Consider the following 55,873-nt stretch of genomic DNA (forward strand, 5'->3'; position numbering starts at 1 on the left):
GGCCCCGGAGCACCGGGACCGGCTTGTGGACACGGTCGTAGGATCGCTCGACCACATCAGCCCCTGGCTGCCCTGGGCGATCGACGGCTACGACCAGGCCAAGGGAGACGAGTTCCTCCGGCACGCCGCGGAGCAGTGGGAGAGCGGGGAAGCGCACCACTACGCGGTTTTCTCCCCGGACGGTGAACTGGCGGGCAGCAGCGGCCTGATGCGCCGGGGCGAGGGCCGGGAGATCGGGTACTGGCTGGCGAAATCCCAGACGGGCAAGGGGTATGTGACCCGGGCGAGCACGCTGCTGGTGTCGTTGGCTTGGCAGCTGGGTGCTACGCACGTGCTGATCAAGCACGATTCGCGGAATGCCCGCAGCGGGGCGGTTCCGGCGCGGCTGGGGTTTGTCCAGGCGGGGGAGGAGAAGGCCGAGCCGCCGTTGCCTTCGGGGTGCAGCGGGGTGAATGTGGTGTGGCGGCTCGATCGGCCGGAGTGACCGGAACGGACCATCGTGTGCCACGCGGGTCGCGGCTAGGCTGAAAATGTGGGCAAAATTCGTCGACGGGTGTCGGCGTGGTGGTATTCGCTGCCGTTCGGCTTGGTCGCGCTGACAGTTTTGTGCGGACCTTTCCTGCGTGCGCACGGAACCGGGATCGCCGAGCGCGCGGCGAATCCGGCGGCTGGCCCGGGATCCGTGCTCACCCTGGAGATGGATCCCGGGATCACTTATCGGCTGTTTCAGGATAATCAAGGACGGCAAATCGGCAGGATTTGCCGGTTCTCGGCGGGGAATCAGGCGTGGCCGGAACTGGAACGCAACGGGGAATCCGTCGCCGGGTTTCGCAATCCGCCTCAGCGGGTCGTCCACGACGGCCACGCGTTCGCTTACCTCGCGTCCGTTTTCAGCGAACGTGCGGTGAGAGCGACGATTTCCTGTGCGGGCGGGCCGTTGCTGGCCGAGGAGGCCGCGGTGTCCGGCCCCGCGGTCACCGGCGTCGCGATCATGGCCGGGGTGAGCTTGCTGGCGCTGGTCCTGGTGGCCGCGGCCCGGCTGCTGACCCGCCGGTTGCCTCCCCGGCCCGCGGCGGTCCGGGGCCGCCTCTCCGCGTCCCGCCGGGGATGGGCGGTCGCCGGAGCGGTTCTGGCGGTCCTGGCGAGCGTCGTGATCGCCACCTCGCCGAATGTCACGGACGGCACCGCTGGGGTCTACTGGTTCTTCACCCTCGCCGCCGCCGTGCCGGTTTTCGCGATCGGACCCCGGCAGTTCCGCGTTTCCTGTCTCGCGGCAGGCACGGCGCTCGTCGCTTTCTCCGTGCTCGGTTTCTTCTGGTTCTTCGTTTATCTGCTCCCGTCCGGAATCATTCTCCTGGCGACGGGGTTCAGCACGCCGGTCACGCCTCCGAGTGCTCCCGAAGCACCTTCAGTGCCCGATCAGCATGCGCGGTGAAGTTCAGTTCGCTCTTGATCACGTCCAGAACCCGCCGGTCCGTCCCGATCACGAAGGTCTGCCGTTTCGTGTGCAGGGGAAGGATTTTGCGCCACACGCCGAACTGCTTGGCCACCGTACCGTCCACATCGGACAGTAGTGGATAGTCGAAATCGTGCTTCGCGGAGAACTCGCGTTGTTTGCCGACCGCGTCCGGGCTGATGCCGACGCGTTGTGCGCCCGCTTCGGCGAATTCCGCGGCCAGGTCCCGGAAATGGCAGCTTTCCGCGGTGCAGCCGCTCGTCATCGCGGCCGGGTAGAAGAACAGCACGACCGGGCCGTCGGACAGGAAGTCCGACAGGGTGCGTTCGACGCCCTGGTCGTCGGGGAGGGTGAAGTCGGGGGCGAGGTCGCCGGGCTGCATGGGAGTCCTTCCAGTCGGGTCGGTGGCATCATCTTGCCCGGGCGTCCGGTCGGCCGCGCGGCGGCCCGAGCCACTGGGCAAGGGGTGCCGAGGGTCGAGACGGATGGGCGTAACACGCGGGGTGGCGGCCGCGACCGTCAACCATGAAGTGCACGACCGCAACAGTGGCTACGTTGACGGCAGCCGTGGCTGCACTCACTGCATGCTCTGGCCAGGCACCCGCCGTGCCAGAGGCGACTCAAGCCGGCCAAACCATCGCACCGCCCGCCACCCGCATGTCGGCGCCAACGTTCACGATGAGGGGTGCATTCGACATCCCCGCAAGCGACGGCGTAAAGCTGGCGCAGGGGACGGCCTGTAAGGGCACAGGCACCTACTCAGATGCGGCAGCTGGCACCCCGGTGCGCGTCTACAACGGCAACGGCGAGGTGGTCGCCCAAGGCGCATTGCCGAACGGGATCTTTCAAGTAACCCCTATCGGCAGCGCCTGCGTCTTCTCGATCACGGTGTCCGCCGTCCCGGACGGGCTGCTTCAGTACGGAGTCCAGATCGGCGAGCACGGCGTTCGCCCGGTGAAGTCGGACGAGATGCACGCGTGGGTGTTCCTCTATGCCAGCTAGGCCGTCGAGCCGAGCGCTTGCCGGGCAGGCCATGCCAAGGACGACGTGGACCGGAAGACGGGCGACCGTCAGCTGGCGTGGCGGGCGATCATCTCGTCCACCTCGTCGCCCGTAGCGGATTCCGTCACGAACGAACCCCGGGCCGCCAGCACGCCCTGTTCCCGCAGGCGTTCCGCGTGCTTGGCGTCGCGCACGCCTTCCGCGCCGATGCGCAGCCCCAGCTCCTTCGCCCGGGTGACGAGCTGCGACAGGTGCCGTACGTCGGTCTCGGCCGGGTCGTCTCCGGCGAGGGCGTCGACTACCGGGCCGCTGAGGATCACGTGCTTGACCGGGAGCTGGTGCTGCGGGATCAGCTCCAGGTCGGACGAACCGGAGATGGTGAGCACGAGTTGCGCGCCGAGTTCGGCGAGCACGGTGAACGAGTCCAGCACCTCGCCCTCGCTGTCGAACATCGACGCGCGGTCGGTGCACAGGCGCAGTGCCCGGGCGGGCAGGCGGTGGCGGTCGAGCTGGTTCTTGACCAGCAGCACCAGATCCGGGTCGGTGGCCAGCCGCTTCGGCAGCCGGATGCAGACGTCCGGGGCGGCGGGGCCGTACTGCTCGCGCCAGCGCGCGGTCGCGCCGAGCGACTCCTGCAGGAGCCATTTGCCGAGCGGCACCGTCATGCCGGTGGTCTGCGCGAGCGGGTAGAACTCCTCGGGGCCGAGTTCGCCGCGTTCGGGATGGCTCCACAGCAGACCGGCGTTCACCGCGGCGATCTCGTCCTGCTTCGCGAGCTTGACTGTCGGCTGGTAGATCAGCGAGAACTCGCCGTTCTCCAGCGCTCCGGCGATCACCGCGCCGAGCTGGTAGCGGTTGCGGTCGCGCTCGTCGGCCGTCGGGTCGAACAGCATCCACTGCGCCTTGCCCGCTTCTTTCGCGCGGTGCAGTGCGAGTTCGGCCGCGCGCAGCAGGTCGCCGTGGGTGCCTTCGTTCGCCGGGCGGACGACGATCCCGATGCTCGCGCTCACGCCGATGCCGTGCCCGTCGACGTACACCGGCTCGCTGAGTTCCTCCAGCACCTGGTCGGCCAGCGCGACCGCCTGCTGCGCGGTCAGCTCCGGGCCGCGCAGGAGCACGGCGAAGCCGTCGCCGGACAGCCGGGCGACGTAGCCGTCGTGCTGGCCGGCGAACACCGAGGTCAGCTTCCGCGAGATCGCCTTCAGCACCAGGTCGCCCATGCCGGCGCCGAGGCCGTCGTTGATCACCTTGAAGCCGTCGATGTCCAGGTACAGCAAGGCGATCTCGGCGGAGCCGCCCGAGCCGAGCGCGACCTCCAGCTGGGCGTTGAACGCGGCGCTGTTGGGCAGTCCGGTGAGCGAATCGTGCAGGTTCTGGTGCCGCAGCCGTTCGCCGAGCAGGTGCAGGTCGTCGTCATCGGCGGCCATGAACACCGGGAAGTACGTGCCGGGCCGGTCGCCGGGCAGCGACGCGATCGTCACGTTCGTGGTGAGTTCGCCGTCGCGGCTGTGGCCGAGCTGCACGCTCTGGACGGTCCGGCGGGCGTCGGCGGTGAGCGGCAGCCCGTCGAGCGCGCCGCGCAGCCGGTCGGCGTCCTGCGGGCCGGCGGCGAGATCGGCGATGTGCTTGTCCCGCAGCGCGGCCGCGGTCGTGCCGAGCAGTTTGGCGAGCGCGGCGTTCGCCTCGACGACGGTTCCGTGCGGGTCGGTGAGCGCGATGCCGAGCGGAGCGGAGGCGAACAGCGCGGTGAAACGCCGCGTGGCGCCCGCGTCCTCGGGACGCGCGGCGACCTCGCCGGCGAAGTCGAGCAGCATCCGCTCCACCTCGGCGGGAGGGAGCGTTACTCCGTTGGTGTCAGTCAGCGTCGCCGCGTACTTGCGCGCGACGTCGACCAACCCTGGCATGGCACCAGGCTCCGGCACACTCCACCTCTTCATACGCGGACAAAGGCCAGCTCAGGACCGGTGCGGGGCGTCCGAAGACCCACACTGGGTACGAGTTGGCCGCAAGTGATGCCACGGCATCACGGACCAAACAGGGTGTCTACCGGCTGAACGAGTGATGGGCACTACACAACTGGTGACATCAAGTCACCTTGAGTACACGAAGGTGGCCTGTACTGCGGTTTTGTCTCCAGTTGTCGACCTTTCTGTCCCGCTCGGCGGCCGTCAACGATAGGCCAGGCGGGCCGGCAGTCCGTCGGCGGGCACCGGAAGCGACACGTAATCCCACTTGGCGACGTAGTCCTCGGGCACCGACCAGCGGTGCGCCCGCAGCAGCTCGTGCATGAGCGCCTTCACCTCCAGGCCGCCGAACTGCAGCCCGATGCACTTGTGCGCGCCGCCGCCGAACGGCATCCACGCGAACCGGTGCGACTTGTCCTCGCGGCGGTCCGGGCCGAACCGCTCGGGGTCGAAGCGCAGCGGGTCGGTCCAGTGTTCGGGGGAGTAGTGGTTCAGCGTCGGCGAGACCCCGACCAGCGTGCCCTTCGGCAGATAGTGGCCGAGGACCGCAGTGTCCTTTGTGGTCTTCCGCGTCAGCGACGGCACCGGCGCGCGCAGCCGCAGCGCCTCCTTCATGACCAGATCCAGCGTTTCGAGGCTTTCCAGTGCGTCGAGGTCCGGCAGTTCGTCGCCGAGGCGCAGCGACTCCTCGCGGGCGCGGTCCTGCCATTCCGGGTGTTTCGCGAGGTAGTAGGCCATCGCGCTGGCGGTGATGGTGGTCGTGTCGTGCGCGGCCATCATCAGGAAGATCATGTGGTTGACGATGTCGGCGTCGCTGAACCGGTCGCCGTCCTCGGAGGCGGCGTGGCAGAGGGCGGAGAACAGGTCGTCTCCGTCCGCGTCGCGCTTCGCCGCCAGGTTCTCGCCGAAATAGCGCTCCAGCGTCCGCCTGCCGCGCAAACCCGCGGCCCAGCGGCCGCCTGGCACCGGATACCGCACCACGGCGGTACCGGCGCGCACAGCGGCCACGAACGCGCGGTTGATGCGCTCGGCGTCGGCGGCTGACCGCATGCCCATGAAGACCTGCGTCGCGACGTCCAGCGTCAGCTGTTTGAACGCCCAGTACAGCTGGGGGCGGCCGGACGGCAGCGCGGCGACGCCTTCGCGCAGCGCCGGGCCCATCTGCGCGACGTAACCGCGGAGCCGGTCGCGGGTGAACGCCTCCTGCATGATCCGCCGGTGCAGGTGGTGCTCGCCGAAGTCGAGCAGCATGAGGCCGCGCTCGAAAAACCGCTCGATGAAGAACTTCCAGCCGTCCTGCGAGAACGCCTTGTCCTTGTTCACCAGCGCGGCCTGGGTGGCTTCCGGTCCGGACAGGGTCACGAGCCGCTGGCCGAACACGCCCATCCACGACACCGGGCCGTACTGCTCGAAGCGGCGCAGGCTGAAGTCGAGGCCGAACCGCATTCCGTCGAGGGTGTGGCCGATCAGCGGTGGACCGTCGTCGCCGAGGATCGGCTTCAGGCCGCTGCCCGGCGGGGGAGCGGCGAGTTCGCGGACCGGCCAGCGCGCGCCCAGCCAGCGTTCATCCACCTTGCGCGGCAACGGGATCGCGGTCAGCGGCGGCATCCGGCCGCGCAGGTTTTCCGAAAGCTTCGTGACGCCGTCGCTCCCGGCGTGGGCGACCTTGCCGAGCGCGCCGCCCGCCGTCGGGAATCCCGGTTTTCCGGTCACGTCCGCCATGGCGACCACCTCCCGGCCAGGGTATCGGCCGCGTCCACGGTCCCGCGTTATTGACGCGATGACAATACCTGCGGGCCCCGCCGTTCGGGTGATCCTCGGACCGGTGCCGGGCGAGGAGGCCGCCCGGCACCGGGGATGGTCAGCGCAGGTGCCGGGCCGCGCCGACCAGATGCCGCAGCGCGGGCTCGACCTCCGCGTAACCGCGGGTCTTGAGGCCGCAGTCCGGGTTGATCCACAGCCGCTCCGCCGGAACCGCGCCGAGCGCCGTGCGCACCAGGCCGGTCACCTCGTCCTCGTCCGGCACTCGCGGCGAGTGGATGTCGTAGACCCCGGGCCCGACGCCGCGGCCGAAGCCGGCCTCGGTCAGGTCGGCGAGCACCTCCATTTTCGAGCGGGCGGCTTCGATGCTGGTGACGTCCGCGTCGAGGGCGTCGATCGCGGGCAGCACGTCGCCGAACTCCGAGTAGCACATGTGCGTGTGGATCTGCGTGGTGTCCGCGACGCCGGAGGTGGCCAGCCGGAACGCGGGCACCGCCCAGCCGAAGTACGCCTCGCGGTCCGCCGCGCGCAGCGGCAGCAGTTCGCGCAACGCGGGTTCGTCGACCTGCACGATGCGGATCCCGGCCGCCTCCAGGTCCGCGACCTCGTCCCGGACGGCCAGCGCGACCTGTCGCGCGGTGTCGGCCAGCGGCTGGTCGTCGCGCACGAACGACCAGGCCAGAATCGTGACCGGACCGGTCAGCATGCCCTTCACCGGCCGGTCGGTGCGGCTTTGCGCGTACCGCGCCCACTCGACGGTCATCGGCTCCGGCCGCGAGACGTCGCCGAAGAGGATCGGCGGCCGGACGCACCGGGAGCCGTACGACTGGACCCAGCCGGCCGCGGTCGCCGCGAATCCGGTCAGCTGTTCGGCGAAGTACTGGACCATGTCGTTGCGTTCGGGTTCGCCGTGCACGAGGACGTCGAGCCCGAGATCCTCTTGCAGCCGCACGACGCGCTCGATCTCGGTGCGCATCGCGTCGCGGTAGGCGGTGTCGTCGAGTTTGCCCGCGCGGTGTGCGGCTCGGGCTCGGCGTACCTCGCCGGTCTGCGGGAAGGAGCCGATCGTCGTGGTCGGCAGCGGCGGCAGGTTCAGCGCTTTCTGTTGTGCTGCAGCACGTTCGGCGTACGGCGTGCGGACGGTGTCCTCCGGCTGGAGTGCCGCGACGCGGGCTCGGACGTTGGCGTCGTTCAGTTCCTTGGCCCCGGCCCGGTCGGCGACTGCGGCCCGTGCTGGGCTGAGGTCCACGTTCTCGCCGCGCAAGGCTTGGCCGAGCAGGACGACCTCGTCCACCTTTTGGCGGGCGAACGCGAGCCAGCTCTTCAAGCGTGGGTCGAGAGTTGTCTCCGCTTCCACGTCGTAGGGCACGTGCAGAAGTGAGCAGGAGGTCGAGATGCTCACGTGTGCTGCGGTGTCCCTCAGCCGTGCCGCGCGGGCAAGCGCGACGCCGGGGTCGGTGCGCCAGACATTACGTCCGTCTACGACTCCGGCTAGTACTTCCTTGTCGCGCAACGCTCCTTCCGCGGCGACCTTGTCTACAAAGGACGCGTCGGTGACCAGGTCGACGGCTATAGCTTCGATGGGGGAGCGGGCCAGGACGCCTAGCGCGCGGCCGAGTCCGCCGAAGTATCCGGCGGCTAGCAGCTTCGGCCGGTGGTTTTCCTTGGCCAGCCAGTGGTAGGCGCGGGTGAGCGCGTTGAACTCCGGCGTGGTCCGGTCTGCTGCGAAGGCTGGTTCGTCCAGTTGGACCCACTCGACGCCTTCGTCGGCCAGTTTGCCCAGGAGTTCGGCGTACGCGGGCAGCAGTTCGTCCAGCAGGTCCAGCGGGGTGAAGCCGGGCTCGGTCGATTTGGCCAGCAGCAGGAAGGTGACTGGGCCGACGAGTACCGGGCGCGGGGTGATGCCGAGTGTCCTAGCCTCGCGGACTTCGTCGATCGGGGCGGTGCCGGTGCGGGTGAAGCGGGAGTCCGGGCCCAATTCCGGGACTAGGTAGTGGTAGTTGGTGTCGAACCACTTCGTCATTTCGAGGGCGGGCGCGTCTGGGACTCCGCGGGCGGCGGCGAAGTAGGTGTCCAGCGGGGACAGGCCCAGGCGGGTGAAGCGGCCGGGCAGTGCGCCGAAGAGGGCGGCGGTGTCCAGGACCTGGTCGTAGAGGGAGAAAGTGCTCGACGGGATGGAGTCGAGGCCCTGGTCGCGCAGGGTCGTCCAGGTCTGCTCGCGCAGCCGCCGCCCGGTGGCCAGCAGGTCTTTCTCGGTGCTGGTGCCTGCCCAGTAGGACTCTAAGGCCCGTTTCAGTTCGCGGGACGGGCCGATGCGCGGGTAGCCCGTCACGGTGGCGCCGATGGTGTTCACAGCATGCATCCTCACGTGCTCGCCGGAAGAGTCCGGGCACGGGGAAAACCGTGCTTCGGTCGTGCCTTTTCCCGCGAGGCCTGGACTCACGCACGCCGTCGGCGTGCGTGCCATTGGCAGGTATTCGGACTCGTGGGCGTGTCGTTCGGCCTACCGGCCGTCGCTTCCCGGGCTGGGCGCCCAGTGCTTTACCGCGTTCGCGGTGACGGCTTTCGTTCCCACATACCGCTGCGGGGCAGTCCCGGATTCGCACCGGGTTCCCTGTTGCCTCGCCCCTGCGCGACCTTGCGAAAAAGCTCGGCCACGCACTGGCGAACCAGTGGCGTGGCCGAGCTTAGCGGTTCCGGCGCGGATCCGGCACAAGCCGGACGCGGCTCCCGGAGAGCGGGATCAGTCCCAGTCGAGCGCTCCGCCGGACTGGTATTCGATGACGCGGGTCTCGAAGAAGTTCTTCTCCTTCTTCAGGTCCATCGCCTCCGACATCCACGGGAACGGGTTCTCGTTCTCGCCGTAGATCGGGGCCAGCCCGATCTGCTGGGCGCGCCGGTCGGTGATGAAGTGCATGTACTGCTCGCACAGGTCCGCCGACAGGCCGAGCATGCCGCGCGGCATGGTGTCGCGGGCGTACTTCACCTCGAGTTCGCACGCGTCCTGCAGCATTCCGCGCACCTCGGCCTGGAACTCCTCGGTCCACAGGTGCGGGTTCTCGATCTTGATCTGGTTGATGCAGTCGATGCCGAAGTTCAGGTGGATCGACTCGTCGCGCAGGATGTACTGGTACTGCTCGGCGATGCCGACCATCTTGTTCCGCCGGCCGAGCGACAGGATCTGCGCGAAACCGGTGTAGAACCACATGCCCTCGAAGATCACGTAGAACGCCACGAGGTCGCGCAGGAACGCCTGGTCGGCCTCCGGCGTGCCGGTCTCGAAGTCCGGGTTCTCCAGGTTCTGCGTGTACTTCAGCGCCCACGCGTCCTTGTCCGAAATGGACGGGACCTCGCGGTACATGTTGAACAGCTCGCCCTCGACCAGGCCGAGGCTTTCGCAGATGTACTGGAATGTGTGCGTGTGCACGGCCTCCTCGAAGGCCTGGCGCAGCAGGTACTGGCGGCACTCCGGGTTGGTGATCTGCCGGTACACCGCGAGCACGATGTTGTTGGCCACCAAGGACTCCGCCGTGGCGAAGAAGCCGAGGTTGCGCTTGAGCATCTGCCGCTCGTCCTCGGTGAGGCCGTCCGGCGACTTCCACAGCGCGATGTCGGCCTGCATCGCGACCTCGGTCGGCATCCAGTGGTTGTTGCACGCCGCGAGGTACTTGTCCCAGGCCCACCGGTACTTCATCGGCAGCAGCTGGTTCACGTCGGCGCGCGCGTTGATCATCCGCTTGTCGTCGACGTTGATCCGGGCCGCGCCGACCTCGATCTCGCCGAGGCCGGTCGCGTCGGTCGTTTCCACGTTGGTCATGGTTCAGGGATTCCTTACTGGCAGGCTTCGCAGTCGGGGTCGTCGATCCGGCAGGCAGCGCCCTCGGCGGCGACGAAGTCGACGTCGGTCTTCGGCATCTCCTTCGGCTCCGCCGGGACGGCCGCGGCGGGCGACGGCGACGGCGCGGGGGAGGCGGCCGGGACCGCGGCGGACGGCGACGGCGACGGGGCCGGGGAAGGCGCGGCGGCCGGGGCAGCGGCAGCCGGGGCGGCCGGGGCCGGGGTGGCGGAGACGGCGTTCAGCTTGCCGTCGGTGCCGCGCAGGGTGCTCTTCTCCACGTGCGTCGCGGACTGCGCCCGCAGGTAGTACGTGGTCTTGAGGCCCTTGTGCCAGGCGTAGCGGTACAGCTCGTCGAGCTTGCGGCCGCTCGGGGCCGCGATGTACAGGTTCAGCGACTGCGCCTGGTCGATCCACTTCTGCCGCACCGAACCGGCGTCCACGATCCACTTCGACTCGATCTCGAAGGCGGTCGCGTACAGCGCCTTGAGGTCGTCCGGAACGCGGTCGATCTGGCCGAGGCTGCCGTCGAAGTACTTCAGGTCGCTGACCATGACCTCGTCCCACAGGCCGCGCGCCTTGAGGCTCTTGACCAGGTGCGGGTTGACGACGGTGAAGTCGCCGGACATGTTCGACTTGACGTACAGGTTCTGGAACAGCGGCTCGATCGACTGGCCGACGCCGGAGATGTTGGAGATCGTCGCGGTCGGCGCGATCGCCATCACGTTGGAGTTGCGCATGCCGACGGTCTTGACGCGCTCGCGCAGCGGGGCCCAGTCCAGCGTCGTCGAGGTGTCGACGTCGAGGCCGTCGCCCTGGCGGGCGTCGATGAGCAGCTGCATCGAGTCGATCGGCAGGATTCCCTTGCTCCACAAGGAACCCTCGAACGACTGGTACTGGCCGCGCTCCTCGGCGAGGTCGGTCGAGGCCGAAATCGCGTAGTAGGAGAGGTGCTCCATCGAGACGTCGGCGAACTTCACCGCTTCGGCGGAGGCGAACGGCACGCCGATCTCGAACAGCGCGTCCTGGAAGCCCATGATGCCGAGGCCGACCGGACGGTGGCGCAGGTTGGAGCGGCGCGCCTCCGGGATCGTGTAGAAGTTGATGTCGATCACGTTGTCGAGCATCCGGACCGCGGTGCGCACGGTCTTCTCGAGCCGCTCGGTGTCGAGCCCTTCGGGGGTGACGTGCTTGAGCAGGTTCACCGAGCCGAGGTTGCAGACCGCGACCTCCTCGGTGTTCGTGTTCAGCGTGATCTCGGTGCACAGGTTGGACGAGTGCACGACGCCGACGTGCTGCTGCGGCGAACGCAGGTTGCACGGGTCCTTGAAGGTGATCCACGGGTGGCCGGTCTCGAACAGCATGGTCAGCATCCGCCGCCACAGCTCGACCGCGCGGACCTTGCGGAACACCTTGATCTCGCCGCGCGCGGCGGCCGCCTCGTACTCGCGGTAGCGCTGCGCGAACGCGTTGCCGTAGAGGTCGTGCAGGTCCGGCGTCTCGTTCGGCGAGAACAGCGTCCACTCGGCGTTCGCCTCGACGCGGCGCAGGAACTCGTCCGGGACCCAGTTGGCGGTGTTCATGTCGTGCGTGCGCCGCCGGTCGTCGCCGGTGTTCTTGCGCAGGTCGAGGAATTCCTCGATGTCGACGTGCCAGGTCTCCAGGTACGCGCACGCCGCGCCCTTGCGCTTGCCGCCCTGGTTGACCGCGACCGCGGTGTCGTTGGCGATCTTCAGGAACGGCACGACGCCCTGGGACTGGCCGTTGGTGCCCTTGATGTGCGCGCCGAGGCCGCGGACCGGGGTCCAGTCGTTGCCGAGGCCGCCGGAGTACTTGGCCAGCAGCGCGTTGTTCTTGTACGCCTGGAAGATCGAGTCCAGGTCGTCGTCCACAGTGGTCAGGAAGCAGGACGACAGCTGCGCGCGGTTGGTGCCGCTGTTGAACAGCGTCGGGGTGGACGCCATGAAGTGGAACGTCGAGAGCAGCTCGTAGAACTCGATCGCGCGGGCTTCGCGGTCGTCCTCGCGGATCGCCAGGCCCATCGCCACGCGCATGAAGAACGCCTGCGGCAGCTCGAACCGGACGCCGTTGTGGTGCTGGAAGTACCGGTCGTACAGGGTCTGCAGGCCGAGGAAGCCGAAGTCGAGGTCGCGCTCGGGGCGGATCGCGGCGGTGATCTTGTCCAGGTCGAACCGGGTCAGCTCGGGGTCGACCAGTTCGAGCTGCACGGCGCGGCGCAGGTAGGAGCGGAAGTACGGCGCGTACTCGCCCGCCATCTCGTCCTGGCTGGCCTGGCGCGGGGTGCCGGCGAGGTAGCTCAGCGCCTCGCCGCGCAGCTTGTCCAGCAGCAGCCGGGCGGACACGTACGAGTAGTTCGGCTCCTGCTCGACGAGCACGCGCGCGGCCATGATCTGCGCGAGCGCCAGTTCGTCGGCGGTGATGCCGTCGTAGAGGTTGCGCTTGGCCTCGGCCAGCACCGGCTCGGCGGACACGTCCTCGAGCCCGGCGACGGCCTCGCCCACGACGTGCGAGACGCGGGCCCAGTCGAGCGGGCGGAGCGTGCCGTCGGCGCCCTTGACGCTGAGCGCGACCTCGGCCGAAGCCGGCGCGGCGGCCTCGCGGGCCTTCGTGCGCTCGTCGCGGTAGAGGACGTAGGCGCGGGCGACCTTGTGGTGCTCGCCGCGCATCAGGGCGAGTTCGACCTGGTCCTGGATCTGCTCGATGTGCAGCGCGGTCTCCGGGCCGGTGTGGCGCAGCAGCGCCGCCTCGACCTGCCCGGTCAGCTCCGCGACCACGTGGTGCACGCGGGAGGACGCGGCGGCGTCGCCGCCCTCGACCGCGAGGAAGGCCTTGGTCAGCGCCACCGAGATCTTGCCCGCGTCGAAGGGCGAGACGCTTCCGTCCCGCCGGATGACGCGGACCGCGCTCGGGGCCCCCTCCGCCGCCGACGGCGGCCGCTGACCGGTTTCCACTGACATGCGTGTCTCCAACAGTTCCTCGAAATGGGCGCGTTCGAGCGGCACACAGCCGGTCAAGGCCGTGCGCTGCGGTTTCGTCGAAACAGCCCGGCCGCCCTCCTCAAGCGGTCTCCCCGTCGCTGGGGGCTGCCGGTTCCCAGAGACTACATGTTGGGGTGAGGGCTCGCACGCGCCCCAAGGTATGGCGTGTCAGTCTCACCCTGGCGGGTTATCCGATCACCGAGGGCAAGATCCGAAACGGAGCTTCGTGGCACCCAGTGCGGCACTGGCCACGGGCCGTTTCCGGGCCAGGAAGCCCAGCGGCCCCGCCGGGTTGACCGACCAGTCCGCGGCCGCCGCGCGCGGCTTCGCGCGCCACTCGACTGGGGTACGCAGCGGGCTGCCGTTTCGGGCTTGAGCGATCTCGAAGCGTACCGGGAGTGCGATCGGGAGCCCGGCGCGCGGGGTGAAGGCGGCGGTGGCGATCCAGTCGTCGGAGGTCGCTGCGGTGAAGGTGCGCCCGCCGGTGAAGGTGAAGGACGCGAGTTCCTTCGGGATGCCCCACAGCTCGCGCCCGCCCGCGCGCGAGACCTCGCTGTCGACCCAGATGTCGGTGATCGACGCGGCGAGCCCGCGGCCGCGCACGGCGACGCAGGAGAGGAGTTCGTGGTAGCTCAGCTGGCCGGGCGGCTGGTAGTCGATCCAGGCGGTGAAGACGGCGGCCTGGTTGCCGAGGAGCAGAGGCTTCGCTGGCAGCGGGGGCAGTTCGTCGACGGGGACTCGCCACATCGAGAGGTACGCGTCGGCGGCGAGGTGCCACGGTTCGGGCGGGTACTCGGTCATTCGCCGACCCACGGCAGGTACGGCGGGAGGTCGCGGTCTACCCGCAAGGGGAACTCGGGCGGCCGTTTCTGGAAGAACGACGCGATGCCTTCGAAGGCGTCGGGGTTCGAGCCGAGCTGGGAGATGAGCTTCGAGTCGACCTCGTGGACGTCGAACGGCGACGGGGCCGAAGCCATCCGGTAGAGCAGCTGTCGCGTGACTGCTACTGCGACCGGGGCTGTGGTCTTGGCGATCTCGTGTGCCCTGGCTCGTGCTTGCGCGAGGACTTCTTCGGGGTCGTGGATCTGGTGGACGAGCCCGGTTTGCAGCGCTTCGTCGGGGCCGAAGAGCCGTCCGCTGACCATCCAGTCGACTGCCGCGCCCATGCCGACCAGGCGGGGGAGGAACCAGGCGGACGCGCCTTCGGGGTAGATGCCGCGGCGGGTGAAGACGAAGCCGAACTTGGAGTCGGTGGAGGCGAAGCGGTAGTCGCAGGAGAGGGTGATGGTGATTCCGGCGCCTACGGATGCTCCGCGCAGGGCGGCGAGGACCGGTTTGTTCATGGTGAAGATCCGCTTCGAGACGCGGCCCGCTGGTTCTTGCCAGCCGTCTGGCGGGTCGTCGCCGGAGCCGAAGCCGCCGGAGGAGAGGTCGGCTCCTACGGAGAAGTCTTTGCTGGTGGTGCCTAGTACGACTGCGCGGATGTCCTCGTCTCGGTCGGCGTGGTCTAGGGCGTGGGCGAGTTCGTCGGCCATCCGGATCGTGTAGCCGTTGCGGGCTTCGGGGCGGTCCAGGAGGACGGTCGCGACTTTGCCGGCGACGTCGTAGGTGATCTCCGCGTAGGAGTCCATCAGGTGACGGTAGGGGGCTTGTTTTCGTGGTGTCAATAGAGCTTGGCGTCTGGGGCTCTGCTCCCGCGAAGGTCCGTGAAGGACTCCTTGAGGGAATCTGATTCCTTCAAGGAGTCCTTCACGGGCCTTGGTGCCGCGGGCGGGCATGCTGGGGCGATGCTGACGGTGGGCACGGTGGTGCTGGGAGTCGAGGACATGGAGCGGGCGGTCGCGTTCTGGAGCGCGGCGCTGGGGTACGTGCGGCGGGACGACGCGACGGACTTCGTCGTGCTGGTGCCCGAAGGCGGCGTCGGGACGCGGGTGGCGTTTCAGCGGAGTTCGGCACCGGTGCAGGAGGTGCCGCGGGTGCATCTGGATCTGTACGCGGGGGATTCGGCAGACCAGGCGGCGGAGGTCGAGCGCCTGGTGGGGCTGGGGGCTGAGCGGGTGGACTGGCCGCATTACCCGGCGGATCCGGACTTCGTGGTGCTGGCCGATCCGGAAGGCAACCGGTTCTGCGTCATCGACACCGCGCACGGCTGACCTACTGTCCGTGAAGGAGTCCTTCACGGAACGTCAGCGGGGATAAAAACAATCATGCGCGCTTGATTTTTCTGTCGCCAGGGGTCACGCTGGTCGCGCACGAGGTGGTGCGGCGGACGCAGGGAGGCGCAGGAATGGCTGATCTCGCGGGGATCCTCCGGGATCTCGCGGCCGAATCGCAGGCGGTCGACGACCTGGTCGCCGGCTTGCCCGCCGACGGGTGGGCGCGGCCGACGCCGGCGCCGGGGTGGAGCATCGCGCATCAGGTCGCGCATCTCGCGTGGACCGACGCCAAATCGCTGATCTCCGCGAGCCGGCCGGAGGACTGGCAGTCCGAGGTCGAAAAGCTGCTGAGCATCGGCGAGAACTACGTCGACCAGGGGGCCGAAGAAGGGGCCCAGCTGCCGCCGGACGAGCTGTTGGCGCAGTGGCGTGCCGGGCGGGCCGCGCTGGCCGAGGCGCTTGCTGCGGTTCCCGAAGGGCAGAAGCTGCCTTGGTATGGCCCGCCGATGAGTGCGGCGTCGATGGCGACCGCGCGGATGATGGAGACCTGGGCGCACGGCCAGGACATCGCTGACGCGCTCGGCGTTGCGCGCGAGCCCACCGAAAGGCTGTGGCACATCGCGCGGTTCGGCACGCGTACTCGCGATTTCGCGTACAAGCTCCATTCGCTGGCTCCGCCTGCTGAGGAGTTTCGGGTCGAGCTGACCGCGCCGGACGGCAGTACGTGGGCGTTCGGGCCGGAGGACGCGGAGCAGCGGCTCACCGGAAGTGCGCTCGACTTCTGCCTGGTCGCGACGCAGCGGCGGCATCCGGCGGACACCGATCTCGTCGCGACGGGCGCGGATGTCGAGGAATGGCTGGGCATCGCGCAGGCGTTCGCCGGGCCGCCCGGGGCGGGGCGCGAGCCGGGGCAGTTCGCGTGAGCGGGGCGTTGCGCGTCGGGAACGCGTCCGGATTTTACGGCGACCGGTTCTCCGCCGTGCGGGAAATGCTGACCGGCGGCCCGCTCGACGTCCTGACCGGCGATTATCTCGCCGAGCTGACCATGCTCATCCTCGGCCGCGACCGGATGAAGGACCCGGCCCGCGGCTACGCCAAGACGTTCCTCCGGCAGATGGAGGAGAACCTCGGGCTGGCGAAGGACAAGGGCGTGCGGATCGTCGCGAACGCGGGCGGGCTCAACCCGGCCGGGCTCGCCGACGCGCTGCGCGAGCTGGCCGCGAAGCTCGGTATCGAGGTCCGCGTCGCGCACGTCGAGGGCGACGACCTGATCTCCCGCGCGGACGAGTTCGGCTTCGAGAAACCGTTGACTGCCAACGCTTATCTCGGCGCGTGGGGGATCGCGGAATGCCTCAAGGCCGGGGCGGACGTGGTGGTGACCGGGCGGGTCACGGACGCGTCGGTGATCGTCGGGCCGGCGGCGGCGCACTTCGGCTGGGCTCGCGACGACTACGACGCGCTGGCCGGGGCGGTCGCGGCGGGGCACGTCATCGAGTGCGGCGCGCAGGCGACGGGCGGCAATTACGCGTTCTTCCGCGAACAGCCGATCGGGGTGCCGGGATTTCCGATCGCGGAGATCCACGCGGACGGATCCAGTGTGATCACGAAGCATCCGGGTACCGGTGGTGTGGTCAACGCCGGTACGGTCACGGCGCAGCTGCTGTACGAGATCACTGGCGCGCGGTATGCGAATCCTGATGTGACAGCCCGGTTTGACGCATTGTCCTTGTCCGACGACGGACCGGACCGGGTGCGGATCAGCGGGGTTCGCGGGGAAGCGCCGCCGCCGACGTTGAAGGTGTGCCTCAACCGGCTCGGCGGGTTCCGGAACGAGACGACGTTCGTCCTTACTGGACTGGACATCGAAGAGAAAGCCGCGTTGGTAAAGGAACAGCTGGAAGGTGCGCTGGCGAAGCGTCCTCCCGCTGAGGTCCGGTGGACCCTTGCCCGCACTGATCACGCGGATGCGGACACCGAGGAACGCGCGAGCGCGCTGCTGCACGTCGCGGTGAAGGACGACGATCCGAAGATTGCCGGACGAGCGTTCAGTGGAGCGGCGATCGAGCTTGCGCTCGCGAGCTATCCGGGATTCCACGTCACCGCACCGCCTTCGGACGCGTCGCCGTTCGGGGTTTACTCGGCGGCCTATGTGGACGCTGCCGCGGTTCCGCATGTCGCGGTGCTGCCGGATGGGTCCAAGGTGGACATCGCGCCCGCGGACGAGACGCTTGAGCTGTCCGAAGTGGACGAACCGGCGTTGCCGGAACCGTTGCAGGCGGACAAGGCGCGGCGGGTCCCGCTCGGGCTCGTCGCCGGGGCGCGCAGCGGCGACAAGGGCGGCAACGCGAACCTCGGTGTGTGGGTGCGGTCTGAAGAGGCGTGGCGCTGGCTCGTGCACCGGCTGACGGTCGGGGAATTCCGCCGTCTGCTGCCGGAAACCGAAGGGCTGCCGGTCACCCGGCATCTGCTGCCGAACCTGTGGGCGATGAACTTCGTGGTCGAGGGGATCCTCGGCGACGGCGTCGCCTCGCAGGCCAGGTTCGATCCCCAGGCGAAGGCGCTCGGCGAATGGTTGCGGGCGCGCGAACTCGACGTCCCGGAGGCGCTGCTGTGACCGTGGATCCGTTCCGCACGCCGGAACGCACCGAATTGCGCGCGACGGTGCGCCGGTTCGTGGAGAAGGATGTGCTGCCGCACCTGGACGACTGGGAGCGGGCCGGGGAGCTGCCGCGCGAGCTGCATCGCAAGGCGGGACAGCTGGGTCTGCTCGGGGTCGCGTTCCCCGAGTCCGCGGGCGGCGGCGACGGCAATTACCTCGACGCGCTCGTGGTCGCCGAGGAAATGCACTACGCGGGCGGGTCCGGCGGGCTCTTCGCGTCGCTGTTCACCTGCGGGATCTCGGTGCCGCACATCGTCGAGGCCGGCGACCCGGTGCAGATCGAACGCTGGGTGCGGCCGACTCTCGAAGGCGAGAAGATCGGTTCGCTGGCGGTCACCGAGCCGGACGGCGGATCGGATGTTGCCGGGATTCGCACCACCGCGGTGCGCGAGGGCGACGAGTATGTGGTCAACGGAGCCAAAACGTTCATCACCTCCGGGTGCCGCGCGGACTTTGTGACCACTGTGGTCCGAACCGGCGAGGCGGGTGCGCATGGGCTTTCGCTGATCGTGGTGGAGCGCGGGACGCCGGGGTTTACCGTGTCGCGCAAGCTGGAGAAGATGGGCTGGGCGGCTTCGGATACCGCCGAACTGTCTTATGTGGACGTTCGCGTTCCGGCGGAGAACTTGGTCGGCGCGGAGAACAGCGGGTTCGCTCAGGTGGCCACGCAGTTCGTCACCGAGCGGCTTTCGCTGGCGGTGCAAGCGTATGCGCACGCGCAGCGAGCACTGGACTTGACGCTGGAGTGGTGCCGGATGCGCGAGACGTTCGGGCGTCCGCTGATCTCGCGCCAGCTCGTGCAGCACAAGCTCACCGAGATGGCTTGCAAGGTCGACGTCGCCCGGACGTATGCCCGGCAGGTCGCGATCCGGCACGTGTCGGGCGAGGAAGTGATCGCCGAGGCGTGCTTCGCGAAGAACACCGCGGTGCAGACCGCCGAATGGGTCGTGAACGAGGCGGTGCAGCTGCACGGCGGGCTCGGCTACATGCGCGAGTCCGAAGTGGAGCGGCATTACCGCGACGTCCGCATTCTCGGCATCGGCGGCGGCACTACCGAAATCCTGACCGGACTGGCCGCGAAGCGATTGGGATACACCGCATGACTACTATCAGGTCCACCGTGGACACTCGCGCCGACGAGTTCGCCGCGAACCGCGAGGCGATGCTGGAGAAGCTCGCGGAGATCGACGCCGAACACGCCAAAGCGGTCGCCGGCGGCGGGGAGAAGTACGTCGAACGCCACCGCAAGCGCGGCAAACTGCTGGCGCGCGAACGGATCGAACTGCTGCTGGACGCGGATTCGCCGTTCCTGGAACTGTCGCCGCTGGCCGCGTGGGGCTCGGACTACCGGGTCGGCGCGAGCGTGATCACCGGGATCGGCGTGGTGGAAGGCGTCGAATGCCTGATCTCGGCCAGCGATCCGACGGTCAAGGGCGGCGCGAGCAACCCGTGGACGACGAAGAAATCGTTCCGGGCGGCGGACATCGCGGCGCAGAACCGGCTGCCGGTGATCAACCTGGTGGAATCCGGCGGCGCGGATCTGCCGACGCAGAAGGAAATCTTCATTCCCGGCGGCCGGATCTTCCGTGATCTGACGCGGTCTTCGGCGGCGAAGGTGCCGACTGTCGCGCTGGTGTTCGGCAACTCGACCGCGGGCGGCGCGTACCTGCCGGGGATGTCCGACTACGTCGTGATGGTGAAGGAACGCGCGAAGGTGTTCCTCGGCGGTCCGCCGCTGGTCAAGATGGCGACCGGCGAGGAATCCGACGACGAATCGCTCGGCGGCGCGGAAATGCACGCGCGCACGTCCGGGCTGGCCGACTACCTCGCGGTCGACGAGGAGGACGCGATCCGCCTCGGCCGCAGCATCATCAAGCGGCTCAACTGGACCAAACAGGGCCCGGCGGCGAAGCCGGACTACGCCGAGCCGCTGTTCGACGCCGAGGATCTGCTCGGCATCGTGCCGACGGATCTGAAGATCCCGTTCGACCCGCGCGAGGTGATCGCGCGCGTCGTGGACGGTTCGGACTTCGACGAGTTCAAACCGCTGTACGGGCCGAGCCTGGTCACCGGATGGGCCAGCATTCACGGTTATCCGGTGGGAATCCTGGCCAACGCACAGGGCGTGCTGTTCGGCGAGGAATCGCAGAAGGCCGCGCAATTCATCCAGCTGGCTAACCAGATCGACACACCGCTGGTGTTCCTGCACAACACGACCGGCTACATGGTCGGCAAGGAATACGAGCAGAGCGGGATCATCAAGCACGGCGCGCTGATGATCAACGCGGTGTCGAACTCGAAGGTGCCGCATCTGTCCGTCCTCATGGGAGCGTCCTACGGGGCCGGGCACTACGGGATGTGCGGCCGGGCTTACGATCCGCGGTTCCTGTTCGCCTGGCCGAGCGCGAAGTCCGCGGTGATGGGGCCGGCGCAGCTGGCCGGGGTGCTGTCCATTGTCGCCCGTGCCGCGACGGCGAGCCGGGGCCAGGAGTACAGCGAGGAAAACGACGCCGCGATGCGCACCATGGTGGAGAACCAGATCGAGGCGGAATCGATGCCGATGTTCCTCTCCGGCATGCTTTACGACGACGGCATCATCGACCCGCGCGACACCCGCACGGTGCTCGGGCTGAGCCTGTCGGCGATCCACAACGGACCAGTGAAGGGCGCCGAGGGTGGCTTCGGCGTCTTCCGGATGTGAGGGCCATGATCCAGAATCTGCTGGTCGCCAACCGGGGCGAAATCGCCCGCCGGGTGTTCCGCAGCTGCCGGGACGCCGGAATCGGCACGGTCGCGGTGTTCTCCGACGCGGACGCCGCCGCGCCGCACGCGCGGGAGGCCGACGTCGCCGTCCGGCTGCCGGGCAACGCGCCGGGCGAGACGTATCTGCGCGGTGAACTGATCGTCAAAGCCGCGGCGGACGCCGGGGCCGACGCGATCCATCCCGGGTACGGTTTCCTGTCCGAGAACGCCGGTTTCGCCCGCGCGGTGCTCGACGCCGGGCTGATCTGGGTCGGCCCGCCGCCGGCGGCGATCGAGACCATGGGCTCCAAAGTGGAGTCGAAGCGGCTGATGGCCGCCGCCGGGGTTCCGGTACTGTCCGAATTGGACCCGTCGTCGGTGACCGAGGCCGATCTTCCCTTGCTGGTCAAGGCTTCCGCTGGCGGCGGCGGGCGCGGCATGCGCGTGGTCCGCTCGCTGGACGAGCTGGCTGAGGCCGTGGAGAGCGCCCGTGCCGAGGCGGGATCGGCGTTCGGCGACCCGACGGTGTTCTGCGAGCGGTACCTCGAGACCGGGCGGCACATCGAGGTCCAGGTGCTCGCCGACGCGCACGGCACGGTCTGGGCGGTGGGGGAGCGGGAGTGCTCCATCCAGCGCCGGCACCAGAAGGTGGTCGAAGAAGCGCCATCGCCCTTTGTGGACGAAGCCATGCGCGCCGAACTGTTCGACGCGGCACGCAAGGCCGCGCAGGCGATCGACTACGTGGGCGCGGGAACGGTCGAATTCCTGGCCGGTCCGGACGGCCGGTTCTACTTCCTGGAGATGAACACGCGGCTGCAGGTCGAGCATCCGGTGACGGAGAACGTCACCGGGCTGGACCTGGTGTCGTTGCAGCTTTCGGTGGCCGAGGGGGCTCGGTTGCCCGCCGAACCGCCTGCTGCGCAAGGGCATTCGATCGAGGTCCGGCTGTACGCGGAAGATCCGTCGGCGGGCTGGCAGCCGCAGAGCGGAACGCTGCACACCTTCGAAGTGTCCGGAGTGGACCGCGAATTCACCCACGGTGCCGGGCTGCGCCTGGACTCCGGGGTGGAATCCGGTTCGGTGATCGGGGTCCACTACGACCCGATGCTGGCGAAGGTCATCACCTGGGCTCCCACGCGGGCGGAAGCCGCGCGTCGGCTCGCCGGTGCGTTGGCCGGAGCGAAGATCCACGGCGTGGTGACCAACCGCGACCTGCTGGTCCGGATTCTGCGGCACGAGGCTTTCCTCGCCGGGGAAACGGATACCGCGTTCTTCGACCGGCACGGGCTGGACACCTTGGCCGCGCCATTGGCCACAGTGGACACCGAACGCTGGTCGGCACTGGCCGCCGCCTTGGCCGACGCAGCCGAGAACCGGGCGTCCGCCACCACCCTGGCACGACTGCCGAGCGGCTGGCGCAACGTCCGTTCCGCCGGGCAGCGCAAGGTGTTTGCCAAGGGCGACAACCGTTACGAGGTCGTCTACTCGCTGACCCGGGACGGTTTGCGCGCCGAGGGCTACGACGACGTCGCCCTGGTTTCCGCCACTCCGGACGAGGTGGTCCTGGACATCTCCGGAGTGCGCCGGACCTTCGCGGTCGCACGCCACGGTTCTGTGTCCTATGTGGACTCGCCGCTGGGTGCGGTGACGTTGACGGCGGAACCGCGCTTCGCTGATCCCGATTCGGCGCTGGCCGCGGGGTCGCTGGTCGCGCCGATGCCGGGCACAGTCGTGCGGCTCGCGGTGTCCGCAGGGGACAGTGTGCGGGCGGGCGATCCGTTGCTGTGGCTGGAAGCGATGAAGATGGAACACCGGATTTCGGCCCCGGCGGACGGCGTGGTCGCCGAACTGCCGGTCGAGGTCGGGCAACAGGTCGAGGTAGGCGCGGTGCTGGCTGTGGTGGGAGAGACCGAATGAACGCGATGAACTTCGTCGAGCCCGAGGAACGGGTGGCGCTGCGCAAGGCCGCGGCCGATCTGGCGGGCAAGTACGGGCACGACTATTACGCGAAGAAAGCCCGTGCGGGCGAGAAAACCGACGAACTGTGGAACGAGGCCGGACGGCTCGGCTACCTGGGCGTGAACCTGCCGGAGGAGTACGGCGGCGGGGGCGCGGGGATCGCGGATCTCGCCGCGGTGCTGGAGGAATTCGCGGCCGCGGGCTCGCCGCTGCTGCTGATGGTGGTGTCGCCGGCGATCGTCGGGACGGTGCTGTCGCGCTTCGGCACGGCGGACCAGAAAAAGCAGTGGCTGCCGGGACTGGCGGACGGCAGCAAGAAGATCGTCTTCGCGATCACCGAACCGGACGCCGGGTCGAACTCGCACCGCATCACGACGACCGCCCGCCGCGACGGCGGCGACTGGATTCTGTCCGGCCGCAAGGTGTTCATCTCGGGTGTCGACGAGGCGGACGCGGTGCTCGTCGTCGGCCGCACCGAGGACGCGAAGACCGGGCGCCTGAAGCCGGCGCTGTTCGTGGTGCCGACGGACACGCCCGGGTTCGAGTTCACGAAGATCGACATGGACATCGTCGCGCCGGAGAACCAGTTCTCGCTGTTCCTGGACGACGTGCGGCTGCCCGCGGAAGCACTGGTGGGCGAGGAGGACGCGGCGATCGCGCAGCTGTTCGCGGGCCTGAACCCGGAGCGGATCATGGGCGCGTCGTTCTCGCTGGGCACCGCGCGGTACGCGCTGGACAAGGCGGTCGGCTACGCGAACGAACGGCAGGTGTGGGGCGCGCCGATCGGGTCGCACCAGGGGCTCGCGCATCCGCTGGCGCAGGTGAAAATCGAGCTTGAGCTGGCGAAACTGATGACCCAGAAAGCGGCCTCGCTGTACGACGCGGGCGACGACTTCGCCTCGGGGAGTCCGCGAACATGGCGAAGTACGCGGCGGCGGAGGTGGCGATCCGCGCGGTCGACCAGGCGGTGCAGACCCACGGCGGGAACGGCCTGGCGACCGAATACGGTTTGGGGAGCCTGGTGACCGCCGTGCGGCTGGGCCGGATCGCGCCGGTGAGCCGGGAGATGGTGCTGAATTTCGTGGGGCAGCACAGCCTTGGGCTGCCGAAGTCGTACTGAGCAATGGTGAAGTCATGAGGAGCGTCGGCGATCGGGCGCCCGGCCGCGAAGTGCGGCCGGGCACCCCGCCCGTGCGCGGCCTGACTGGGCCAGGTGATGCCTGATGCTCCGCGAACCGCAGCAGGAACGGAGCCGCACCACGCGGCGGCGGTTGATCGAGGCCGCGATGGACTGCATAGGGGAGCGCGGGTGGCACGGGGTGACCGTCGCGGTCATCGCCGAGCGGGCCGGGGTCTCGCGGGGCGCCGCGCAGCACCACTTCCCGACCCGGGAATCGCTGGTCGCGGCGGCCGTCGAGTTGCTCGGCGAGGCTCAGCTGGACGAGCTGCGCACGCGCGCGGCCGAGACACCGGACGGCGCGTCGCGAGTCGAGTGGGCCGTCGAGATGCTGCTGACTCTCTACACCGGCCCGATGTTCCGCGCCGCGTTGCAGCTGTGGGCCGTCGCGTCGACCGACGAGCAGTTGCGCGGAGTGCTCGTGCCGCTGGAGGCGCGGGTCGGCCGGGAGGCGCACCGGGTCGCGGTCGAACTGCTCGGCGTCGACGAAAGTCAGCCGGGCGTTCGCGAACTGGTCCAGGCCACGCTCGACCTCGGCCGCGGTCTCGGCCTCGCCAACCTGCTCACCGACGACACCCGCCGCCGCGAGCAGATCGTGCGCGAGTGGGCGCGGACGCTCGAATCTCGCCTGGCGGGAACCGAACAGGTCTAGGCATCGTCACATTCCCGACCCGCTACAGTGTGGCTGTTAACACATTCGGCCCAGTGGGCGATAACGTTGAGTAAGTAGCTCAGCGAGGAAGAAGGCGATTCCGGTGTCCGGTTCAGAGGGGATGACCGTCGAGCTGACCCATCGCGCGATGGCGATGCTCAAGGCAGTCGCGCAGCAGCGTGCGGAGATGTCCACCAGCTGCGAGCCCGACCTGTTCGTCGACGGTTTCGCTTGCTGCGACCAGATGACCGCGCACGCGCTCGCCAAGGGCGGCTACGTCCGCCCCGGGGCCGGAGTGGCTGCCGCCGGCCGGGTGCCCGCCGAGCTGACCGAGGCTGGCGCGGCCGCGCTGTCGGTCACCGCCGCTGCCTGATCTTTTCACCCGTTCGGCCGTACTCTCGCACTGTGTGTGACGGAGGAACGGGGACCTTCCGGGCGGGAAGGTCCCCGTTCTCCTGCCTCGCCGACCCGGTCAGCCGGGACTGATCCGGAGTGGTTCAGTCCATCTGGCGGGCGCGGCCGGGCCTCCGGTCCGCGGTGGTCCCTGCGCCACCCGGCCCGGTCAGCCGTTGTATCCGGCCACGACCTTCGTGAATGCGTAGTTCTCCTGGTCGATCCCGCTGCAGCCGCCGCAGTCGCGGTTCGTCGCCCAGAACGTGACGCGGCCGAGGTGGTGTTCGGCGGCCCAGTCGCGGATCGCGGTGAAGTCCGCGACCGACACGACCTCCCCGGCCCGGTCGGTCTTGCCGTTCATCGACGACAGCCCGGCGCGGTGGTAGGCGGTGGCGTCGTCCCAGCCGAACGTCGACTTCAGCTCGCCGACGAGGCCGTCCACCGCGGACTTCGTCATCGCGACCATGTCGCCGCCGTCGGAGAAGTCGAACGGCATCAGCGACCACACGTCGACGTCCGCGCCCAGCGCCTTCGCCTGGCTGACCAGCCGCTTGCCCCAGTCGTTCGGGCCCTGCGGCGTGGTGCCCATGGTGATCACGACGCGCAGGTTCGGGTTCTTCTCCTTGGTGATCTTGACCGCGTTCAGGATCCGGTCCTGCACGGCCTCGTTCTCGAACTCGTCGGTGTTCTCGATGTCGAGGTCGATCGCCTTGAGGTCGTAGGCGTCGATCACCTTCTGGTACGCGCCGGCCAGCTCCTCCGGCGATCCGCAGTTCGGGCCCAGCTTGTTGCCCTGCCAGCCGCCGAAGGACGGGATCACGTCGCCGCCCGCCGCGCGGATCTTCTGGATCATCGCGGCGTCGGTGCCGTCCAGCGGGCGGTTGCCGTCCCAGGCCGGGGCGCAGCCGCCGCCGGACAGCATGAAGGCGAGGGTGAACGCGCTGACGCCGGTCGCGTCCATCGCGGCGGCGGGATCGCTCTGGCCGCCCCACTGGTACAGGTACGGCGCGGCGAGAACGGGGTCCCCGGCGGCCGAGGCGGGACCGGCGGCGGTGGTCAGCGCGGCCCCGGCGGCGAGGGCCAGCACGCCGAGCCGTCCGGCGAGTTTCCGGCGGGAAGTGGTGCGGCGCAAGGATTTCACGGTGTCCTCCAACGGGGAAACGCGCGCCCGGCGGCACGCGTCATCGGAGCACCTGGCGAAGCCGGACGTGGCGGCGGCGCCCCGCAGGCACTCGGGGGAGTGTGTGCGCAGTCACAATGGACTAGACCATTGAGAAGTGTCAAGACTCGGGCTGGGGTGGGAAAAACACCCACCGGGGGTGCCGAGGTCGCCGGGTGTTTCCGGGATGCCGGTGATCGGAACATGGGGAATATCGGGAAGCCGGGCGTGGCCTGGCGGGCAATCGGTGCGCGGGCGGAGCGGTCTGGCGGGGAGGCGCGGTAGCCGGGTGTGGTCTGGCGGGCGATTGGTGCGTGGGTGAGGCGGTCTGGCGGGGAGGTGGGGAAGCCGCGCGTGGCCTGGCGGGTAGTCCGCGCGCGGGCGAAGCGGTCTGGCGGGAAGTCGGGTGTGGTCTGGCGGGCGATCGGTGCGTGGGTGAGGCGGTCTGGCGGGGAGATGGGGAAGCCAGTCGTGGCCGAGCGGGCAATCCGTGTGCGGGCGAAGCTGCCCGGCGGGCGCTGTCGGAACGGTGTGTCACGATGGGGGAGCAGTCACGAAGCACGGAGCGGAGCGTCATGACCGAACCGGTCGAGATCAGTGGTGCCGATGTCTCCGCGGAGCAGCAGGCCGTCCGCTATGAGCTGGCGATTCTGTCCTTTCAGCTGCTCGACGGGCCGAAAGTCGCGGAAGGCGTGTTGCCCTGGGTCGAGGGGCACGGGCAGCTGCTCGGCTGCTGGCAGGCCGAGAACGGTCCGCTCGGCAGGCTGGTCGTGTTGCGCGGGTTCGAGAACCAGCGGGAGCTGGACGAGGAACGGCTGCGGGCGCGGCTCAGCCGCAAGCCGTTCGGCGGTGACCGCCTGACCGGTCTGTCGCTGCAGAGTTTCGCGCCGTTTCCGTTCGTCCCGCCGGTGCGGCCCGGGAAGCACGGTTCGGTGTACGAGATCCGCGATTACCGCCTCCGGCCCGGCGGGCTGCCCGCCACGATCGACGGCTGGCGCGAGGCTTTGCCCGCCCGGCATCTGATCGATCCGCTGACCGTGGTGATGTACGCGCTCGACGGTCCGGACCGGATCATCCAGATCTGGCCGTTCGCGAGCCTGGACGAACGGCTCGCGATCCGCCGCGATCTTTACGCGCGCGGGATGTGGCCGCCGCCGGGTGCGCCGGAGGAGATCGTCGAGGCCGACTCGATCATCGCGCTGCCGACGGAGTTTTCACCGCTGGCCTGAGTCACGTCGGCTCGCCGATGTCCTCGAACCACAGCGCCGGTTCGCGCGCGATGAAATCCGTCATCAGCGCGACGCACGCCGGGTCGTCCAGGAGGTCGACGCGGACGCCGTGTTCGGCCAGCCAGCCGTGGCCGCCGGTGAAGGTGCGGGATTCGCCGATCACCACGTGCGGGATGCCGAACTGGCGGACCAGTCCGCTGCAATACCAGCACGGCGACAGCGTGGTGACCATGATCGTGTCGCGGTAGTGCGGGCGGCGGCCGGCGTTGCGGAAGGCGGCGGTTTCGGCGTGCAGGGACGGGTCGCCGTCCTGGACGCGGCGGTTGTGGCCGCGGCCGAGCAGCTTTCCGTCGCGGTCGAACAGGGCCGCGCCGATCGGCACGCCGCCCTCGGCTTTTCCGGCTTCCGCCTCTTCGCGGGCGACAGCGAGCAGGTCGTCGAGCATGCGTCACTCTCGCCGGTCTCGGCGGACTACGGCAAGTCCTGGGTGATCGAGGACCGAAGCTGTCCGCGGAGCGTGGCAGAGTGAGCCGCATGTACGGAACCTCCGAACGCCTCCTGCGCCTGCTCTCCCTGCTGCAGGCGCGGCGCGACTGGCCTGGTCCGGACCTCGCGGGCCGGCTCGGGGTGGACGTCCGGACGATCCGCCGCGACGTCGAACGGCTGCGGCAGCTCGGGTATCCGGTGCACGCGACTCCCGGGGTCGCGGGCGGGTACCGGCTCGGTTCGGGTGCCGCGCTGCCGCCGCTGTTGCTGGACGACGACGAGGCCGTCGCGGTGGCGGTCGGCCTGCGCACGGCGGCGAACGGCACCGTGTCCGGCATCGAGGAGACGTCCGTGCGGGCGCTGGCGAAGCTCGAACAGGTGCTGCCCGCACGGCTGCGGCACCGGGTACGGGCGATGGATTCGGCGCTGGTCCGGATGCCCGGCCGCGGCCCGACGATCGACGCGGAACTGCTCACCGTGGTCGCCGCGGCTTGCCGGGACAACGAGCGGCTGCGGTTCACGTACGGCACGCAGGCGGGCGACGTGGCCGAGCGCGACGTGGAGCCGCTGCGGCTCGTGCACACCGGCTGGCGCTGGTATCTCGTGGCGTGGGACCTCGTCCGCGACGACTGGCGCACCTTCCGGCTGGATCGGATCAACGGTGTTCCGACGACCAGTTTCCGTTTCACGCCAAGGGAACCACCGGCCGAGGACCTTGCCGCGTATGTGTCGAGCCGGATCGCGACCGCTCCGTATCCGCACGTCGTGACGCTGCGGGTGGCGGCACCGGCGGAGGTGCTGGCCGCGCGGGTTTCGCCGACGACAGCGGTGGTCGAGCCGATTGACGACCACACCTGCCGGCTGCGCACTGGCGCGAAAACGTTCGACTACATTCCGTTTTACCTTGCGCAATGGGAATTCGACTTCGTGGTGGAGGATGCTCCGGCGGAATTGCTGGAGCGCCTCGGGCAGATCGCGGAACGGTTCGCGCGGGCGGTTTCAGGCGGTGGCGACGGCGAGCAGATCCGCGGCGGCGGCTGACAATGCGGCGGGGAAGCCGGATTCGTCGCGGTGGTCCTCGGCCGTCCAGCGTTCGGTGGCGAGTCGGAGCACGGAGAGGCCGAGATCGGTGGCCAGGCGTGCGGTTTCGGGGTCGATGCCGCGGTCCCGCAATGCCTTGGTGAGCGCCTCGGGCAGATCGCGGAACGGTTCGCGCGGGCGGCTTCAGGCGGTGGCGACGGCGAGCAGATCCGCGGCGGCGGCTGACAATGCCGCGGGGAAGCCGGATTCGTCGCGGTGGTCCTCGGCCATCCAGCGTTCGGTGGCGAGTCGGAGCACGGAGAGGCCGAGGTCTGTGGCCAGGCGTGCGGTTTCGGGGTCGACGCCGCGCTCCCGCAATGCCTGGGTGAGCGCTTCCGAAATCGTGACGAGCTTGATCAGTTCGCGTTCGCGCAGCGGGGATTGGCCGCGATCACCGCCGCTCGGCGCAGCAGGAATTCGCGCGGACGGAATACGCGCGGCGCGGTGGCGAAAGCGGCCAGCAACGTCGGCAGCGCGGCGGTTTCGGGCGGGACGGTGTCGATGGCGGCGACGAATTCGGCTTCCAATTCCTGGCTGCCGCCGAACAGCACTTCCCGTTTGTCGGCGAACCACCGGTAGAACGACCGCTCGGTGAGATTCGCCCGCCGCGCGATCTGCGCGACCGTGGTGCGGTCGTAACCCTGCTCCTCGAACAGAGCCAGTGCGGCTTGTTCCAGTCGGTTGCGGGTGTTGCCCTCCCAGCGCGCCATGCGCCCACTATAGCGACAGCAGATGCTGTCATCACTCTGGTAGCGTCGGTGACGACAGCTTCTGTCATCACTGGCGAGGAGACTTCTGATGCGCACCCTTCGTTTTGCCGAGAACGGCCCCGCGGCCGAGGTCCTGCGAGTCGAGGACGTGGTCGCGCCGGACCCGGGACCAGGGCAGATCCGCGTCGCGGTCCAGGCGTGCGGGCTGAATCCGGCGGACTGGGCGTTGTGCGAGGGCCTGTTCCCCGGCGACCTGCCGCGCGGGGTCGGGCTGGAGGTGTCCGGCACGGTCGACGCGCTCGGCGACGGCGTGACGGACGTCGAGGTCGGCGACCCGGTGTTCGGCCCAGCACCCTTCACCGGCCCGGCCGCTGGGGCGTCCGAGTTGGCACTGCTCGACACTTGGTTCCCCAGGCCGGAGGGGCTCGACGCGGTCCACGCTGCCGCGCTGCCGATGGCGACGGGCATGGCTTACGCGGCGCTCGACGCACTTGGCGACGGTCGCACCCTTCTCGTGCACGGCGCGGGCACCACAACCGGGTTCGCGGCGGCCCAGATCGCGCTCCTTCGTGGGGCGCGCGTGCTCGTCACCGCAGGTGAGACGCACGCCGAGGCGCTCCGCTCGCTTGGCGCGGAAGTCACCAGCTACCAGGACGGAATCGCCGAGCGCGTGACGGCGCTGGCCGGGGGACCGGTCGACCTCGTGCTGGACGCCGCGCCATTCAGCGGGGCGGTGGCCGAACTCGTCCGCACGGTCAAGGAGCCCGAACACGTGCTGACGCTCGACCTCGCTTCGGACGTGCCGGGGGTGCGGACGATCGTCAGTTCAAACGCCCAGCCGCGCTACGACGTCCTCGGCGAGTTCGCGTTGCTCGCCGCGCAGGGGCGGTTTTCCGTTCCGGTGTCCCGGATTTTCCCGCTGGACGACTGGCGGACGGCGCTCGAACTGAGCCAGTCGCGGCAGGCCAGGGGCAAACTGGTGCTGGCGCTCTAGCTCGCTCCGAGCATGCGGAGGACCAGTTCGCCGTACTCCTTGCCCAGTTCGGTGGGCGTCTGCCGGGTGCGTTCGCTGTACCAGCGCGCGACGTCCACCCCGAGCGACAGCACGGCCCTGGCGGCGATCCCGACGTCGCTGACCGTGAACACGCCGGACTCGACCCCTTCGGCGATCACCTCGCGCACGCGCTGCTCGATCTGCCGCCGAAGCTGCGCGACGACCTGATATTCCTTCTCCGGCAACGCGTTCAGCTCGTATTGGACGACGCGTGCGACGGTGTGCCGTCGTGCGTGCCAGGCGACGAAGTCCTCGACGAGCAGCCGCATCCGTTCGGCGGGGCCGGTGACGCGGCCGATGACATCCTCGACGAGGGAAAGTGTCTGCTCGTGGCCGTTGCGGCTGATCGCGAAGAGCAGCGCGGCTTTCGAGGGGAAGTGGACGTACAGCGCGGCCGGGCTCATTCCGGCGGCTCCGGCGATGTCGCGCGTGGTGGTGGCGTGGTAGCCGCGTTCGGCGAACGACTCCACTCCGGCGAGCATCAGCCGGCGCGCGGTCTCGGGCTGCACGTCGGGCCACAGGTCGGCCGAAAGCGTGGTCATCCGGCGATCCTCCTCTAGTCCCGCGCCGGCCGGTAAGCCCGCCCGTCGTCTGACTAGTGTAAGCGCCCGCTTTGTGGAGGAAGCCGGTGACGCGTCCCGCGTACCCCGTCGGGGTGCGACGACGAGCTGGAACGGCTTTCGGCCGGTAGCTTTCCTGGCACGACCTGTCCGTACCAGGAAAGCAGGGATCCGATGACGGGGTCAGCAGTGGTGGTCGGTGTCGACGGTTCCGCGGCCGCTCTGACAGCGGTGCGCTGGGCGGCGCGGGTCGCGCGGGAGCGTCGTCGGGGTCTTCGCCTGGTCCATGCGTTGCCTGAGCTGCCAGCGTCCTTTCCCGCGGCCGAGCTGTCGTTCGAGCAGATGCAGGAAGCGGCCGGCGCGCGTGGCGCGCGCGTGCTGGACGAGGCGGGCGATGCGGCTGCTCAGGCTGCGCCCGGCGCCGAAGTGGCGACCGTGGTGCGGGCCGAAGGGCCGGCGGAGGCGTTGCTGGCCGAGGCGGACGGCGCGAGCATGATCGTGCTGGGCAGTCCGGGGCGCAGCACGGCGGGCCGGGTCTTGCTCGGGTCGGTGTCGGTCGCGCTGGCCGCGCACGCGCCGTGTCCGGTCGCGGTGATCCGGCCGCACGTCGGTGAGGACGAGGCTCCGGCCGAGGGGCCGGTCGTGCTGGGCGTCGATGCCACTCCCAAGGGCGAAGCGGCGATCGCGGCCGCGTTCGAAGAGGCGACCTGGCGGAACGCGCGCTTGGTGGCGGTGCACAGCTGGAACGAAACGTTCCTGGCCGAGATCTTCGAAGAAGGCCGGCGCGGAATGGACCGCGAGGCAGTCGAGGAACACGAGCGCGAGCTGCTCGCCCAGCGGCTGGCCGGCTGGCAGGAGAAGTACCCGGACGTCCTCGTCGAGCGGGTCGTGCGGGCGGGGCGTCCGGCCGAGGTGCTGCTCGACCTCGCCGACCGGGCGCAGCTGCTGGTCGTCGGCAGCAGGGGCCGGGGCGGGTTCAGCGGCCTGGCGCTGGGGTCCACGAGCCAGGCGCTGATCTCGTACGCGCTGTGCCCGGTGCTGGTCGCCCGCGGCGGGACTCGCCCGGCGGAGTAGCGGACCGGGCTCACTTCAAGCGATAGCGGCGGAGTCGCTGGTACAGCGTGCCCCGCGAGATGCCGAGCCGGGCCGCCGCTTCGGATTTGTTGCCGCCGCACTCGGCGAGCGTGTCGGTGATGACCCGTACTTCGGCCTGTTCCAGCGGGCCGAGGCGTCCGGCGACGCCGGGCTCGAACAGTTCTCCGCCCAGCGGTGTCCCGCGCGTGAGCACGAGGACGACGCCGTCTTCGAGCCGTCCGGGGACGACCGGGTACAGGCGTGCGCGCAGGCCGTCGGCGAGCGCGATCTCGTTCGCCGACGGGCCGGCCTCCGTCACCGCGGCCCACAGGCCCGGCCGGTCCAGGCCCAGTTCGGCGGCGTCGTCCTCGACGATCATCGTCTGGCGGTCGAGGGTGACGACCGGCCCGGCCGCCGCCGACCGCATCGACAGGTGCGCGTCGAGCATGCGCCGTTGCCGGACGGTCGCGGCCTCGTGCAACGCGGCGGTGACGCCGTCGACCAGCGCCCGGACCGCGACCAGCAGCAGATGGTTGGCGTCCTCGGCGGGGCAGGCGACGTTCACCATGCCCGCGACGCGCCGGGTGATCGGGTGGACCACCGGCGCGGCGACGCAGGCCCACGGGTGCCACGGCTGCTTGTAGTGCTCGGCGCCGATCACCACGGAGGGGTGACGCGTGGTCGTGGCGACCCCGATGCCGTTGGTGCCCGCGCTCCGCTCGCCGATCTGGGAGCCGGGCTCGAACTCGATCCGGTCCAGTTCGCTCGTGAGCGTCCGCTCGGATTCCCAGCGCCAGGTGAGGATGCCGTCGGGATCGGCGAGGGCGAGCGAGGTGGAGCTGCCCGCCAGCAGATCGGCCATGCCGAGCAGCACCGGCGCGGCGACGCGGACGAACGGGGACCGCGGGTCGATCTCGCTGTGCGCCAGGTCCAGCCGGTCCGGGTCGACCCCGCTGCTGCGGGAGCGCCGCCACGACGCGACGATCTCCCGGCGGATCGAGGCCGGTGCTCCGGACTGGAACCGTTCCCAAGCCCGCTGCGTCTCCGTCGACCGCATCACGCCTCCTCGCCACCGGCGTCGCGCTGAGCCATGGACGACGCCGTCGGCCGATTATGCCCGGCAGAGCGGGGAAACTCGCCGTCCGCTGTGCAAATTTTGCACACCTGCCTCGACCAGGGCGGCGTTCGCGGCGCACCGTTTCCCCAGCTTCACCGGCGGACCCGCTGATCGTCCGCCGCCGATCCGAGGAGGAAATGCGGCACATGGAATTCACGGTCGAATGGGACGGCGACGTCACCCTCGTGCACCCGGAGCGCGAGCAGCGAGCCAAGCAGGACGTCAACGCGCTCTTCGGGGTGAACGGGGTGACCACGCCCTCGAAGCACCTGTCGCTCCTGGTGACTTCGCTGCGGCCCGGCGAAAAGTCGAACGTCCACTACCACGTCGAGCACGAGTCGGCGCTGTACGGGATCCGCGGCAGCGTGCATTTCTTCTGGGGCAAGGAACTCGAGCACGACCTGGTCGTGGGCGTCGGCGATTTCCTGTACATCCCGCCGTTCTGCCCCCACGTGTCCTACAACCGCAGTCTCGTCGAGGACGCCGCGTTCGTCACCGCCCGCACCGACGCGTTCGAGCAGGAGCGCGTCGTGACGTTGCCCGAACTCGAGGACGACCGGTGCAAGCCCCGCGTGTCCTACGTCGACTGAGTCCCCCGGAAAGGAGATCCCGATGATCGACGTACCTGTTCTCGTGGCGGGGGAGGGCCGGTCGGCATGAGCCTCGCGCTGCTGCTGGACCGGTTCGGGGTGGAAAGCCTGCTCGTCGAGCGGCGGCCGGCCACGACCACGCACCCGAAAGCCAGGGGCTGTCACCCGCGGACGATGGAACTGTTCCGGCAGTGGGGGATCGAGGACCGGGTGCGTCGGGCGGGCCTCCCGCCGGAGGCGGACGTGGCCTGCTGGTGCGAGAGCCTGAACGGCCCTTTGGTGGCCTACACCGACCCGTGCCCGAGCCTGCACACCCCCGCGCCGAGGTCGATCGTGCCCCAGGACGCGGTGGAGGAGGCGCTGGACGACGCGCTGTCCGCCCGGCCGCGGGCACAGGTGCGGCGGTCCGCCGAACTGGTGTCGCTCGTCCAGGACGCCGACGGCGTGACGGCGCGGGTGCGGCGGGTGCCCGGCGGCGAGGAGTTCGACGTCCGGGCGCAATACGTCGTCGGGTGCGACGGCGCGAACAGCCGGGTGCGCGAAGCCGTCGGGATCCCGATGGACGGCCCGGAAACCCTGGCGCTGATGGCGAACCACTACTACCGCGCCGACCTCGGGCACTTGCCGCACGTGCGCAGCGCGATCGGGTTCCTGGTCCGGCCGCGCGACCGGAGCCGTCCCGACGTGAACGTCCTGGCCACCGGCCCGGACGGCGACCGGTGGCTCGCGGTGCAGAAGCTGCGGGAAGGCGAGGAGCCGCTTTCCGAGGAGCGCCTGGTCGAAGAAGTGCGCGAGCAGTGGGAGATGCCCGATCTGAAGGTCGAGCGCATCAACGTCATGAACTGGCGGATGAGCGCCCAGGTCGCGCAGCGGTTCCGCGCGGGAAGGGTGTTCCTCGCCGGGGACGCCGCCCACCGGTTCCCGACCGCGGGCGGCAACGGGCTGAACTCCGGCGTCCAGGACGTGCACAACCTCGCCTGGAAACTCGCGACCGTGCTGTCCGGACGGGCTGGGGACGTCCTGCTCGACACCTACGAGGACGAGCGCCGCCCGGTCGCGCAGTCCAACACCGACTTCGCCGTGCGCAACCAGACGCGGCTGGACGAGATGGACGAGGCCTTCCGGCGTCGCGAGGAAGACCCGCAGCGCTGGCGCGACCTGCTGATCGAGATGAACAAGCAACTGCACAGCGACGGCCACACGCTGGGATACGTCTACGCCCGCGGCGCTGTCGTCGACGACGGCTCGCCGATCCCGCCGTACGACTCGCAGCACTATTGGCCGACCGACCGGCCCGGCGCGAGGTTCCCGCACTTCTGGCTCGACGTCGAGAAGACGGAGTCGAGCATCGACTGGTTCGACACGACGTTCGTGCTGGTCTGCGGACCGGACGCGGAGGAATGGGACCGGGCGGGCCAGGACCTGGCGGCGTCGGCCGTCGTTCCGTTGCGGGTCAAGCGGTTGCCGCATCTGCTCGGGCCGCTGTCGATGGGCCGGGAGGGCGCGGTGCTCGTCCGCCCGGACGGCCACGTCGCCTGGCGGGCCCGCCAGGCCGGGGACGGGGCCGAACTGTCCGCCGCGCTCGGCCGGATTCTCGCCGGCGGTTCCCGCGCGCCCGCCGCCGTCTGATCGACCTCGAAGGAAAAGCCATGACCATTGCGCCGAGCTATGAGAACCCGCCCGGAGTCGGGGCGCCGTTCAGCGCGTACTCCCACGTTTCCCGTGCGGGCGAGCTGATCTTCGTCGCCGGCCAGTGCGGAATCGTCGAGGACAATTCCGTGGCGGGGCCGGATGTGCGGACGCAGACGCTGCGCGCTTACGAGAACGTGCGCACGATTCTCGAATCGCAGGGGGCCACCCTCCGCGATGTCGTGCGGTTCGTGAGCTATCTGACCTCGCGTGCCCATGTCGCCGACTTCTACGCGGCCCGCGAGGAGTACTTCGCGCGGCACTATCCGCGGCGGCAGTACCCGCCGAACACGCTGCTGATCGTCCAGGGACTGGTGCGCGAAGACCTTCTGGTCGAGATCGACGCGACCGCCTGCCGGCTGGAGAGGTGAGCCGCATGTCCGTGCGGGATTCCATCGACCGGTCCGGGATGAGCCGGTTCCAGATCAGAGTCGTCGCGATCTGTCTCGTGATCAATCTCGTCGACGGGTTCGACGTCCTCGTGATGTCTTTCGCCGCTCCCGGCGTGGCGCAGGAGTGGGCACTCACCGATTCCCGGGTGGGAGTGCTGCTCAGCAGCGGCCTGGTGGGGATGGCGCTCGGCTCGGCGGTGCTCGCCCCGCTGGCCGACCGCATCGGCCGGAGACCGCTCACGCTGGTCTGCCTGGCCTTGTGCACCGCCGGCATGGCGCTGGCCGCGCTCAGCACCGGTTTCGCGGTGCTCGCGGGATGCCGTCTCCTCACCGGGCTCGGCATCGGCGGCATGGTGGCCAGCCTGCCCGTGGTCATCTCGGAATACACGCCGCGGCGGCTGCGCGGGACGATGATTGCGTTGTACGGGATGGGGCTGCCCCTCGGCGGGGTGCTCGGCGGCGCGGTCGCCAAGCTCGTGGTCGCCGAATACGGCTGGCGCGCAACGTTTTTCGCGGGCGCCGTGCTCACGCTGGCCATGGTGTTCGCGGTCGCCGCCGCGATGCCGGAATCGCTGGACTACCTGATCAGCCGCCGGCCCCGAAGCGCGCTGAGCAAGGTCAACCGGCTGCTGGCCAGGATGCGGCTGCCCGCCGTCGACACCCTGCCCGGGCCCGAGCCCGGCGAAGACCGGATGCGCGTGACGACGTTGCTGACCAGGGACAAGGCGCGCACCGTCCTGCTGTGGATCTCCTACTTCGTGATGATGGCGGGCTTCTACTTCGCCGCGAGCTGGACACCGCTCCTGTTGCAGCAAAGCGGTTTCTCGGCACAGGAGGGCATGAACGCCGGGCTCCTGCTCAACCTCGGCGGGATCGCGGGCACCCTGCTGTTCGGCTTGCTCGCCCTCAAGGCGCGGCTGCGGGTGCTGACCGTCGGGTGCTTCCTCGCGGCGGGAATGGCGTACCTGGCGATGAGCCTGTTCCTCGGTTCGGCCGCCGCCGCGTTGACCGCCGCGGTCGCGGTCGGGATGTTCATCAACGCCGCCGGCAACGGGCTCAACGCCGTCGCGCCCGGTCTCTACGCCGCGCCGGTCCGAGCCACCGGGGTCGGCTGGGCGATGGCCTTCGGCCGGGTCGGGGCCTTGACCGCGCCGATGCTCGCCGGGCTGCTGCTCGACCATTCCTGGTCGCCCCGCTCGCTTTTCGGGCTTCTCGTCGTGCCCCTGGCGGCGGCCGCCGTCGCCGTTTTCGTGATCACCGCGCCCAGGAGGGCGCGGACGGCCGCGAAGGCCGACACCCCCGCCGCACTGACCTGATCCGTCCGTTCTCCGAGGAGGAAAAGCATGAAGGCCGTGCGTTTGCACGACTACCACAAGTCCCCTGTGGTCGAAGAAGTTCCCGAGCCGGTCCTGACCGGGCCGCTGGACGTGATCGTGCGGATCGGCGGCGCCGGCGTGTGCCGGACCGACCTGCACATCATCGAGGGACAGTGGGCGGACGCGATGGGCCCGCGGCTGCCCTACACGCTGGGGCACGAGAACGCGGGCTGGGTGCACGAGGTCGGTGCCGGGGTCGCCGGCCTCGAGGTCGGCGACGCGGTGATCCTGCACCCGCAGCCCTCCTGCGGGCTCTGCCCGGCCTGCCGGGAGGGCCGGGACATGGCGTGCGCGGCGGCCGCGTTCCCCGGGGTGTCCGACCACGACGGCGGCATGGCCGAGTACCTGCGCACGACCGCGCGGGCGTGCGTCAAGCTCGGCCCGGCCACCGATCCCGCCGACGTCGCCGCGCTGGCGGACGCGGGCCTCACCGCTTATCACGCGGTGCGCAAAGCGGTTCCGCTGCTGCCGCCCGGCAGCACGGCCGTCGTGCAAGGTGCCGGGGGACTGGGCCACATCGGAATCCAGGTGCTCGCCGCGTTGACCGCCGCGAAGATCGTTGTGGTGGACCGGGATCGGGCCGCGCTCGCCCTCGCCGCGGACCTCGGTGCCGACGTCACCGTCCAGGCCGACGGCGACCAGGTGAGCGCGGTTCTGGACAGCACGGGCGGGCGTGGCGCCGAGGTCGTGTTCGACTTCGTCGCCGAGCAGGGCGCGGAGAACGACGCCTGGGAGATGACCGCGGCAGGCGGTTCCCTGTACCTCGTCGGGTACGGCGGCGAGCTGCGGATCCCCACCGTGGCCGCCGTCGCGGGCGAGAAGAACGTCGTCGGCAACATGGTCGGCACTTATCGCGACCTGGTCGAACTCATGGTGCTCGCGGAAAGCGGGAAGGTGACCCTGCATACCCGCCGCTACCCCCTCGACGCGGCCGCCGAGGCGTTCGACGATCTGGCGCTGAACCGGATCCGGGGGCGCGCGATCCTGGTGCCGGGTGCCTGACTGAGTTGGAGGAACCACAATGCGGATCGGCAATCTCGGCGGGCGGGCGCACCTGGTGCGCGGGAACCTCGCGATCGACATCGCGAAGGCCAGTGACGGGGCCTTCGGACCGGAACCGGGGGACCTCTTCGCCCGCTGGCCGGAATTCCTGGAGTGGGCCGGCACCGCGCGCACCGACGCCGCGGTGCCCTATCGGACCGAGGACCTGCGCGCGCCCATGCCCAGGCCGCGCCAGGTGTTCGCGGTCGGTCTCAACTACGCCGAGCACGCGGCGGAGACGGGCTTGCGCGCTGGCGGCGTGCCCTCGGTGTTCACGAAGTTCGCCGATTCGCTGACCGGCCCGCACGGCCGGATCACGCTCAGCGGGCCGTCTGTCGACTGGGAGGTCGAACTGGTCGTCGTGATCGCGCGGGAAGCGCGCGACGTCGCCGAAGCGGATGCCTGGGCCTACGTCGCGGGGCTTACCGCGGGGCAGGACTTCAGCGACCGCGACGTGCAGATGAGCGGCACACCACCGCAGTTCTCGCTCGGCAAGAGCTATCCCGGCTTCGGCCCCACCGGACCCGTGCTGGTGACTCCGGACGAGATCGACCTCGCGGCTCCGATCAGGCTGCGCTGCTGGATCAACGACGAACTTGTCCAGGACGGGCACACCGGCCAGATGATCCTCCCCGTCGGAGCGCTGATCGAGCGGATCTCGGCGGTGTGCACGCTGCACCCCGGCGATCTTCTCTTCACCGGAACTCCGGCTGGGGTGGGCATGGGGCGCACTCCGCCTCGGTACCTTGCTGCCGGCGACGTCGTCCGCACCAGCATCGACGGGATCGGCGAAATGCGGCACGTCTTCGTAGCGGGGGACGCGGGGTAGCCGCGCGGCGCGGTCGACGTTTCCGGACTCGAATCCGTCCAGTCCGCCGATGATCGTGCCGTGCTGCCGCATCGTCGCGAGCGTCGCATTGCGAAATTCGTCGGTATTTCCTCGTGAAATTTTCGCGCAGCGGCGCCGCCGAATGGCTGGTGCTGACTTGTCTCGTCTTCGTTCGTGCATTCTCCCCGGCACCATGGATTCCTTGGCTTGAAGGGGGGCCAGCATGCTGCGCGTGCATTTCACCGCCGAGGACCTGCTTGACGTGACGTTCGCCGAGGAGCCCGCGCCCCTGATGGAATTGGGCCTGGCACTGGCCACGCTGCAGCGCGACGACGGGCTGGAACCGGCACTGCACCGGTGGCGGCGGGGTCTGCGCTGCGAACTCCCCGGCGCCGCCCGGGCGCTGCTGGAAATCGTGCCGCCGGCCGCGAACGGCCCGTTGTTCCTGGACCCGCCCGTCGCCGACTTGGAACACGGGCTGGAGCGGGTCATGACGACGCCGCGGGGTTTCGTCGAGTCCGAGCTGCACAAAGTGCTCGATTCGCGGGCGCGGCCGAGTTCGTGGACCCGCGGCCTGATGGCCAGGGAGGGCGCGGCCTGGAAGGGCCTGCACGCGTCGCTGCGTTCGGCTTACGGGAGCGTTTTGTCCCGCTCCTGGCCGGGCTTGCGGAACGGTTTCCACCTGGAACGGGCCTGGCGCGTGCACCAGCTGTCCCGGGCCGGGCTGCGCGGGACGCTCGCCGCCTGGGAGCCCGACCTCCGCTGGCGCGGGACGGTCCTGGAGGTCCGGCACCCGCGCGATTTCGACATCGTGCCCGCGGGGCGGGGGATCCGGCTGCTGCCGTCGATGTGCTGGACCGGCCGTCCGCTGATCGCGAACCAGCCCGCGGGCCCGACCCTGCTCGTCTACCCGGCGCTCGCCAGCCTGCCCCAGCTCGCGGCCGCCCCGGCCGACGATCCGCTGGTGGCGTTGCTCGGCTTCACCCGGGCCTATGTGCTTTCGGTGCTGACCAGGCCGAGGAACACCAGCGAAATCGCCGCCGAGGTGGGGATCAGCAAGTCCTCGGCGTCGCAGCACGCCGCCGTTCTGCGCCGCGCGGGGCTGGTCACGAGCCGGCGCGACGGCAAAGCCGTCTGGCACAGCTGCACCTCCGCGGGGCTGGATCTCCTAGCTGGTCAGTGGAGGTCGTGAGCCGGAATCGCCTCGGCGAGCCCGTATTCGCCGAGCCGTTCCGCCGCGAAGTCGAGCAGGGCGGAGGCACGCGGAGTGAGCTTCATGTCCGCCGGCCAGATCCCGACCACGTGCGAGACCGTGACCGGAGGGTCGAGGGGCCGGATGACGACCGGCCGCCCCTCGATGCTCATGGGGAGCGCGTGGGGCCGGGACATGAGCAGCCCGTACCCGAGTCCGCGGCCCACCAGTGCCTCGACGAGGCCGATCTGGGAGACCCTGGCTTCGATCTTGGGCTCCAGGCCGCGCGCGGTGAACGCGTCCGTCACGTTGCGGACGCCCGGGGTCGCGTCGTACTGGATGTAGGGCTCGTCGGCGAGATCGGCGAGGTCCACCGTTTCGGCCGCCGCGAGCGGATGCCCGGGAGGCAGGTGCGCCTGGAGTTCTGTCGCGTAGATCCGGCGGCGGAGGTAGCCGGTCGGCAGCGACACGTCGTACACGAGGGCCACATCGAGACGTCCCGCTTCGAGAGCGGAGAGCAGCTCTTCGTTGGTGCCCACCGTGATCCCGATGCTCACGCCGGGATGCCTCTTGGGAAAGCCCTCGAGAAGCTCCGGCACCACGTTCGCGGCGAAGCTCGAGTAGCAGCCGAGCCGCACCGGCCCCCGCAGTTCCTGTGCCCGCCCGGCGTTCAGGACGAGTTCGTGCGTGTCGGCCACGATCTGCCGGGCCCGCCGGGCGAAATCCTGACCGGTCGGAGTGAGCGTGAGCCCTCTTGCCTTGCGCCGCACGCACAGCTGCTCGCCCACCGCGCTCTCCAGGGTCGAGACAGCCTGCGACAGCGCGGATTCCGAGATGTGCAGATGCGCCGCGGCCGCGCTGAGCGTGGGGAAGTTCGGCAGTGCCGCGAACAGTTCGAGCTGCCGCAGGCTCACCTCGGAGATGGCTGCCCCCACTTCTTCGGCCTAACCGAATTACATCCTCACATTACCATGATTTACACGCAGAGGATTGCCTCGCATGATGAGGGGAACCGCTTCCCGCCGCGCAACGGCGAATCGCCTTCGTGCCGGCCAGCCGAGGAGAAGCGAAGTCAGGCAAGGAGAATCCGTGGTAAGTCAGGACACTCGGATCGCGATCGCCGGCGGAGGGATGGGCGGGCTGACTGCCGCGATCGCGCTGCGGAAGATCGCCGGAGTCCGGGCCACCGTGTTCGAGCAGGCCAGCAAACTGGGTGAAGTGGGCGCGGGCGTCACGGTTGCGCCGAACGCCGCGCGCGTGCTCGACAGACTCGGCGTGCTCGATCGGATCAGGCGCGTCGGAGCGGTGCCCGACGGGCACGGCGTCTACCAGAACGCCATGGGCGGCCTGGTCACCGACGCGGCGTGGGAGGACTCGGCCAAGCAGTACCAGAACATCGGGATGTACCGCCCGGACCTGATCGATGCCTTGGCGCAGGAGGTCGATCCGGAGACGATCCGGCTCGGCCACCGGCTGGTTTCGGTGGAGACCCTGGACTCGGGCGTTCGCGTCGGGTTCGAGAACGGCGCGGACGACGTGTTCGATGCCGTGATCGGCGCGGACGGCATCCATTCGGTGGTGCGGGGAGCCGTCGGCCAGTTCCCCGAGCCGGTCTACTCCGGGTACCTCGTCTACCGCGGAGTGGTCGACGCGTCCCGCCTGCCCGCCGATTGGCCCATGATCAGCCAGGTGTGGATGGGCAATCGGAGGCACTTCATGTGCTATCCGCTGCAGCGGCGGAAACTGTTCAACTTCGTCGCCGGCATCCCGAGCGACCGGCCGCTCCACGGGGTCTGGTCCGGTCCGGCGGAAGTCAGCGAACTCGCCGCCGAGTTCGCGGGCGCGGGGTGGGACCCGAAACTCCAGGATTTCATCGGGCGCATCGAGCACACGTTCTGGTGGGGCCTCTTCGACCACGAACCGCTCGCCAACTGGTCCCGGGGGCCGATCACCCTGCTCGGCGACGCGGCGCACACGATGCTGCCGCACCAGGGGCAGGGGGTGAACCAGGCGATCGAGGACAGCATGGCGCTCGCGACCTTCCTTGCGGCGGCCGACAGCGTCGCCGACATTCCTGAGGCGTTCCGGCGCTACACCTCAGTCCGCATGCAACGCACGGCGATCCTGCAGAACGGCTCTCGCCGGGCCGGCGCCATGTTCGACGCGCAGTACGAATTCGCGGACCTCAAAAAGCGCGACGCCGATCTCCGGGTCGGGCGCGACTTCCGGCGAAGCGCGGTATTCGACTACGACGCACAGAAAGTGGCCGAACAGGCGCTCAACCGATTTCAGGGGGTTCCGGTCGCATGACCTCGATCAGCATCATCGGCAGCGGCAAGATGAGCGGGGCGATCGCGGAAGTCGCGACGCGGGCAGGCACCGGTGTCCAGATCATCAAGCGCAGTGCGGAAAGCCTGTCTGCGGCGCGTGCTGGCCTCGACTACGGCGTCCTGGGCGACAAGCTGACCGGAGACCTGGTCGTGCTCGCCGTTCCCTATGGGGCGTACCCGGGCATCGTCGAGCATTATCGGGACCAGTTCCGCGAAAAGATCGTCATCGACATCAGCAACCCTATCGATTTCTCCACCTACGATCAGTTGCTGTCGCCCGCCGATTCCTCCACCGCGGCCGAACTCGTGAAGCTGCTGCCGGCGGGCACGGCAGTCGTCAAGGCGTTCAACGTCAATCTTGGAGACACCCTCGTCAGCGGCACGAACGGTACGACGCGCACGACCGTCCTGTTCGCCGGCGACTACGCGGACGCGAAGATGGCCGTCGCGGCGTTCATCGAGGCGGCGGGAATGCGCGCGGTGGACGTCGGCCCGCTCACCCGGGCAAGGGAGCTTGAGGCGATGGGATTCCTCCAGATCGTGTTGGCAGCGCTCGGGAAGACGCGTTACGAGTCGGGCTTCACGCTGCTGGAGTGAGCGGCGGCGGGTCAGTGTCGGCAGCCCGCCGCGCCGTGACAGGCGACCATCGCCCGCAACGTGTCGTGCAGTTGTTGTGCTTTCTCCGGCGGCAGCTGGGCGGCGGTGTTGTGCAGTTCCTGCGGGTCCGTGGTTCGGTCGTAGTACTCCTTGGCGCCGTTGGCGTATTCGACGTAGGTGTAGCCGGTGCTTCGGATCGCTTCGTAGGTGGGCGGGTTGCCGCTGTTCTTCGCGGGTTTGTCCGGGTCGGTCTGGTCGAAGTCGGGTCCGTGGTGCTCGACCAGACCGACCGTGCGCCACTCCGGGGGACTGGTGCCGTTCAGCAACGGCACCAGGCTTTCGCCGTCCACCTGCGCGGGGGTCGCGGCTCCGGCCAGTGCTTCGAAGGTCGGCCGCAGGTCGATGTTCTCCGCGGGCTGGTTCACCGTCGCCCCGGCTTTGACGCCGGGGCCGGTGACGACCAGCGGGACGTGCACGTCGGTGTCGAAAGCGGTCTGCTTGCCGGGGGTGAGCCGGTACTCGCCCATGTGGTAGCCGTTGTCCGAGGTGAAGACGAGGTGGGTGTTGTCGCGGACACCGGCCTTGTCCAGTGCCGCTTGCACGGTGCCGATCATCTTGTCGACCGATTGCACGGCCTGTGCTCGCTTGCGGAAGTCCTGGTCGATGGTCTGCTTTTCCTTGTCTGTCAGCGGTGTGCGGGAGGCGAGCCACGGCGGCGGCGAGGACGGCAGGGTGTCGAAGGCGGGGTCGCGCGGGGCGGTGAGCCCGGGGAACGCGTCGGCGTCGCGGGGTGCGGGGGTGTAGGGGCCGTGCGGGGCGAAGGTGGCGAGTTCCATGGCGAACGGGGTGTGCTGCGCCGCCGAATCGGTGACGAACTGGGCGGCTTTGTCCGCCATGACGTCGACGAGATAGTCCTCCGGTTTCTTTCCGTAGTGCTTGACTGTGCCGTTCTCGTTGAGGTCGTAGGTGAATTCGCGGTAGCCGTTGCCGGCGACGTCCCATTCGTTCCAGCCCGGCGGGATTCCGTCGGACTTCGGGTTGTATCCGTTGAGGTACTTGCCCATCATCGCGGTGCGGTATCCGGCCTGCTGCAACGACGTCGCGAAGGTTGACTTGTCGTCGCCGCGGCCGTGGAACACTTTGTAGCCGCCGTCTTCGCCGCCGTTGGTGAATACCCCGGTATTGTGCGGGAGCATGCCGGTGAACAGCGACGACCGCGACGGGCAGCACAGGGAATCGGTGACGGTGTAGTTGGCGAAGGACGTGCCGTTTCTGGCCATTTCCTGAACGTGCGGCAGATAGGGCAGCAGGTTCATCGAGAGATCGTCGGTGAGCACGAGGACGATGTTCGGTTTGGCGGGAGCATCGGCGGACCCGCACGCGACGGCCGTCGAAGCCAATGCGAAGGCCAGCAGCGAGGTCAGCACCATACGAGCGCGTTGCGGCATGCCCGCAGGCTAAAACCGCGACCGGCGGACGCGGTTCGAGCCGTGTTCGGGTTCGGTAAATTCAGCGGCCGGTCGTGGCGAGTTCCTCCGGGGCGGGCGCCGGGGAAGCGGCGGGGCGGGACCGGCGGCCCAGCAGGGAGTAGGCGGCTCCGACGAGGATCCCGCCGCCGACCAGGTTGCCCAGTCCGACGAACAGCAGGTTGCGGCCGAACGCGCCGATCGTCGCGCCGGGCACGCCGTCCAGCATGCCGAGGGAGAAGGTCGTCATGTTGGCGACCACGTGCTCGAAGCCGGAGCTGATGAACGCGAGCAGGCACCAGAAGATCAGCGCGAGCTTGGCGCCGTCCGACTTCGTGCGCGCGGCCATCCACACGGCGAGGCAGACCAGGAAGTTGCACAGCACCCCGCGGAAGAACAGCGCGCTCGCGGATTCCGCGGTTTTCGCCTTGACCAGGCTCGCCAGCAACGCCGCTGCCGGGCCGGGATGACCGGCGGAGGCACCGATGGACAGCACTCCGCCTTCGTGCACGAGCCACGCGAACACGATCGAACCGAGCAGGTTGCCCACAAAGGACACCACGATCACGGCCGCGGCCGCGCCGACACCGCGGCGCCGGACGAGGACACCCTGCACCATGGTCATCATGTTGCCGGTGGACAGTTCCGCGCCGGCGAACACCACGGCCGTCAGCGCGATCCCGAACACCAGGCCCTGCACCGTCTTCGTCCACGGCGAACCCGCCGCGTTGAGGGGGCCGGTCGCGGTGAGCAGCAGCACGACCGCGACGCCGATGAACGCGCCGGCGAGCATCGAGCCGACCAGGTACCGGCCGGGGCGGCGCAGTTCCCCGATCTTTCCGTCGGCGACGTCCGCCTGCAGGTCGAGTGCTTCGGATACGGGAATCGGCATGGGGCGGGCCTTTCGGACGAGGATCGGGTACCCCGGCATCCGACCCCGCCGACTCTGCGTTCCGGTAGCGCGGTGATCAGCATCTGGTGTCCGGGTGCGCACAGTTCGCGCCCCTCGCGGTGAATTGCCTCGGCACGGCGGTTAACCGACATGTCGGGCATTCGCTCACGCCGGGCCCCGCGAGATCCGGGCCGCGACGATCCCGCCCGCGATCAGCAGCACCGCGGCCGCGGCGATCCACACCCACACTGGCAGGTCGCCGTTCGTCTCGCTCTTGGCGACGGCGGGCGAGGGCGGTGCGGCGGCCGCGATGCCTGGGCCTGCCTTGGTCAACGTGAAGGAGTAGGAGCCGGACACCGGATGGCCGTCGGCGGACACGACCCGATAGTCCACTGTGTACTTCCCGGCCGGGCCGAGGGGTTTCACTGGCGCGGAGAGCGTCGCGCCGGAGACCGTGGGCGCGGCGGACTCCCAATGCGTCGTGCCGTCCGGGCCGCGCACGGCCAATTCGGTGAATCCGCTGTCCAGGGGTTCGTTGAAGGTGAGCACGATCGCGGCGGGTCCGGCGGCGACCGCGGAATCCTTCGCCGGAACGCTCGATTCCAAAAACTGTGCGCCCCGGCAGGAGCGGCGGGGAAAAGCATCGCGGCGAGGAGGAAAACAATCGTCGCGAGAAGGCGGGAGGCGGAAGTACTGGAGAGCAATCGCATGAACCCTGCTTCCGAAAGGGAATGAGTGTCGGACCGAGATGGTCTCGACAACTCGTTGTCGGCAGTGCGGCGTACGCGCAACGACTGCGTTAAATAGTTCTCACTGCCAGGGGCGAGTGCGAGTTCACTGTTTGGCTCCGGTTATTCGGCGATCAATTTTACGTTCCCGTCATGCCTCGGTCGGCTGTGGAAACGCGCGGTCTGGTGTGGTGCTCATTCATCCGCACGGACCGCGCATCGGGAGGAAATGATTGTGGTGGCTTCAGCCGGGCGTGGACTGCGCCGGGATCACGTCGTCGCGGCCTGTCTGGCGGGCGCGGTCGTGATCGTGGTCGGGTACGCCTCGGGAATCGGGTTGAAAACGACGACGGCGAGCGGACCGGCTCCGTCCGAGCAGGCTCCGGCGCAGGCCGCGCCCGCGCCGGAACCGGTGCTGCCCAACGGGAACCTGCCCCCGGCGGGTGCGGTGCAGCCGATGCCGCCCGTGCCGGACGGCGGCCTCCCGCCCGCCGACGCGCCTCCGCCCGAGATGCCGATGCCGGACTCGCCGACCGGAGAAACACCGGCGCCGACCGGGGAAATCCCGCCGCCGTCCGGAGCGCCGGCCCCGCCCAGCCCGCCGGAGACGCCGCCGCAGAGCCCGGTTCCGACGTGCCAGCCCGGCGCGGTCCAGCCGGTACTGGACACGGTGAGCGGCTTGCCGCTCGTCGGCGGCATCACCGCCGGTGCCGGACTGACCGGGCCGGACGGGATTCTCGCCGCCCTCCTCGGTTCCTGCCCCGCCCCCTCGGGGACGCCCGTTCCGTCGAGCGGGGGCTGAACCGGTGGATCTCGGCTCCGCGAAATTCTGGTACGTCGCCGCCCGCTGCGCGGACTACGCCGGGCTCGCCTTGTTCGTCGGGGGAATGCTCTTCCTCGCGCTGCTGTGGCCCGCCGGGGCGGACCGCCGCCGGGCGCGCGGCGTGCTCGGGACCGGCTGGGTGCTCGGCTTCGCCGGGACGGTGGCCGGGCTCGGGCTGCAGGGCGTGTGGGTCGCGCAGCGGTCCCCGGCGGACCTGTTCGACCCGGGTCTGCTCGGCCAGGTGCTCGACAGCCAGTTCGGCCGGATCTGGTTCGCCAAGGCGCTGGTGTGGGTGCTTGGCGGAGTGGTGCTCGCCGACGTGCTGCAGCGCGGCGAGCGGGCCGCGGTGTCGGCGGGATGGCGGGTCGGCGCGGGCGTGGTCGCCGCGGGGCTGCTGCGCACGACCGGCCTGACCGGGCATTCCGCGGAGAGCGCGCGCCCGCTGCTGAGCCAGCTGGCGGATTTCGGGCACCTGGCCGGCGTGTGCGCGTGGGTCGGCGGGCTCGCGATGCTGCTGTTCGGGGTGCTGTCCCGGCGCGATCCCGGCGAACTCGCCGCCGTCGTGCCCCGCTATTCGAAACTCGCCCTGGTCTCGGTCCTGGTCGTGATCGCCGCGGGCGTCCTGCTCGCGGCCGGGACGCTGGGCGGCCCGGGGCGGCTGTTCACCTCCGGCTACGGCCGGATCCTGCTGACGAAACTCGCGGCGCTCGCGGTGGTCCTGCTCTTCGCCCAGGCGAGCAAGAGCTGGGTCGCGCGGCGGCTCGACTTCGCGGTGGTGCTGCGCGGCGACGCCGGCGCGGTCCGTCCCTTCGTCTATTCCGTCGCCGCGGAAGCCACGCTCGTCGTCGTGGTGCTGTTCGCGGCGAGCCTCCTCGTCACCGCCAGTCCCGGCCGGTGAACGTTCCACCCTGGAAAGGAATCTCCTTGATGGACAACCCGGAACCCACCTCCGCTGCCGCCGGAACGCGCCCGGAAGCCCCGCCCGCGGCGGCTCGCCGGCGCCGGTGGCCGATCGCGGTCGCGGTCGTCGCGCTGGCGGCGGCACTGGTCAGCCTCAGCACGTTGCGCACGGGGCAGCAGACGGCTCCGGTCGCCGCGCCGAGCACGGCCCAGGTCGACCTCGCGGCGCTGGCGAAGCAGAGCCCGCTCGCCGTTCCGCTCTACCAAGGAATCACGCAGCAACAAGGCGGCGCCGCGCCCGCCGCGGCTGGCTCGGCCAAGTCGGTCGACATGAGCGGGTACAAGTTTTCCCCGGCCAGCCTGACGATCGCCGCGGGCGACACGGTGACCTGGACCAACCACGACTCCGCGCCGCACAACGTCGTCGTCACCGACGGGCCGGAGAAGTTCTCGTCGCCGACCCTGCAGACCGGCGGCACCTTCTCCCACACCTTCACCAAGGCGGGCACTTACTCCTACTACTGTTCGATCCACCCCGACATGAAGGCGACGGTGTCCGTCCAAGGCGCGACGCCGCCGTCTTCGCCGACCGCGCCGCCGTCCTCCTCCTCGACGCCGACCGCGCCGTCCAGCCCGACGCATTCGATGCCGATGCCCACCGACGCCCCGCCGGGAAACTGCGTGCCCAAGGGGGTGCTGCAGCCGATCATCGACCACGTCAAGGCCGCGCACCTGGAGGAGTCGCCGGGGCAGCAGGTCACTGACCTGCTGAAGCTGGACCAGTACATCAAAACGCACACGGTGTGGCTCGAAAGCGTGCTCAAGCCCGTGCTCGACGGGTCGGCCGACAAGGCCGTCACCGACACGCTCGCGCCGATCGTCGCGCACATCAAGGCCGCGCACCTGGAGGAGTCGCCGGGCCAGCAGGTCACCGATCTGCTGAATCTCGACCAGTACATCAAGACGCACACCGTCTGGCTGGAAAGCGTCCTGACGCCGCTGCTGAACCAGGCGTCCTGCTGAGCCGTGCCGACCCGGCCCGGGGCGGGCCCCGCGCCCGCCCCGGACCACCTCGATCCCCGGAGGACTTCGTGCCCACAGACACCCGGTTCCTGCCCTCGGCGGGCAGCCTCGACGCGGACCCCGCCGCGTACCGGATCCGGCCCGATCGCTGCGTGCTCGAACTGACGTTGCGGCTGCTCGGATTCCCGTTGCTGCGCGGCCGGTTGACCGTGCGCCGCGCCGAATTCACCCGTGGCCCGGACGGGTGCGCCGTCACCGCCGAAATCGACGGGGGCTCGTTCCGCACCGGCGTTCCGCTAATGTCCACAATAGTCACCCGGGAACTGGGCGTGGTGCGGTTCGCCGGGGAGGAGATCGCCGAACGGCCGCCGGTCGAATTCGCCGGACGGCTCGACTTCGGCGACTCCACGCGGGACCTCGTGCTCGGCGGCGAACTCCGCGAGGCGGGGGAGGGCCGCGTCATCCTGTGGCTGCGAGGGACATTGCCGCCGCCTCGCCGTCCTCTTCGGACAGTCGGCCGGACGGTGCGGCTGCTCGCACGCCGACCGCTTCGCATCGAATTCGCTGGGGAGTTCGTGCAGTGAAACGTTTCTTCGCTCTTCTCACCGTCGCTGTCGCTGCCCTGTGCATGCTTGGCGCGCCAGCCGCCGCGGCCACGCAGACCGTGATGATGCAGAACTACGCCTACTCGCCCGCGTCGCTGACCGTGCACGTCGGCGACACCGTCACCTGGATCCAGCACGACACCGCGCCGCACGACGTTGTCACCACGAGCGCGCCCGTCGCGTTCCGCAGCCCGCAGTTGTCCCAAGGCCAAAGCTGGAACTACACCTTCCGCACCGCGGGCACCTACTCCTACTACTGCTCCGTGCATCCGGACATGCGTGCGCAGATCATCGTCCAGCCCGCTGCCGCTCCGCCGCCGCCGACCCGGGCGTCTGCCGCCCCGCCTGCTTCCCGCCCGGCGTCCGCTCCGAGCCGTACTGCGGTGTCTTCGGCCGCCGCTCCGCCACCGTCGTCCTCGGTGGTCAGTTCGGTCGCGCCGCCGAGCCAGCCCACCGCGGCACCGACCTCGGCGGCTCCGGTCGCGCAGGCAGCGACGACGACCAGCCTCGACCCGAAACTGCTGGTCGCCGGTCTGGTCACGGCCGTCGCCATCGGCTGCCTGCTGCTGCTGACCTCGCGCAAAGCTTGACCGGCAGCAGCCTGTCCACAGGTCGGTGAGGGCCACCCTGAGGGAATCTGAGTCCCTCAGGGTGGCCCTCACCGACGGCGAAACTCAGCCGAAGACAAACCAGAAGAAAGCCGTCGTGGCCGTCTTCCCGGCCGCATCCGTGACTGTGACCGTCACCTGCCTGCTGTCGGCGCGCGTCGGAGTGCCCGACACGACTCCGGTCGACGGGTCGAGCGTCAGGCCCGGGGCGAGCGCGGTCGACGACCACCGGTACGGGGTGGTGCCGCCGGTGGCTTGCAGCGGCAGGTTCACCGCTTTGCCGACCCAGCTGTTCTGGTCACCCGGGCCGGCAAGCGCCAGCGCCGCGGGCTGCCCGCCGGTGACGGTCAGCCGATAGCGGGTGGTCTGCGTCGATTTCGCGCTCTTGCCGGAGATCGTGACGTCGTACGTCCCGGCCGGGGTGCTCGCGCTGGTGGCGATCGTGAGCGTCGAACGGCCGCCGAGGTCGACGCTGGCCGGGCTGAACGCTGCCGTCGCGCCCGAGGGCAGTCCGGCGGCGGTCAGGCTGATCGCCCCGGACGGCGGCGGGTTGTCGCCGCCGGGCAGGTGCGGGGCGAGGTCCGCGGCGTAGGCGGAAACCCTGGCGTAGACGGCGTACCAGTCGCACGACGTCGACATCCACGAGAACACCCCGACGACGGTGTTGCCGACCAGGTACGGGCCGCCGCTGTCGCCGACGCACGCGCCCGCGTGGTGGTCGGCGTATCCGGTGCACAGCATCGCCGGGGTTTTGTACTGCTCCTGCCCGTGGGGATCGGTGAACCGGCCTTCGCAGGCGCTGTCCTCGGCGACCGGGACGTCGGCCTGGCGCAGCACGGTGCTGTAGGTGTTCGCGCCGGTCTTGCCCCAGCCGATCGAAATCCCCTTCGTGCCGGGCGCTTCGAGGCTCGGGTCGGTGTTCAGCTTCGGGTACGCGATCCCGGCGGGGACGGGCATGTCCTTGTCGAGGGTCACGACCGCGACGTCGGCGCCGACGCTCCAGTCCGTGTAGTCCGGATGCACCCACTGCGAGGCGATTTCGGCGGTAGTGCCGGTGTTTTGCGTGAGATCGTCGTCGCCGTAGACGAACCATTTGTGGCCGGGTTTCTCCAGCAGGCAGTGCGCGGCCAGCAGCACCGTGTGCGGTCCGAACAGCGTGCCGGTGCAGGACTGCTGCCCGGGGAACGCCGAACCTTCGCGCCGCATCGAGATGATGAACGGGTGCTCGGTCGTCGTGGTCGGAGTACCGCCCACGACGTTGGGCGAGGAAGCCGGCGAAGCAGGGGAGACCGCGGTGACGGTCGTGCTCGCCGAACTGCCCGCGGCGACGCTGCCGGAGGACGGCGAGGCGGACAGGGCGAAGTCCTGTGCCGGAGGCGGAGTGTCGCCGCCGGTCAGCTTCGCGGCCAGTGCGTCGGCCTTCGGGGAACCCCAGCCGGTGCACAGGTCGTAGCCGGTGCCCGCGTTGTAGGTGCCGTTGCCGCCCGCCGTGACGTCGTGGAACGTCGAGGCGTAGTCGGCCGAACCGGCGATCCGGTAGATGCTCGGATTGAGCTGTCCGAGCCGGGATTTGCCGCCGCTGAGCGATTTCTGGTTCAGCATCGCCGCGTACCCCGCCCAGAGCGGGGACGACAGGCTGGTGCCGCCGACGTCGAGCCAGCCGCCGTTCATGTACACCGAAAGCGCACCGGCGCCGTAGTCGGCCACCATCGAGACGTCCGGGACCGAACGGTACTTGTTCGTGCCGGGCTGCCAGTCCGGCCGTTCGTAGATCTTCGAATACCCGCCCCCTGACCGGGTATTGCCGCTGCTGCCCTGGTTCCAGCACGATTCCGACTGCCAGGAGCCGGCGCTGTCGGACGTCCGCAGCTGAGTGCCGCCGACGCCGGTGAACAGCGGGTCGCTCGCCGGGTAGTCGGCCTGGACGGTGGTGTTGTCGCCCTGGTAGCCGCAGCCGGTGCCGCCCCAGTCGCCGGACGCGGAGAACATCGTGACGCCCTGCGCGGCGAGCTGGGTGTAGGAATCGTGCGAGGCCGCGATCGGGCTGGATTCGCAGATCTCGCCGTTGAGCCAGGACCCGGAAAGGACGGTGATCTTGTTGTCGGAGGCGATCCGCGCCATTTCGTGCACCCACGCCTGGTCGGAGTTCGGCGCGGAGTAGACGATCTGCTTGGCCTTCGGGGCGGTCGCCGCGACGGCCTGGACGTCGAGGGTGACCTCCATCTGGTCGCTGCCCGGGTTCGGCACCCCGCCGTCCACCTTGACGACTTCCGGCGTGACCGAGGGCTGTTTGAAGTACTGCGTCCAGGCGTCGATGTCGGACTGCTTGAACGTGTCGAACTCGATCAGCCCGACCGTTTCGCCCGAACCGTCGTAGCTGCCGGAGACGCCGGTCATGCTGTAGGCGGTGCGCAGCTGGGCCGGGGTGTAGCCGCCGCCGGGACCGGACGGGCCCGCCGGTGCGCTCGCCCGGTGCGCGGCGGGCCGGTTCGTGAGGCCGGTGACGCCGCGGACGACGGCGGCGAGGTCCGCCGGAACCGCGGTTGCCTTGGTGGCGTTGAAGAACCGCTCGCCCGTGGCCGAACGGAAGCCGGAAAGCGAGGTGCCGAACGCGTTTTCCACCTCGCCCGGGGTGCCGGACGCGGTGACGACCTGCCGGTTGCCGGTGACGTCGGCGATGTGCAATCCCTTGCCGGTCAAGTACTTCCGCACCTGGTCGACCGCACCGGCGGTCGGCCCGAACCGCTCGGTGTACTCGGCGGCGCTCAGATAGCGGCGGTACAGCGGCGAGTCCGGGTCGGCCGTGCCTGCGACATACCGCTCGGCTCCCGCTGCGTCGCGCGGCTTGAGCGCGACGGACACGGTGATCCGGCCGGGCAGGGCGGAGCTGTCCGCGGTGGCGCCCGCGGGGACAGCGGGGGCCGCGTTCAGCGGGACCAGCGGCGGGGCCGCCGTGGCTGTCGGAGGGGAAAGGGCCGCTGTGGTCAGGAAAGCGGCCACGAGGAGAGCTGGATTTCGCATGTGCTGCTCCGGAGAGGTGAGGAGGAATACAGCACTGCGCACGGTAAGAACTGTGTTCCGGCCTTTGCCACGAAAAGTGGAAACCACGCCGCGCCGCCCGGATCGCGCCTGGTCAGCTGGCCGTGTTCACAGAATTGCTACCAGGTCCAGTCGATGCCGATGATCCCGGAGCCGACCTCTCTCGCGGCCAGCGTCACCGCGCCGCTCTCGGTCGCGCGCAGTTCTTCCACCTTTCGGCGGGGCGCGGCGAGATCCCGTTGTTCGAAACGGCGGATGCTTTCCGGGACGCGGGAACCGAATCGCACCCGGCACGTGTACAGCGGAGCGGGCCGGGTGAGCCTGCGGTGGTATCCCCGCACCGGGCGGCCGGGCGGGAACGCCAATTCGTATTCCGCCGCCGCGACCTCTCCGGCACGCAGTTCCCGGTCGAAGAACAACTCGGCGACGAGCAGCCCGCTGACCTCGTCGACCCGGGTCCGGCCCGCCCGGCAGCAGTGCCCGGCGGCGAAGCGCGGAGGACGGCGGTCGCGGTCTTCGGTCTGATAGTAGGTCGCCATCCGGACGACCCCGTCGACGGCGGCCTCGGCCACCACGCGCACTCTGAGCAGGCGTTCCTGGCGGTCGTCGTCCACGACGAGTTCGTCGTGCACCGACCACAGCCGCACCTGGTCCTCCGGCGGCAGTGCGAATTCGAGCGTCGACGGCCGCACCGACGGCCACAGCCGGCGCCGTTCGAGCAGCGGTGTCCGCGGCGAGCGGGAGCACTGCCGGTCTTGCGGCCCGAGCAACGACGTGAGCCCGCCCGCGCCCAGCCCGAGCACCTGCTCGAGTTCGACGACCGCGTGCAGCGACGCCTCGCGTCCCGGCAAGGACCGCCCCGTCCGCCAGTACGCCAAGGCGCTGCGCGACACCGTCACCCCGCGGGCGGCCAGGTGCTCGCGCAGCCGGTCCAAGGTCAGTCCGGCGCCGCTGATCGCGGCGTCCAATGCGTTGGCGAACGACGGCACGGCGTCCACTGTGGCGCGCACCGGACCGCCGGACCAGCGTCGTTCGTCGGATACCGCTGGCGTGCGCGGGGGAAAGCGGACTTTCGTGGGTTCCGGAACGCCGCGCGGGAGATCACGCTGGGAGCGTGACTCGGCCTTCCGCGGGCTCGTTCGCGGTCACGCTGGACGCCGCGATCGAGGAATCCGGGCTGTCGCTCGACCGGCTCCAGCATCACCTCGCCGCGCGCGGGGTCCGGCTCTCGCGTTCGGCGCTGTCCTACTGGCGCCGCGGACGGTCGCAACCGGAGCGCGAGACGTCGATGGCCGCCGTCGCGCAGCTGGAATCCGTGCTGAGCCTCGAACCCGGGACGTTGACCTCGCGGCTCGGTCCCAAGGCGCCGCGCGGGCGCTGGCTCGGCGAACCCGCCTGCCGGATCGAACGCCGCCGGCTGTGGCCGCAGCTGCGGGCGTTCGCCGCGGAGCTGAAACCGCCGCCGGACGGACAGCTGTCGTTCTGGTCGATCCACGACCGCATGCTGCTCGACGAACACGGCGGCGAGCGCGCGCTGCAGGTCCGGATGGTCGCCGAGGCCGCCGTCGACGGCGTGGACCGCCTGATGACCTACTACCAGGCCGACTCGGTCCTGGCCGCCGACCCGGCGTACCGCTGCGTGCGCTCGGCGCGGGTCGGCAGGGTCTGCGTCGACCGGGCTACCGGCATGGTCGCGGGCGAACTGCGGCTGGAGCGCGTGCTGGCGCTCGGCGAGGTGGCGATCGTGGAGTACGAGATCCGGTTCCCGCCGGGCTCGCCGATCGACCATTACCACCGCCGGTTCACCCGGCCGGCCGCGGAATACGTCTGCCAGGTGAGTTTCGGTTCGCGGGTTCCGCCCCGCGTCCGGTCCTTCGAACAGCGCGGCCTCGGCGGTCCCGAGCATCCCGGCAGTCCGCTGTCCGCCGGCGCCACGCACACCACGACGCTGGCGTTGCGTGACGTCCGTCCCGGCATTTACGGCACCGGATGGCAATGGTGACCACGACCGGCGCCGTCAATTCTGTGAACAGCCGCGTCCGACCAGGGAAAACGATCCGCCGCGGACCAGTCGTCCACAAAGGTCTGGTTCGGATGTGATCAGCGACTTACCGTCACGGCGCATTCACTCCCCGAACAGGAAGGGCATCCCCATGCGCCGACCCTCCCGCACCGTTCTCGCCCTCGCCGCCGCGGCGGCCTTCGTCGTCAGCGGAACCGGTGTCGCCAACGCGACTACCGCTCAGCCGACGTCGATGGCCGCTCGCTTCGGGACCGTCCCGGCCTCGTCGGCGGCAGGCGCTATCGGTGACATCTATCCCGCGAAATGGCGCAACGTCCCGCAGGACTCCGTCGTCGACGACTGGAACATGTACAACCGCGAGTGCGTCTCGTGGGCGGCTTTCAACATCGCCCGCCACGGCGAAAGCGCGAACAACTACGGCGACGCGAAGTACTGGGACGACAACGCGCGCAACCACGGTTACCGCGTCGACAACACTCCGACGGAGGGCTCGATCGCCCAGACCG

53 protein-coding genes and 1 riboswitch (2 of these 54 running past the window's edge) are annotated in these 55,873 nt (G+C 69.7%); of the genes, 33 read left to right on the forward strand and 20 right to left on the reverse strand.

The genetic code is table 11. The annotated features are described in order from the left end of the window. Both RPX00_RS27715 and RPX00_RS27720 read left to right on the forward strand, forming a co-directional pair. Positions 1 to 484, forward strand: the 3' portion of a protein-coding gene (locus RPX00_RS27715; RefSeq protein ID WP_406629702.1) for a GNAT family N-acetyltransferase. It extends 41 nt beyond the left edge of the window; 484 of the gene's 525 nt are visible here — the last part of the coding sequence; its start codon lies beyond the left edge, outside the window; it ends in the stop codon at positions 482 to 484. A gap of 48 nt (positions 485 to 532) precedes the next feature. Then, positions 533 to 1,435, forward strand: coding sequence for a hypothetical protein (locus RPX00_RS27720; RefSeq protein ID WP_406629703.1), 903 nt, complete (start codon positions 533 to 535; stop codon positions 1,433 to 1,435). Here RPX00_RS27720 and RPX00_RS27725 read toward each other — a convergent pair. Then, the gene (locus RPX00_RS27725; RefSeq protein ID WP_406629705.1) at positions 1,380 to 1,838 is read right to left on the reverse strand and encodes a peroxiredoxin; all 459 of its coding nucleotides are present in this window, start codon (positions 1,836 to 1,838) and stop codon (positions 1,380 to 1,382) included. The two genes, RPX00_RS27720 and RPX00_RS27725, sit on opposite strands and share 56 nt — an antisense overlap. Before the next feature lie 224 nt (positions 1,839 to 2,062). On the opposite strand from RPX00_RS27725, the gene RPX00_RS27730 reads away from it, so the two are divergent. After that, a complete protein-coding gene (locus tag RPX00_RS27730; RefSeq protein WP_406629706.1) occupies positions 2,063 to 2,458 on the forward strand; it encodes a hypothetical protein in 396 nt (131 codons plus the stop codon). Positions 2,459 to 2,526: 68 nt separating this feature from the next. On the opposite strand, the gene RPX00_RS27735 is transcribed toward RPX00_RS27730, so the two are convergent. From RPX00_RS27735 to RPX00_RS27765, 7 genes are all read right to left on the reverse strand, one after another. Continuing rightward, positions 2,527 to 4,362: a diguanylate cyclase domain-containing protein gene (locus RPX00_RS27735; RefSeq protein WP_406629708.1), complete on the reverse strand. Its 1,836-nt coding sequence runs from the start codon at positions 4,360 to 4,362 to the stop codon at positions 2,527 to 2,529. A 264-nt stretch (positions 4,363 to 4,626) separates the two neighbouring features. Next, a complete protein-coding gene (locus tag RPX00_RS27740; protein ID WP_406643120.1) occupies positions 4,627 to 6,030 on the reverse strand; it encodes a cytochrome P450 in 1,404 nt (467 codons plus the stop codon). Between the two features lie 253 nt (positions 6,031 to 6,283). Next, entirely contained in the window at positions 6,284 to 8,545 is a 2,262-nt protein-coding gene (gene metE, locus RPX00_RS27745; RefSeq protein ID WP_406629710.1) for a 5-methyltetrahydropteroyltriglutamate--homocysteine S-methyltransferase, read from the reverse strand. Positions 8,546 to 8,648: 103 nt separating this feature from the next. Continuing rightward, a riboswitch (cobalamin riboswitch) is annotated at positions 8,649 to 8,857 on the reverse strand. Between the two features lie 69 nt (positions 8,858 to 8,926). Further along, positions 8,927 to 10,000 carry a ribonucleotide-diphosphate reductase subunit beta gene (locus RPX00_RS27750; RefSeq protein ID WP_406629712.1) on the reverse strand — a complete coding sequence of 358 codons (1,074 nt, stop codon included), beginning with the start codon at positions 9,998 to 10,000 and terminating at the stop codon, positions 8,927 to 8,929. Between the two features lie 14 nt (positions 10,001 to 10,014). Next, positions 10,015 to 12,996 carry a ribonucleoside-diphosphate reductase subunit alpha gene (locus tag RPX00_RS27755; protein ID WP_406629713.1) on the reverse strand — a complete coding sequence of 994 codons (2,982 nt, stop codon included), beginning with the start codon at positions 12,994 to 12,996 and terminating at the stop codon, positions 10,015 to 10,017. Positions 12,997 to 13,212: 216 nt separating this feature from the next. After that, the gene (locus tag RPX00_RS27760) at positions 13,213 to 13,818 is read right to left on the reverse strand and encodes an acetoacetate decarboxylase family protein (protein ID WP_406629715.1); all 606 of its coding nucleotides are present in this window, start codon (positions 13,816 to 13,818) and stop codon (positions 13,213 to 13,215) included. Then, positions 13,815 to 14,648: an enoyl-CoA hydratase-related protein gene (locus RPX00_RS27765; protein WP_406629717.1), complete on the reverse strand. Its 834-nt coding sequence runs from the start codon at positions 14,646 to 14,648 to the stop codon at positions 13,815 to 13,817. The genes RPX00_RS27760 and RPX00_RS27765 overlap by 4 nt, the downstream gene beginning before the upstream one ends. A gap of 156 nt (positions 14,649 to 14,804) precedes the next feature. Between RPX00_RS27765 and RPX00_RS27770 the strand changes: the two genes are divergently transcribed. The 10 genes from RPX00_RS27770 (at position 14,805) to RPX00_RS27815 (ending at position 24,735) form a co-directional block, all read left to right on the forward strand. Then, complete coding sequence (locus tag RPX00_RS27770; RefSeq protein ID WP_406629719.1) at positions 14,805 to 15,170, forward strand: VOC family protein; 366 nt, start codon at positions 14,805 to 14,807, stop codon at positions 15,168 to 15,170. Positions 15,171 to 15,304: 134 nt separating this feature from the next. Then, positions 15,305 to 16,096 (forward strand): TIGR03084 family metal-binding protein, encoded by a 792-nt coding sequence (locus RPX00_RS27775; protein ID WP_406629721.1) that lies wholly within the window; start codon positions 15,305 to 15,307, stop codon positions 16,094 to 16,096. Next, the gene (locus tag RPX00_RS27780) at positions 16,093 to 17,787 is read left to right on the forward strand and encodes an acyclic terpene utilization AtuA family protein (protein ID WP_406629723.1); all 1,695 of its coding nucleotides are present in this window, start codon (positions 16,093 to 16,095) and stop codon (positions 17,785 to 17,787) included. The genes RPX00_RS27775 and RPX00_RS27780 overlap by 4 nt, the downstream gene beginning before the upstream one ends. Next, the gene (locus RPX00_RS27785; RefSeq protein WP_406629725.1) at positions 17,742 to 18,935 is read left to right on the forward strand and encodes an acyl-CoA dehydrogenase family protein; all 1,194 of its coding nucleotides are present in this window, start codon (positions 17,742 to 17,744) and stop codon (positions 18,933 to 18,935) included. The genes RPX00_RS27780 and RPX00_RS27785 overlap by 46 nt, the downstream gene beginning before the upstream one ends. After that, positions 18,932 to 20,533: an acyl-CoA carboxylase subunit beta gene (locus tag RPX00_RS27790; RefSeq protein ID WP_406629727.1), complete on the forward strand. Its 1,602-nt coding sequence runs from the start codon at positions 18,932 to 18,934 to the stop codon at positions 20,531 to 20,533. The genes RPX00_RS27785 and RPX00_RS27790 overlap by 4 nt, the downstream gene beginning before the upstream one ends. A gap of 5 nt (positions 20,534 to 20,538) precedes the next feature. Further along, positions 20,539 to 22,491: an acetyl/propionyl/methylcrotonyl-CoA carboxylase subunit alpha gene (locus tag RPX00_RS27795; RefSeq protein ID WP_406629729.1), complete on the forward strand. Its 1,953-nt coding sequence runs from the start codon at positions 20,539 to 20,541 to the stop codon at positions 22,489 to 22,491. Then, the gene (locus RPX00_RS27800) at positions 22,488 to 23,558 is read left to right on the forward strand and encodes an acyl-CoA dehydrogenase family protein (RefSeq protein ID WP_406629731.1); all 1,071 of its coding nucleotides are present in this window, start codon (positions 22,488 to 22,490) and stop codon (positions 23,556 to 23,558) included. The genes RPX00_RS27795 and RPX00_RS27800 overlap by 4 nt, the downstream gene beginning before the upstream one ends. Next, positions 23,474 to 23,653 carry an acyl-CoA dehydrogenase family protein gene (locus RPX00_RS27805; RefSeq protein WP_406629733.1) on the forward strand — a complete coding sequence of 60 codons (180 nt, stop codon included), beginning with the start codon at positions 23,474 to 23,476 and terminating at the stop codon, positions 23,651 to 23,653. The genes RPX00_RS27800 and RPX00_RS27805 overlap by 85 nt, the downstream gene beginning before the upstream one ends. Before the next feature lie 103 nt (positions 23,654 to 23,756). Continuing rightward, positions 23,757 to 24,362: a TetR/AcrR family transcriptional regulator gene (locus RPX00_RS27810; protein ID WP_406629735.1), complete on the forward strand. Its 606-nt coding sequence runs from the start codon at positions 23,757 to 23,759 to the stop codon at positions 24,360 to 24,362. A gap of 103 nt (positions 24,363 to 24,465) precedes the next feature. Next, a complete protein-coding gene (locus RPX00_RS27815) occupies positions 24,466 to 24,735 on the forward strand; it encodes a hypothetical protein (protein ID WP_406629737.1) in 270 nt (89 codons plus the stop codon). A gap of 189 nt (positions 24,736 to 24,924) precedes the next feature. Here RPX00_RS27815 and RPX00_RS27820 read toward each other — a convergent pair whose 3' ends face one another. Then, positions 24,925 to 25,896: a chitinase gene (locus tag RPX00_RS27820; protein WP_406629738.1), complete on the reverse strand. Its 972-nt coding sequence runs from the start codon at positions 25,894 to 25,896 to the stop codon at positions 24,925 to 24,927. A 593-nt stretch (positions 25,897 to 26,489) separates the two neighbouring features. Here RPX00_RS27820 and RPX00_RS27825 point away from each other — a divergent pair. Beyond that, positions 26,490 to 27,143, forward strand: coding sequence for an NIPSNAP family protein (locus RPX00_RS27825; RefSeq protein WP_406629740.1), 654 nt, complete (start codon positions 26,490 to 26,492; stop codon positions 27,141 to 27,143). Position 27,144: 1 nt separating this feature from the next. Here RPX00_RS27825 and RPX00_RS27830 read toward each other — a convergent pair whose 3' ends face one another. After that, on the reverse strand, positions 27,145 to 27,588 hold the full coding sequence (locus RPX00_RS27830) for a nucleoside deaminase (RefSeq protein ID WP_406629742.1): 444 nt from the start codon (positions 27,586 to 27,588) through the stop codon (positions 27,145 to 27,147). Positions 27,589 to 27,677: 89 nt separating this feature from the next. Between RPX00_RS27830 and RPX00_RS27835 the strand changes: the two genes are divergently transcribed. Then, positions 27,678 to 28,670 carry a helix-turn-helix transcriptional regulator gene (locus tag RPX00_RS27835; protein ID WP_406629744.1) on the forward strand — a complete coding sequence of 331 codons (993 nt, stop codon included), beginning with the start codon at positions 27,678 to 27,680 and terminating at the stop codon, positions 28,668 to 28,670. On the opposite strand, the gene RPX00_RS27840 is transcribed toward RPX00_RS27835, so the two are convergent. Both RPX00_RS27840 and RPX00_RS27845 read right to left on the reverse strand, forming a co-directional pair. Next, positions 28,629 to 28,802 carry a hypothetical protein gene (locus RPX00_RS27840; protein ID WP_406629746.1) on the reverse strand — a complete coding sequence of 58 codons (174 nt, stop codon included), beginning with the start codon at positions 28,800 to 28,802 and terminating at the stop codon, positions 28,629 to 28,631. The two genes, RPX00_RS27835 and RPX00_RS27840, sit on opposite strands and share 42 nt — an antisense overlap. Positions 28,803 to 29,065: 263 nt before the next feature. Beyond that, positions 29,066 to 29,419 (reverse strand): TetR/AcrR family transcriptional regulator, encoded by a 354-nt coding sequence (locus RPX00_RS27845; RefSeq protein ID WP_406629747.1) that lies wholly within the window; start codon positions 29,417 to 29,419, stop codon positions 29,066 to 29,068. Between the two features lie 88 nt (positions 29,420 to 29,507). Between RPX00_RS27845 and RPX00_RS27850 the strand changes: the two genes are divergently transcribed. Next, complete coding sequence (locus RPX00_RS27850) at positions 29,508 to 30,413, forward strand: NADP-dependent oxidoreductase (RefSeq protein ID WP_406629749.1); 906 nt, start codon at positions 29,508 to 29,510, stop codon at positions 30,411 to 30,413. Here the strand turns inward: RPX00_RS27850 and RPX00_RS27855 are convergent. Beyond that, entirely contained in the window at positions 30,410 to 31,015 is a 606-nt protein-coding gene (locus RPX00_RS27855) for a TetR/AcrR family transcriptional regulator (RefSeq protein ID WP_406629751.1), read from the reverse strand. The genes RPX00_RS27850 and RPX00_RS27855 overlap by 4 nt on opposite strands. Positions 31,016 to 31,207: 192 nt before the next feature. Here RPX00_RS27855 and RPX00_RS27860 point away from each other — a divergent pair, with 192 nt between their 5' ends. Continuing rightward, the gene (locus RPX00_RS27860) at positions 31,208 to 32,107 is read left to right on the forward strand and encodes a universal stress protein (protein WP_406629753.1); all 900 of its coding nucleotides are present in this window, start codon (positions 31,208 to 31,210) and stop codon (positions 32,105 to 32,107) included. A gap of 10 nt (positions 32,108 to 32,117) precedes the next feature. On the opposite strand, the gene RPX00_RS27865 is transcribed toward RPX00_RS27860, so the two are convergent. Next, on the reverse strand, positions 32,118 to 33,164 hold the full coding sequence (locus tag RPX00_RS27865) for a helix-turn-helix domain-containing protein (RefSeq protein ID WP_406629755.1): 1,047 nt from the start codon (positions 33,162 to 33,164) through the stop codon (positions 32,118 to 32,120). A gap of 206 nt (positions 33,165 to 33,370) precedes the next feature. Here RPX00_RS27865 and RPX00_RS27870 point away from each other — a divergent pair, with 206 nt between their 5' ends. From RPX00_RS27870 to RPX00_RS27900, 7 genes are all read left to right on the forward strand, one after another. Further along, entirely contained in the window at positions 33,371 to 33,814 is a 444-nt protein-coding gene (locus RPX00_RS27870; protein ID WP_406629757.1) for a cupin domain-containing protein, read from the forward strand. A 66-nt stretch (positions 33,815 to 33,880) separates the two neighbouring features. Further along, on the forward strand, positions 33,881 to 35,443 hold the full coding sequence (locus tag RPX00_RS27875) for an FAD-dependent monooxygenase (protein WP_406629759.1): 1,563 nt from the start codon (positions 33,881 to 33,883) through the stop codon (positions 35,441 to 35,443). 20 nt (positions 35,444 to 35,463) lie between these two features. Further along, entirely contained in the window at positions 35,464 to 35,874 is a 411-nt protein-coding gene (locus RPX00_RS27880) for a RidA family protein (protein ID WP_406629761.1), read from the forward strand. A 5-nt stretch (positions 35,875 to 35,879) separates the two neighbouring features. Continuing rightward, the gene (locus RPX00_RS27885; protein WP_406629763.1) at positions 35,880 to 37,211 is read left to right on the forward strand and encodes an MFS transporter; all 1,332 of its coding nucleotides are present in this window, start codon (positions 35,880 to 35,882) and stop codon (positions 37,209 to 37,211) included. Positions 37,212 to 37,238: 27 nt separating this feature from the next. Then, on the forward strand, positions 37,239 to 38,273 hold the full coding sequence (locus RPX00_RS27890; RefSeq protein WP_406629764.1) for an NAD(P)-dependent alcohol dehydrogenase: 1,035 nt from the start codon (positions 37,239 to 37,241) through the stop codon (positions 38,271 to 38,273). 19 nt (positions 38,274 to 38,292) lie between these two features. Then, positions 38,293 to 39,141, forward strand: a complete 849-nt coding sequence (locus RPX00_RS27895; RefSeq protein WP_406629766.1) for a fumarylacetoacetate hydrolase family protein — start codon at positions 38,293 to 38,295, stop codon at positions 39,139 to 39,141. A 223-nt stretch (positions 39,142 to 39,364) separates the two neighbouring features. After that, positions 39,365 to 40,333 carry an ArsR/SmtB family transcription factor gene (locus tag RPX00_RS27900; protein WP_406629767.1) on the forward strand — a complete coding sequence of 323 codons (969 nt, stop codon included), beginning with the start codon at positions 39,365 to 39,367 and terminating at the stop codon, positions 40,331 to 40,333. Here RPX00_RS27900 and RPX00_RS27905 read toward each other — a convergent pair. Then, positions 40,318 to 41,268 (reverse strand): LysR family transcriptional regulator, encoded by a 951-nt coding sequence (locus tag RPX00_RS27905; protein ID WP_406629768.1) that lies wholly within the window; start codon positions 41,266 to 41,268, stop codon positions 40,318 to 40,320. The two genes, RPX00_RS27900 and RPX00_RS27905, sit on opposite strands and share 16 nt — an antisense overlap. 154 nt (positions 41,269 to 41,422) lie before the next feature. Between RPX00_RS27905 and RPX00_RS27910 the strand changes: the two genes are divergently transcribed. Together RPX00_RS27910 and RPX00_RS27915 are read left to right on the forward strand one after the other, a co-directional pair. After that, positions 41,423 to 42,643: an FAD-dependent monooxygenase gene (locus RPX00_RS27910; protein WP_406629769.1), complete on the forward strand. Its 1,221-nt coding sequence runs from the start codon at positions 41,423 to 41,425 to the stop codon at positions 42,641 to 42,643. After that, complete coding sequence (locus tag RPX00_RS27915) at positions 42,640 to 43,260, forward strand: NADPH-dependent F420 reductase (RefSeq protein ID WP_406629771.1); 621 nt, start codon at positions 42,640 to 42,642, stop codon at positions 43,258 to 43,260. Before RPX00_RS27910 ends, RPX00_RS27915 begins: the two co-directional genes overlap by 4 nt. Positions 43,261 to 43,271: 11 nt before the next feature. Here the strand turns inward: RPX00_RS27915 and RPX00_RS27920 are convergent, their stop codons facing one another. The 3 genes from RPX00_RS27920 to RPX00_RS27930 form a co-directional block, all read right to left on the reverse strand. Further along, positions 43,272 to 44,708 carry a sulfatase gene (locus RPX00_RS27920; RefSeq protein WP_406629773.1) on the reverse strand — a complete coding sequence of 479 codons (1,437 nt, stop codon included), beginning with the start codon at positions 44,706 to 44,708 and terminating at the stop codon, positions 43,272 to 43,274. A gap of 61 nt (positions 44,709 to 44,769) precedes the next feature. Continuing rightward, on the reverse strand, positions 44,770 to 45,618 hold the full coding sequence (locus RPX00_RS27925) for a formate/nitrite transporter family protein (RefSeq protein ID WP_406629775.1): 849 nt from the start codon (positions 45,616 to 45,618) through the stop codon (positions 44,770 to 44,772). Positions 45,619 to 45,783: 165 nt separating this feature from the next. Continuing rightward, positions 45,784 to 46,224, reverse strand: coding sequence for a copper resistance CopC family protein (locus RPX00_RS27930; protein WP_406629777.1), 441 nt, complete (start codon positions 46,222 to 46,224; stop codon positions 45,784 to 45,786). A gap of 351 nt (positions 46,225 to 46,575) precedes the next feature. Here RPX00_RS27930 and RPX00_RS27935 point away from each other — a divergent pair, with 351 nt between their 5' ends. The 5 genes from RPX00_RS27935 to RPX00_RS27955 all read left to right on the forward strand — a co-directional run bounded on the left by RPX00_RS27935 (position 46,576) and on the right by RPX00_RS27955 (position 50,287). Beyond that, positions 46,576 to 47,148, forward strand: a complete 573-nt coding sequence (locus RPX00_RS27935; RefSeq protein WP_406629779.1) for a hypothetical protein — start codon at positions 46,576 to 46,578, stop codon at positions 47,146 to 47,148. Between the two features lie 4 nt (positions 47,149 to 47,152). Next, a complete protein-coding gene (locus RPX00_RS27940; RefSeq protein WP_406629780.1) occupies positions 47,153 to 48,067 on the forward strand; it encodes a copper resistance D family protein in 915 nt (304 codons plus the stop codon). Positions 48,068 to 48,096: 29 nt separating this feature from the next. Beyond that, entirely contained in the window at positions 48,097 to 49,092 is a 996-nt protein-coding gene (locus RPX00_RS27945) for a plastocyanin/azurin family copper-binding protein (RefSeq protein ID WP_406629781.1), read from the forward strand. Positions 49,093 to 49,160: 68 nt separating this feature from the next. Further along, positions 49,161 to 49,676, forward strand: a complete 516-nt coding sequence (locus RPX00_RS27950; RefSeq protein ID WP_406629783.1) for a hypothetical protein — start codon at positions 49,161 to 49,163, stop codon at positions 49,674 to 49,676. Further along, complete coding sequence (locus RPX00_RS27955; RefSeq protein WP_406629785.1) at positions 49,673 to 50,287, forward strand: plastocyanin/azurin family copper-binding protein; 615 nt, start codon at positions 49,673 to 49,675, stop codon at positions 50,285 to 50,287. Before RPX00_RS27950 ends, RPX00_RS27955 begins: the two co-directional genes overlap by 4 nt. Before the next feature lie 84 nt (positions 50,288 to 50,371). Here the strand turns inward: RPX00_RS27955 and RPX00_RS27960 are convergent, their stop codons facing one another. Further along, the gene (locus tag RPX00_RS27960) at positions 50,372 to 53,326 is read right to left on the reverse strand and encodes a trypsin-like serine protease (protein WP_406629787.1); all 2,955 of its coding nucleotides are present in this window, start codon (positions 53,324 to 53,326) and stop codon (positions 50,372 to 50,374) included. A 137-nt stretch (positions 53,327 to 53,463) separates the two neighbouring features. Continuing rightward, positions 53,464 to 54,333: an XRE family transcriptional regulator gene (locus tag RPX00_RS27965; RefSeq protein ID WP_406629789.1), complete on the reverse strand. Its 870-nt coding sequence runs from the start codon at positions 54,331 to 54,333 to the stop codon at positions 53,464 to 53,466. A gap of 125 nt (positions 54,334 to 54,458) precedes the next feature. On the opposite strand from RPX00_RS27965, the gene RPX00_RS27970 reads away from it, so the two are divergent. Then, complete coding sequence (locus RPX00_RS27970) at positions 54,459 to 55,346, forward strand: XRE family transcriptional regulator (protein WP_406629791.1); 888 nt, start codon at positions 54,459 to 54,461, stop codon at positions 55,344 to 55,346. Between the two features lie 151 nt (positions 55,347 to 55,497). Then, positions 55,498 to 55,873: the 5' portion of a CHAP domain-containing protein gene (locus RPX00_RS27975; RefSeq protein ID WP_406629793.1), read on the forward strand. 149 nt of this gene lie beyond the right edge of the window; 376 of the gene's 525 nt are visible here — the first part of the coding sequence; its start codon is at positions 55,498 to 55,500; its stop codon lies off the right edge, out of view.

It is taken from the genome of Amycolatopsis sp. WGS_07, from assembly GCF_045278895.1.
GTDB lineage: Bacteria > Actinomycetota > Actinomycetes > Mycobacteriales > Pseudonocardiaceae > Amycolatopsis.

Bases quoted from the DNA above. Each gene is read 5' to 3' on its own strand.
- RPX00_RS27725 (WP_406629705.1), bottom strand. From the start codon at position 1,838: ATGCAGCCCGGCGACCTCGCCCCCGACTTCACCCTCCCCGACGACCAG.
- RPX00_RS27735 (WP_406629708.1), bottom strand. From the start codon at position 4,362: ATGCCAGGGTTGGTCGACGTCGCGCGCAAGTACGCGGCGACGCTGACT.
- RPX00_RS27740 (WP_406643120.1), bottom strand. From the start codon at position 6,030: ATGCCGCCGCTGACCGCGATCCCGTTGCCGCGCAAGGTGGATGAACGC.
- metE (WP_406629710.1), bottom strand. From the start codon at position 8,545: ATGCATGCTGTGAACACCATCGGCGCCACCGTGACGGGCTACCCGCGC.
- RPX00_RS27750 (WP_406629712.1), bottom strand. From the start codon at position 10,000: ATGACCAACGTGGAAACGACCGACGCGACCGGCCTCGGCGAGATCGAG.
- RPX00_RS27755 (WP_406629713.1), bottom strand. From the start codon at position 12,996: ATGTCAGTGGAAACCGGTCAGCGGCCGCCGTCGGCGGCGGAGGGGGCC.
- RPX00_RS27760 (WP_406629715.1), bottom strand. From the start codon at position 13,818: ATGACCGAGTACCCGCCCGAACCGTGGCACCTCGCCGCCGACGCGTAC.
- RPX00_RS27765 (WP_406629717.1), bottom strand. From the start codon at position 14,648: ATGGACTCCTACGCGGAGATCACCTACGACGTCGCCGGCAAAGTCGCG.
- RPX00_RS27770 (WP_406629719.1), top strand. From the start codon at position 14,805: ATGCTGACGGTGGGCACGGTGGTGCTGGGAGTCGAGGACATGGAGCGG.
- RPX00_RS27775 (WP_406629721.1), top strand. From the start codon at position 15,305: ATGGCTGATCTCGCGGGGATCCTCCGGGATCTCGCGGCCGAATCGCAG.
- RPX00_RS27785 (WP_406629725.1), top strand. From the start codon at position 17,742: ATGGTTGCGGGCGCGCGAACTCGACGTCCCGGAGGCGCTGCTGTGACC.
- RPX00_RS27790 (WP_406629727.1), top strand. From the start codon at position 18,932: ATGACTACTATCAGGTCCACCGTGGACACTCGCGCCGACGAGTTCGCC.
- RPX00_RS27795 (WP_406629729.1), top strand. From the start codon at position 20,539: ATGATCCAGAATCTGCTGGTCGCCAACCGGGGCGAAATCGCCCGCCGG.
- RPX00_RS27800 (WP_406629731.1), top strand. From the start codon at position 22,488: ATGAACGCGATGAACTTCGTCGAGCCCGAGGAACGGGTGGCGCTGCGC.
- RPX00_RS27810 (WP_406629735.1), top strand. From the start codon at position 23,757: ATGCTCCGCGAACCGCAGCAGGAACGGAGCCGCACCACGCGGCGGCGG.
- RPX00_RS27825 (WP_406629740.1), top strand. From the start codon at position 26,490: ATGACCGAACCGGTCGAGATCAGTGGTGCCGATGTCTCCGCGGAGCAG.
- RPX00_RS27830 (WP_406629742.1), bottom strand. From the start codon at position 27,588: ATGCTCGACGACCTGCTCGCTGTCGCCCGCGAAGAGGCGGAAGCCGGA.
- RPX00_RS27835 (WP_406629744.1), top strand. From the start codon at position 27,678: ATGTACGGAACCTCCGAACGCCTCCTGCGCCTGCTCTCCCTGCTGCAG.
- RPX00_RS27845 (WP_406629747.1), bottom strand. From the start codon at position 29,419: ATGGCGCGCTGGGAGGGCAACACCCGCAACCGACTGGAACAAGCCGCA.
- RPX00_RS27850 (WP_406629749.1), top strand. From the start codon at position 29,508: ATGCGCACCCTTCGTTTTGCCGAGAACGGCCCCGCGGCCGAGGTCCTG.
- RPX00_RS27855 (WP_406629751.1), bottom strand. From the start codon at position 31,015: ATGACCACGCTTTCGGCCGACCTGTGGCCCGACGTGCAGCCCGAGACC.
- RPX00_RS27860 (WP_406629753.1), top strand. From the start codon at position 31,208: ATGACGGGGTCAGCAGTGGTGGTCGGTGTCGACGGTTCCGCGGCCGCT.
- RPX00_RS27865 (WP_406629755.1), bottom strand. From the start codon at position 33,164: ATGCGGTCGACGGAGACGCAGCGGGCTTGGGAACGGTTCCAGTCCGGA.
- RPX00_RS27870 (WP_406629757.1), top strand. From the start codon at position 33,371: ATGGAATTCACGGTCGAATGGGACGGCGACGTCACCCTCGTGCACCCG.
- RPX00_RS27875 (WP_406629759.1), top strand. From the start codon at position 33,881: ATGAGCCTCGCGCTGCTGCTGGACCGGTTCGGGGTGGAAAGCCTGCTC.
- RPX00_RS27880 (WP_406629761.1), top strand. From the start codon at position 35,464: ATGACCATTGCGCCGAGCTATGAGAACCCGCCCGGAGTCGGGGCGCCG.
- RPX00_RS27885 (WP_406629763.1), top strand. From the start codon at position 35,880: ATGTCCGTGCGGGATTCCATCGACCGGTCCGGGATGAGCCGGTTCCAG.
- RPX00_RS27890 (WP_406629764.1), top strand. From the start codon at position 37,239: ATGAAGGCCGTGCGTTTGCACGACTACCACAAGTCCCCTGTGGTCGAA.
- RPX00_RS27895 (WP_406629766.1), top strand. From the start codon at position 38,293: ATGCGGATCGGCAATCTCGGCGGGCGGGCGCACCTGGTGCGCGGGAAC.
- RPX00_RS27900 (WP_406629767.1), top strand. From the start codon at position 39,365: ATGCTGCGCGTGCATTTCACCGCCGAGGACCTGCTTGACGTGACGTTC.
- RPX00_RS27915 (WP_406629771.1), top strand. From the start codon at position 42,640: ATGACCTCGATCAGCATCATCGGCAGCGGCAAGATGAGCGGGGCGATC.
- RPX00_RS27920 (WP_406629773.1), bottom strand. From the start codon at position 44,708: ATGCCGCAACGCGCTCGTATGGTGCTGACCTCGCTGCTGGCCTTCGCA.
- RPX00_RS27925 (WP_406629775.1), bottom strand. From the start codon at position 45,618: ATGCCGATTCCCGTATCCGAAGCACTCGACCTGCAGGCGGACGTCGCC.
- RPX00_RS27935 (WP_406629779.1), top strand. From the start codon at position 46,576: ATGATTGTGGTGGCTTCAGCCGGGCGTGGACTGCGCCGGGATCACGTC.
- RPX00_RS27945 (WP_406629781.1), top strand. From the start codon at position 48,097: ATGGACAACCCGGAACCCACCTCCGCTGCCGCCGGAACGCGCCCGGAA.
- RPX00_RS27960 (WP_406629787.1), bottom strand. From the start codon at position 53,326: ATGCGAAATCCAGCTCTCCTCGTGGCCGCTTTCCTGACCACAGCGGCC.